Below are 57671 nucleotides of genomic sequence, written 5' to 3'. Positions count from 1 at the left end.
TAATTCTTAATTATATAAGTAATAAATGACAAAACGAGGGAGAGGGTTTGTTCCCTCTCTCTCTTCTTTCGTTTTAAAAGCAAATGTGTTAAGCTTTTGAGTGGGTTTTGTCAATCCTAACTAGTAGTCGGAGGGAAATCCAATGAACAAAAAATCAATTCGTGACGTAGATTTAAAAGGTAAGCGTGTATTTTGCCGCGTTGATTTCAACGTACCTATGAAAGAAGGCAAAATTACAGATGAAACTCGTATCCGTGCAGCTCTTCCTACAATTCAATATTTAGTAGAGCAAGGTGCGAAAGTTATTTTAGCAAGTCATTTAGGCCGTCCAAAAGGTCAAGCAGTAGAAGAATTACGTCTTACTCCAGTAGCAGCACGTTTAGGCGAGCTTCTTGGTAAAGATGTTAAAAAAGCAGACGAAGCATTCGGACCAGTTGCACAAGAAATGGTTGCAGCAATGAACGAAGGCGACGTATTAGTTCTTGAAAACGTACGTTTCTATGCGGGCGAAGAAAAGAACGATGCAGAACTTGCGAAAGAATTTGCAGCACTTGCTGATATCTTCGTAAACGATGCATTCGGTGCAGCTCACCGTGCTCACGCTTCTACAGCAGGAATCGCAGACTACCTACCAGCAGTATCTGGTCTATTAATGGAAAAAGAGTTAGATGTACTTGGAAAAGCACTTTCTAATCCAGAACGTCCATTCACAGCTATCATCGGTGGTGCGAAAGTAAAAGATAAAATCGGTGTAATTCGTCATCTATTAGACAAAGTAGATAACTTAATCATCGGTGGCGGACTTGCTTACACATTCGTTAAAGCTTTAGGTCATGAAATTGGTCTATCTCTATGTGAAGACGACAAGATCGAACTAGCTAAAGAATTTATGCAACTTGCAAAAGAAAAAGGCGTAAACTTCTACATGCCAGTTGATGTTGTAATCACAGAGGAATTCTCTGAAACTGCAACAACTCAAATCGTAGGTATCGACTCTATCCCTTCTACTTGGGAAGGCGTGGACATCGGTCCTAAAACACGTGAAATTTATGCAGATGTAATTAAAAATTCTAAGCTTGTTGTATGGAATGGACCAATGGGTGTATTCGAAATGACTCCATTCGCAGAAGGTACAAAAGCAGTAGGACAAGCATTAGCAGATGCAGAAGATACATACTCTGTTATCGGCGGTGGTGACTCTGCAGCAGCTGTTGAAAAATTCGGTATGGCTGATAAAATGAGCCACATTTCTACTGGCGGCGGTGCGTCATTAGAATTCATGGAAGGTAAAGAGCTTCCAGGTGTAGTTTGTCTTAACGACAAATAAGTAGCAGCCAAAGAAAAAGGACGGTGCAAAGCATGCGTAAACCAATTATCGCAGGTAACTGGAAAATGAATAAAACTCTATCTGAAGCAGTTAGCTTCGTAGAGGAAGTTAAAGGTCAAATCCCAGCAGCTTCAGCTGTTGATGCAGTAGTTTGCTCTCCAGCTCTATTCTTAGAGCGTTTAGTAGCAGCGACTGAAGGAACTGACTTACAAGTAGGTGCACAAAATATGCACTTCGAAAAAAATGGTGCATTCACTGGCGAAATTAGCCCAGTAGCACTTAGCGACTTAAAAGTAGGCTACGTAGTACTTGGCCACTCTGAGCGTCGTGAAATGTTTGCTGAAACAGACGAGTCAGTAAACAAAAAGACTCTTGCAGCATTTGAACATGGTTTAACACCAATCGTATGTTGTGGTGAGACTTTAGAAGAGCGCGAAAGCGGAAAAACATTTGATCTAGTAGCAGGTCAAGTGACAAAAGCACTTGCAGGTTTAACAGAAGAGCAAGTTAAAGCAACTGTTATCGCTTATGAGCCAATCTGGGCTATCGGTACAGGTAAATCTTCTTCTTCTGCAGATGCAAACGAAGTATGTGCGCACATCCGTAAAGTTGTTGCAGAAGCTGTTTCTCCAGAAGCTGCAGAAGCTGTTCGTATTCAATACGGCGGTAGCGTAAAACCAGAAAACATTAAAGAGTATATGGCACAATCTGACATCGACGGCGCTTTAGTTGGCGGTGCTAGCTTAGAGCCTGCTTCGTTCTTAGGTCTTCTGGGGGCGGTAAAATGAGAAAGCCAACAGCTTTAATCATTCTTGATGGTTTCGGACTACGTGAAGAAACTCACGGGAATGCTGTAGCACAAGCTAAGAAACCTAATTTTGATGGTTACTGGAACAAATTCCCTCACACAACGCTTACAGCTTGTGGCGAGGAAGTGGGTCTTCCAGAAGGCCAAATGGGTAACTCTGAGGTTGGTCACTTAAATATCGGTGCTGGCCGCATTGTATATCAAAGCTTAACACGCGTAAACGTTGCAATTCGTGAAGGCGAGTTCGATCAGAACGAAACGTTCCAAAATGCAATTAAAAGCGTAAAAGAAAAAGGTACTGCTCTTCATTTATTCGGTTTACTTTCTGATGGTGGTGTGCACAGTCACATGAACCATATGTTTGCTCTTCTTCGCTTAGCAGCAAAAGAAGGCGTGGAGAAAGTTTATATCCATGCATTCCTAGATGGCCGCGATGTTGGACCACAAACAGCAAAAGGTTATATCGATGCAACAAATGAAGTGATTAAAGAAACAGGAGTAGGACAATTCGCGACTATCTCTGGTCGTTATTACTCTATGGACCGTGACAAGCGTTGGGATCGCGTAGAAAAATGTTACAGTGCTATGGTGAATGGTGAAGGCCCTACTTATAAATCAGCAGAAGAGTGTGTAGAAGACTCTTATGCAAATGGTATCTACGATGAATTCGTATTGCCGTCTGTAATTGTTAACGAAGATAACACGCCAGTTGCAACAATCAATGATGATGATGCAGTTATCTTCTATAACTTCCGTCCAGACCGTGCAATTCAAATTGCTCGTGTATTTACAAACGAAGACTTCCGTGAGTTCGATCGTGGTGAAAAAGTACCTCGCATTCCTGAATTCGTTTGTATGACACATTTCAGTGAAACTGTAGATGGTTACGTGGCATTCAAGCCAATGAACCTTGATAACACATTAGGTGAAGTTGTTGCGCAAGCGGGATTAAAGCAACTTCGCATCGCGGAAACTGAAAAGTATCCGCACGTTACATTCTTCTTTAGCGGTGGTCGTGAGGCTGAATTCCCAGGAGAAGAGCGTATCTTAATTAACTCACCGAAGGTTGCAACGTATGACTTGAAACCTGAAATGAGCATTTACGAAGTAACGGACGCTTTAGTAAATGAAATCGAAAATGATAAACATGATGTTATCATTCTTAACTTTGCGAACTGTGATATGGTTGGCCATTCTGGGATGATGGAACCAACAATTAAAGCAGTAGAAGCAACTGACGAATGTTTAGGAAAAGTTGTAGAAGCGATTCTTGCAAAAGATGGTGTAGCACTTATTACTGCTGACCATGGTAATGCTGATCAGGAGTTAACTGCTGATGGTGGACCAATGACAGCTCATACAACTAACCCGGTTCCTTTCATCGTTACAAAAAATGACGTAGAGCTTCGTGAAGGTGGTATTTTAGGAGATATTGCCCCAACAATGCTTACACTTTTAAATGTGGAACAACCGAAAGAAATGACAGGTAAAACAATTATTAAATAATTTGCTTATATAAAAAGGAGAGAATTTATTATGTCAACAATTATTGATGTTTATGCTCGCGAAGTCCTTGACTCTCGTGGTAACCCAACTGTAGAAGTAGAAGTTTACACAGAAAGCGGCGCTTTCGGACGCGCTATCGTACCAAGTGGTGCATCTACTGGTGAGCACGAAGCAGTAGAATTACGTGACGGTGACAAATCTCGTTACCTTGGTAAAGGTGTTATTAACGCAGTAAACAACGTTAACGAAGCAATCGCTCCAGAAATCGTTGGTTTCGATGTAACTGACCAAGCTGGTATCGACCGTGCTATGATCGAATTAGATGGCACTCCAAACAAAGGTAAACTAGGCGCTAACGCTATCCTTGGTGTATCTATGGCAGTAGCTCACGCAGCAGCTGACTTCGTAGGTCTTCCATTATACCGTTACCTTGGTGGATTCAATGCAAAACAATTACCAACTCCAATGATGAACATCATCAACGGTGGTTCTCACGCTGATAACAACGTAGACTTCCAAGAGTTCATGATCTTACCAGTTGGTGCTCCAACATTCAAAGAATCAATCCGTATGGGTGCTGAAGTATTCCATGCACTTAAAGCTGTATTACATGACAAAGGTCTTAACACTGCAGTAGGTGACGAAGGTGGATTCGCTCCGAACCTTGGTTCTAACCGTGAAGCATTAGAAGTAATCATCGAAGCTATCGAAAAAGCTGGTTACAAAGCTGGCGAGAACGTATTCTTAGGAATGGACGTTGCTTCTTCTGAGTTCTACAACAAAGAAACTGGTAAATATGACCTTGCAGGCGAAGGCCGTACTGGCTTAACTTCTGCAGAAATGGTTGATTTCTACGAAGAGCTTTGCAAAGACTTCCCAATCATCTCTATCGAAGATGGTTTAGACGAAAACGACTGGGATGGTCACAAATTATTAACTGAGCGTATCGGTGATAAAGTACAATTAGTTGGTGACGACTTATTCGTAACTAACACACAAAAACTTGCTGAAGGTATCGAAAAAGGTATCTCTAACTCAATCTTAATTAAAGTTAACCAAATCGGTACTTTAACTGAGACTTTCGAAGCTATCGAAATGGCTAAACGTGCTGGTTACACAGCAGTTGTATCTCACCGTTCTGGTGAAACTGAAGATGCTACAATCGCTGACATCGCAGTTGCAACTAACGCTGGCCAAATCAAAACTGGTTCTATGAGCCGTACTGACCGTATTGCTAAGTACAACCAATTATTACGCATCGAAGACGAACTAGGCGAAATCGCTGTTTACGATGGTATCAAATCTTTCTACAACATCAAACGATAATTGTAGAAAATAACGACAGACCGTGAGAAATCACGGTCTGTTTTTTTATGCTTAAAATTGCTCATCCGTCATAAGTGACATGAAATGTTTAAAGAAACGGTTATAATCAAAATCAATTGCAATTTGATGACTCGGCCAATCGGTAAATGGTTTAGATTCTCCTAAAGAGCGAAATTCTCCAATGCTTGCTCCTTGTGCATAGGATTCCGTCATGACAACGATAGGTGATTTGTGATACGTAAACATAGAGTTATCAAGTAAAGCGAGTATTGGCATTGTGTCATGAAAGGGGCTTCCTTTTAAATCTGGTAAGGCATTTTTATAATATCCGTAGTAATAATGATCAAATAACGGTTTGACAAGTGGGGCTTTTCCTTTTGCTTCGATGTATTCAGCCATTTCTGGTGTAATGACGGAATATTGAGTGACGTTTAACGGGTATATATACATGTTAGCTGTGGATTGAAGGACTATATTAGCGGCAGTAGGATCGCCATAAAAGTTTGCTTCGGAAATAGGTGTCACATTACCAGGATGTAAAAAGGCACCGCCCATTACATAGTAAGATTTAATTTGCTTCATTAGCTGTTTACATAGGATGAATAAAATGGCGAGTGAGGTAAGTCTTCCTAAACTTACAATGATTAATTCATCTTTATGTTGCTCAATAAGAGGGATAACTTCAAAAAAATTCTCCATTTCTCCGTTAGTGACATTCTCCTTTGGAATAATTGGCCCGAGCCCTTGTTTCCCGTGTACATTCGTAAAGAAAGCAGGAGGGGCACCAGTAAGCGGTTGCTCTGAACCACCAAATACTTTAATATTTCTATTTTTTGTTTCGTGCTTAAGAAAATGAGCATTTTGTACGGCCATTTCTTTTGGAACATTGCCGTAATCAGCAACAATGCCGATGATTTCTATTTCATTGATAAAGAATGCTAAGAGGAGGGCCATCGCATCATCAATCCCAGGATCACAAAAAATAAGAACTTTTTTGGGCATATGTTCACCACCTATCTTATTCATATATATGTAAGCTTAAGGATAAAAAGATTATTTTATTGAAATAACAACCTTATAAATTCAGAAAATAAAAACTTCTTATATTAGGTCAAGGTTTTTGACTTAATTTCTACGCAGAAATCCAGTCATATCAAGGTTGTAAGCGTCTAACATAGGCTGTTTTTGCTGTCAAGGTGATAAATTGCAGCTTTTTACAATTTATACTATGATAAAGATATTAAGAGAAGATCGTATAAACATGAGGGATGATGAACATGAAATTTACAAAGATTCTTGTCCAAATTGCTGCTCTTTACGTCTTTTATATGGTTGGAACTTGGGTGCAAGAAATGTTAAATATCCCCATTCCAGGAAGTTTGATTGGGATGTTCCTCTTACTTGTTTTACTTAGCCTAAAAGTTCTTCCAGTGAAATGGTTCGATTTAGGAGCAGAAACACTCGTTGCTATTATGCCGTTTTTATTAATTCCGCCAACGCTTGGCCTAATGAATTACGGTGCTTTTTTTATGAGTAAAGGAATTTCTCTTTTCATTACAATTGTAGCGAGTACATTTTTAATTATTATTGTCGCAGGACATACAGGACAATATCTTGCGAATAGAAAGGAAAGAGAGTCGCGATGAGCCAAATATTAATCGGAATTGGTTGGGTTCTTTTTACGGTGCTATTATACCAATTATCTAAAAAAATCTATAAATTATTTCCAACACCATTCACCATTCCAATGCTTGTAGCAACAGGATTAATGGCTTTCTTATTTATCATGCTTGATATACCATATCAACATTATATGGAAAGTGGTGGCGGCTGGATTGCCAAACTGCTCGGACCCGGTGTTGTAGCATTTGCAATTCCTCTTTATAAACAACGTCACGTTCTTCAAAAGTATGTTGTACCGATTGCTGGTGGCGTATTAGTAGGTACAACAGTTGCCATTGCGAGTGATTTTGCCATTGCAACACTTATGGGAACGGATAAAAGCTTAATTTTATCTTCTTTACCAAAATCGGTGACAATGCCAGTTGCAATGAGTGTTTCAGAGCAAGTTGGTGGTGTACCGTCATTAACAGCAGCTTTTGTTGTTATCGCAGGTATTACTGGAACGATTACCGGCCCGCTTTTATTAAAATGGAGCCGCGTTACAAACTCAGTTGGTAAAGGTATCGGATTTGGATGTGCTTCTCATATTATGGGTGTCATGAGAGCGATGAAAAATAATGAACATGAAGGTGTTATTGGATCGGTAACAATGACATTAACAGCAATTTTGACATGTTTGCTCGGGCCGTTATTTGCAATGATGTTTATGTAATAGAAGAAAAGCGAGAGCGACTCTATAGCTCTCGCTTTTCTATAGAATTTATGCTACAGTTAAAATAACTGAATCTTTGTAGGAGGTACGCCAAGTGCATACGTTATTATCCGTTTTACTTATTATTGTATCGATTTTAATGATTGTTATGGTACTTATGCAGTCTAGTAATAGCTCAGGCCTTTCAGGTGCAATTTCAGGCGGTGCAGAGCAATTATTTGGTAAGCAAAAAGCACGTGGAATTGAAGCAGTATTAAACCGTATTACAATTGTTTTAGCCGTTCTATTCTTCGTATTAACAATTGCTGTTACGTACTTAAATTTATAGAATTGAAAGAAGAAGCGTTAGTAAGTTGTACTAATGGTTCTTCTTTTTTTATTTTGCCATTTGAAAGATGTTTCTAATTAGATTATAGAAATATAAATATGGTACACTAAGATATAGAAAGAATACGACTAGATTACAGAAGAGAAAGAGGAGAAGTACATGATGAAATTAGCATCTCCGAAACCATTTACATTTGAGGGTGGAGACCGCGCTGTTTTATTACTACATGGTTTCACAGGAAACTCAGCTGATGTACGTATGTTAGGGCGTTTCTTAGAAAAGAAAGGCTACACTTGTCATGCACCAATTTTTAAAGGGCACGGTGTACCACCAGAAGAGCTTGTTCATACAGGTCCTGAAGATTGGTGGCAAGACGTAATGGAGGCATATCAGCTTTTAAAAGATAAAGGCTTTGAGAAAATTGCTGTTGCTGGACTATCACTTGGCGGCGTATTTTCTTTAAAATTAGGTTATACAGTACCGGTTTTAGGTGTAGTACCAATGTGTGCACCAATGTATATTAAGAGTGAAGAAACGATGTACCAAGGTATATTGGCATACGCCCGCGAATATAAAAAACGTGAGCAAAAATCACCAGAGCAAATCGAACAAGAAATGTTGGAATTCCAACAGACACCGATGAATACATTAAAAGCATTACAACAATTAATTGCTGACGTACGTAACAATGTGGATATGATTTATGCACCAACATTTGTTGTACAAGCACGTCATGATGAAATGATTAATACAGATAGTGCTAACATTATTTATAACGGTGTAGAATCTACGTTAAAAGAAATTAAATGGTATGAAGACTCTACGCATGTCATTACACTTGATAAGCAACGTGACGAGCTACATGAGGATGTATATAACTTCTTGGAGCAACTAGATTGGTAAGATCTAGTTGCCTCTTTTTTTCATAAGGGAATTTTTTATGGAAGCTGTAAAAAAATCATTGGGAGATGATTGAAGTTTCGCTTTATACATCCCCCATCTTTCGGATACACTAAATAATATAAGGGTTTAAAGGAGGTATTTCTGCTTGGAAGAAATCATACAAGAACATATTGATAAGTTGTTATTATTTATGAGAGAAGAAGCGTATAAACCGCTAACGATACAAGAGTTAGAAGAGGCATTTGGAATTGAAGGTTCTGAGGGCTTTAAAGATTTTGTAAAGGCACTTGTAACGATGGAAGAGAAGGGACTTGTTATTCGTACACGTAGCAACCGTTACGGTCTTCCTGAAAAGATGAATTTAGTACGTGGTAAGTTAATTGGTCATGCACGTGGCTTTGCATTCGTTGTACCAGACGAGAAGAAAACGGGAGACGATGATCTTTTTATCCCGCCTACAGAGTTAAACGGTGCACTTCATGGCGATACAGTATTAGCACGTGTTAGCGCACAATCAAGTGGATCACGCCAAGAAGGTTCAATTGTACGTATTTTAGAGCGCGGCACGAAAGAACTAGTTGGTACATACACAGAATCGAAAAACTTTGGATTTGTTATACCTGACAATAAGCGCTGGACGAGTGATATCTTTATCTTGAAAAGTGCATCAATGGGAGCTGTAGAAGGCCATAAAGTAGTTGTAAAAATTACGAGCTATCCAGAGAACCGTTTAAGTGCAGAAGGTGAAGTAATTCAAATTCTAGGTCATAAAAATGATCCAGGAGTAGATATTTTATCTGTCATTCATAAACATCATTTACCTTTAGCATTCCCTGAAGAAGTGATGGAGCATGCGAACAGTGTACCAGAAACGATTTCAGAAGAAGATTTAAAAGATCGTCGTGACCTGCGTGACCAAATGATCGTAACGATTGACGGTGCAGACGCGAAAGATTTAGATGACGCTGTTACAGTAACGAAGCTTGAGAACGGTAATTACAAGCTTGGCGTTCATATTGCGGATGTAAGTCATTACGTTCAAGAAGGTTCGCCAATTGATGTAGAAGCAGCGGAAAGAGCGACGAGTGTATATCTTGTTGACCGTGTAATTCCGATGATTCCGCATCGTCTATCTAACGGTATTTGTTCGTTAAACCCGAAAGTAGACCGTCTGACGTTATCTTGTGAAATGGAAATCAACAACTTAGGTGACGTTGTAAAGCACGAGATTTTCCAAAGTGTGATTAAAACGACAGAGCGTATGACGTATGCTGACGTAAGAAGCATTTTAGAAGATGAGGACGAAGATTTAATCAAACGCTATGAGCCGCTCGTACCGATGTTTAAAGAGATGGGGCAATTAGCGCAAATTCTACGCGAAAAACGTATGCGCCGCGGTGCAATCGACTTTGACTTTAAAGAAGCGAAAGTATTAGTAGATGAAGAAGGAAAACCGACAGATGTTGTCATGCGTGATCGTTCTGTATCAGAGAAGTTAATTGAAGAATTTATGCTTGTTGCGAACGAAACAGTAGCAGAGCACTTCCACTGGATGAACGTACCATTCATGTACCGTGTCCATGAAGATCCGAAAGAAGATAAGCTGGAACGTTTCTTCGAGTTTGTAACGAACTTCGGATATGCAGTGAAAGGACGTGCGAATGAAATACATCCTCGTGCGCTCCAACAAATTCTTGAAATGGTTCAAGGACAGCCGGAAGAAGTAGTTATTTCAACAGTAATGCTTCGTTCAATGAAGCAAGCACGTTACGATGCGGATAGCTTAGGACATTTCGGTTTATCAACTGAGTTCTACACACATTTCACATCACCAATTCGTCGTTACCCAGATACGATCGTTCATAGATTAATTCGTGAATACATCATTAACGGTAAAGTCGACCATGAAACACAAGCAAAATGGCGCGAAAACTTACCTGAGATTGCAGAGCATTCTTCTAATATGGAACGCCGTGCTGTTGAAGCAGAACGTGAAACAGACGAAATGAAAAAAGCAGAGTATATGGTTGATAAGGTCGGCGAAGAGTATGACGGTATGATTAGCTCTGTAACAAACTTCGGTTTATTCGTAGAGCTTCCAAATACAATTGAAGGTCTTGTACACGTTAGCTACTTAACGGATGATTACTACCGTTATGACGAGAAACATTTCGCAATGATCGGAGAACGTACAGGTAACGTATTCCGCATCGGAGACGAAATTACAATTCGTGTTATTAACGTAAACAAAGACGAGCGTGCAATCGACTTTGAAATCGTTGGCATGAAAGGTACACCTCGTCGTAAGTTCAAAGATCGCCCAGTCGTTATCGAACAGCCAAGAACAGGCAGAAAGAAACGCGGTGGACGTAGCGAGCGCAGTAATGAGCGCGGCGGCGAACGTGGCACAGGTAGAAAATTTGACCGTGGTGGCAAAGGAAAAGGAACAGGCACAGGAAAAGGAAGAGGATCCGCTTCTGCGTCAGCATCCGCTAGCCAACCAGGGAAAAAAGATGGTAACGGCAAGAAGAAAAAAGCATTCTTCGAAAACGTACCAGGATTCAAGAAGAAAAAGAAAAAGCGTAAGTAAGAAAAGGAGGGCTTCGCTTTGATGAAAAGCGGGGCTTTTTCTTTTTTATTGGTGGCTTGAGAGCGAGCCGCTTTCGCTTTTTAATGTAATCCAGCTACAGTGGCTAGAATCCATTGGCCATTTCACGCCCTCGGACGAAGCAAAAAGCGCTTCTCTGTCGGGAGTTCCAATGTCCAAGGATTCTGAGCGAGCCACTTTCGCTTTTTATTAACATTTGTTACAATGGTAAAAATAGAGGAGGGACGTTATATGCCAAAGGGTACAGGTAAGGTTATTGCACAGAATAAAAAGGCATTTCATGATTATTTCATCGAAGAAACATACGAGGCAGGGCTTGTCCTTCAAGGAACGGAAATTAAGTCGATTCGTGCTGGACGCGTGAACTTGAAAGATGCATTTGCTCGTGTACATAATGGTGAAGTATGGGTTCATAATATGCATATTAGTACATATGAGCAAGGGAATCGTTTCAATCATGATCCACTTCGTACAAGAAAGTTACTTCTTCATAAAAAAGAAATTGAGAAGTTAACGGGTGCTTCAAAAGAAACAGGCTATGCATTAGTTCCAGTTAGAATTTATTTAAAAAATGGATTCGCGAAAATGGCACTTGGTTTAGCAAAAGGTAAAAAGCAATATGATAAGCGTAACGATTTAAAAGAGAAAGAAGCTAAACGTGAAATTGCACGCGCGTTCCGTGATCGTCAAAAGATGTAATACAGATATTTACATTTGTAAAACGGCGCGCGTATGATATAATAACTTATGTAAGATTGTTGCACATTGAAAAACAGCTCTTAGTAGCTATCACGATATTTTCTTCGTATGCTCCATTTTTATCATGGGGACGTTACGGATTCGACAGGGATAGTTCGAGCTTAGGTTGCGAGTCGAGGGGATCGGCCTCGTTAAAACGTCAAAGCCTATAATTGGCAAACAAAACAATCTTTCTTTAGCTGCTTAATTGCACTAAAGGTTCCTCCCTCCATCGTCCATGTGGTAGGGTAAGGGACTCAAACTAAGTGGACTACGCCGGAGTTCGCCGTCTGAGGGCGAAGGAAGAGAACAATCAGACTAGCAACTTGGAAGCCTGTCGATAGGCTGAAGAGTTCGCGAAATGCTAATATATCGACTACACTCGTAGAAGCTTAAGTGCCGATATTTTTGGACGTGGGTTCGACTCCCACCGTCTCCACCAATACATAACTGTTTGGTGGTTTTTTATTTTTGTAATTTAAACCATAAGTTGGCCATTTTGGACAATTTATGGTTTTATTTATATTAGGTCAGTTTATGGTTTATTGGTTCTGTTTTGGAAATATTTCTATTTATAAATTTCTGAAATATATAAACTTTCTGAGAGTAAGTAAAGATAATGGGAGGAGTTATAAATATGATTCTAGGAGAAATAACAGGAACAGATTGGGCATTTATTGCTACATTTTTTGTTACAGCTTGCGCGGGTATAATGGCACAATATGCTTCCCACCATTTCACAAAAAAGCGAGAAGAGGAAAAATCTTTAAAAGAATGTTATCAAAATCTATATTCCCCAATTTTATATGAAGTAACAAAGTACATAGATATAGAAACCGTGTATAAGGGAGATATGTTAAAGGATAAATTTAAAAAGGAAACAGTTTTTGAAGGAATCTAAAAACATATTCAATTAAATTTAAAATATGCCCCAATTGAATTAATTCGTGCGTATGATGCGGTGAGAAGAAGCGAAATATACGAAGATTTTAAAGGTGATGAAGAAGCACTTACAAAAGCGGATTTATGTTTTACTTTTTTAGAGGAATTAAATTTTTTAAACGTGAAGCTGGATATGAACTATAGTTATGAGGAGATTTTAAAATATAGAATTTATTATAGTCTTTGGATTTTTGTATATGAGTACTCTGATTTCAATTTAGCTAATAATGTATTAAAGCATAAATGGACGTTTAATCAAGAAGAGTTCACTGAAGAACTAGTGGTGGAGATTGTTCAATTAATAAAGAAGGATAAATCTGAAAGAGTTTCAACAATGAAGTATTTCATAAATAATCTTTTAGTTCGTATAATTGCAGAAAAAAATAAAGATGCATTCCAACCTACTGAAGATTTGCATCAATTGTTACTTGAATTTATTAAAATGGAATTGAATTCTGATTTGGTACAGTCTTGGAATCAAGAATTAAAATTATAAAAAATAAACAAAATTGGTTATAAAGAGAAGTATAAGGTATCTTTCTCTTTTTAGTGTATTTAATAGGTATGTTTATATCAAAAAGATGGTATGTGTGGGTAGGAATTCGTTATTGAATGGAGCATAGAATAAAAAGATACTTTCATATAGAAGGTATCTAATTTTTAACTAGACAGAAAAGAGACCGTAATTGGTACGGCCTCAAAGTGTTATGTATTATATTGAAAATTAATTTGAATTTCAAATTTTTGATTTGATGAATTCCAAATTTTTATCCACCATCCATCAACAGGAATGTCGTCGTAACCATCAGAATATCTTTGGCCATCAAATTTTTCAACCAATGAAAAGCTGTAAGCATGGTCTTTCTGTAATATAATATTTCTAACATCTCGACGATTATTTTTGTTAACATTCATTGTATATTCTCTAAGTGCTTCATGATTGTAGTTGGAGAAAAGGTTACTCCCATATACATTATCTTCGATTTTTAAAAAAGTAACTGAGTTATTTTTCTTCATCATACCCCCAAAAACTTCGGCATGGTTTTTATTTTTAAAAATAATTTTTTTAATTCCATTAGTTGAGTTTCGAGCAATAACTGTTAAATCTATATGAATTTGACGTTGCGTTTTGTCATTATGGAGAAAATATCTCCATGATGCATTATCGTAGTAAACATCTTAGCTAGGAGTAGGATCCTTTTTAAAAAATACATTATATAACTTTTGATCCACCGAGTCATCGTTCAATTATGATGGTTTTACGAGAATATGTAAGAAGAAATTTTCGATTACCCCATAACATTGTAGTTGATGGTGGAAAAGAATTTCATAGCTTATATTTTGATGTATTATGTGCTCAAAATAGGATAATAAAAAAGATAAGACCACCGGCTAAAGCTAGATTTGGAAGTGTTATAGAACGTTTATTTGGAACAACTAACTCTTCTTTCATACACAATTTGCAAGGAAATACCTAGCTGACAAAAGAGGTAAGGGTTGTTACCAAGAGTACAAATCCGAAAAATTCTGCAATCTGGACGTTAGAAAAGTTAAATACTTTGTTTTATGAGTGGATTGAGCACTATGAAAATACGATACATGCTGGATTAGGAACAACACCTGAAAAACAGTTTGAGCTAGGAATTGCATTGGGAGGAGAGAGAGAAATGAATTTTATTTCATATGATCAAACTTTCATCTTATCAACTCTGCCATCTACAACTAGAGGAAAAGGTTTAGTTCAGCCAGGTAAAGGAGTTGTGTTTAATAATGTTTGGTATTGGAATGAAGAATTTAAAAATCCAAAAACGGAAAAAACAAAGGTTGATTTAAAGTATGATCCTTTTAACGTTGGAATCTTATATGCATATGTAAATAAGAGGTGGATTAAATGCATATCAGAATACCATTATCTTCTTGATGGGAAAACACATAAACAGCTGCAATGTATTACGGAAGAAATTAGATATAAATTAAATATTAAAGGAAGAGTAAATTTGAAACACATAGCAAGTTTTATAACAACAATTGAAAATCATGAGAAAGTAATGAATCAAGCTTTAATAGAGAAAGAAAACCGAAAATCTCGTATTACTTTTGAAGAAATTGGATTGGAAGAGAATATAGCTTCTCAAAAATCCAATTTTGATTCAAGAAAAATTGATGTGAATAATATTCCAAACTTCAAAGTCATTGAAGACTAAAAATATTAATGAAGAGGGGTGGGGAATTTGGTTGAAAATATGTTACCTACAGGGAAACAAACTTTAGAAGAGAAAGTAAATAAGTTTAAAAGAGTAAAGATAATCCATCCTAAAATGAATCAAGTAATGTCGGAACTTAAATCATTGATAGAGAAACCTTCTGGTAATGAAATTATTATGGTTTTGGGACCATCAGGTGTTGGGAAATCAACGCTTATAGAGGAATTAAAAAAAGAAATTATAAATAACTTATTTGATGAATTAGAGAAGGAGAGGTCTATTCTTCCTTTTGTATCTATAGAACTTATATCTCCTGATAGTGGTATTTTTAATTGGAAGGACTTTTATGTAAGAGTACTGCGAGCTATGGAAGAGCCATTAATTGAAAAGAAAATTATATATGAAAATAATAGCGAACCAAAAAAGAGGGATAAGGTAACAGTGGGACAGGGGCATTATTTAACTTCTCCGGCGCTAAGAAGGTCATTAGAAAATGCTTTTTATTATCGGAAACCAAAAGTGTTTATTGTCGATGAAGCTCAGCATTTTACTAAAGTGCCATCAGCAAGAAAGTATTTGGATCAGCTAGATTCACTTAAATCATTATCTAATCTAACAAAAGTTCCACAATTACTAGTTGGTACATACGAACTTAAGAACCTTGTAAATTTAAATGGGCAACTAGCGAGAAGAACCTTTGACATACATTTCCCTAGGTATGACATATCTAACAAACAAGATTTCATCAATTATTTAGGTGTTATTAAAGGTCTTTTTGAATATCTTCCTATAGAAACATCATCTTCATTATTGGAAAATTGGGATTATTTATATGAAAGAACAGTAGGATGTGTAGGGATATTAAAGGATTGGTTAACAAGAGCGCTGAGGTTAGCTTTAGAAAATAATGAGAAGTCATTAAAAATTCAACATCTTAGAAATACGGCTCTTTCTATAAATAAGGTATCTAAACTTGTTGATGAACTTTCACAGGGAGAGGCTTGTTTCATAGAGAATTCAGATAAGATATTGGATGTAAGGATAAAGTTAGGCCTTGATAATGAAAATGTAAATCAAAAGGGTAATTCAAAGAAAAAGAATGTTGGTATTAGAAATCCTAAAAGAGATAAAGTAGGCGGAATGAAGGATGAATAATATTAAAATATTTGAAGAAAAACAAGCTGTTTATTCATTGTCGAAAAGGAGTGAGTTTTATGCCTTGGAACCTATAGGAATTGGAACAGATAGGGTAGAAGGGCTAGTAAGTTATTTAAGAAGGTTAGCGGATGCTCATAATGTAACATTACATGCCTTAGTTTCTTATATAATTAAATTACATCCAAATCAATCAGTACATCTAAATTCTACCTATTATCCGATATTGAGGAATGGTATGAGTAAAACGATGGGGCTCGTTGTAGAATCGCTGGAAGAACTAAGGTTAATTACTAACCCAAAAAATATGACAATGTTACCATGGAAAATGTAATGAGTTATTCAAATTTATTTACAAAAGAAAAAAAATGGTGTCCGATTTGTTTAGAGGAATGGAAAAATAATGGAATAAAGTGTTATGAGCCATTAGTATGGGGAATAAATTTATTAAATATTTGTTCTCAGCACAATGTAAAGTTACATCAGTTTTGTTCAAATGTAGAATGTAAGGCTTCTCAGTCGTCACGTCATGAAAAACTACCAATAGAATATTGTCAAATTTGTAATCAATGGCTTGGTATTAATAAAAATTTAGAATTAAAATTTGTTAACAAGGATATAGAAGAATGGAATGTATGGGTTGCTGATAACTTAGGAGAAATGGTAATTAAAATTTCTGATCTAAAAATACCTAAAAATAATCAAGTATATGGCATTATAGATAAGTGGATACAGGATTTTTTTCAAGGAGATAGAAGGCGTTTTTGTTATGAAATACAAATTGACAATAGTAGGCTTCAGTTAATTGAACGCGGAAACTATAGATTATCATTAAACTCTCTTTTATTATTAAGTTATCGGACAAAATTAAAATTAAATGATTTATTCTATTATGGTATAGAATCTTAAAAAGGCTAATTTTTTGTTCGTTTTGTGTAGAATGACAATAAAGTTGTTTAATTCACAACATAGTCATTTAAAAAATAATAAAGTTATTTAAAAATCTTTCTTTCAAGCGGTCAAAAGGTATTTTCAACTTAGTACAGAACTATATCATAGTAGGTTGACATAAAATAGGTTGGATAAAATCGATATGAATAGGGAGAAAAATACCGATGGATTGCTTAGTTGCAAAGGGTAGTATTTATTATGAAATCGTAGGGGATGGCTTTCCAATATTAATAATGCATTCAATGGGTACAGACCATAAATCTATGAAAGCCTGGATAGAGCCAATTTTTGATAAGATTCAGGGTTTTCAAAGGATATATATAGATTTACCTGCTCACGGTCGAAGTTTAATTGACGAAAATTTCAACTCTTCAGATGATATGCTTTTAAATATTTTGAACTTTATTGATATGACAATTCCTAACCAAGCATTTTCTCTTATTGGTTTTTCATTTGGAGGATATTTGGCACAAGGTGTTTTGCACCATAGACATAAAAATGTAAAGAGTATTTGTTTGTTGGCTACTTCACTTCATTTGAAAGATAGGGATCTTCCTAAAAAAATAGTTGTTACAAAAGATGAAGATTTATTAACAGAATTGGATTCTGATATAAGAATGGCTTTTGAAACATTGATGAATTATCAAAATAAAGAGAACCTTAACTACTTTTTAAACGAAATCCAACCTGGACGATTATTAGCTAATAAAAATTTTTTAATGTCAAATTGGAGAGAGAAAGGGTATTTTCTTTCTGAAGAACCGCTTAATGATGTAGGTACACTTACACAACCTGTACTCATTATTCTAGGGAAACAAGATTCAATCTGTGGTTATAAAGATCATCTTTTTCTTCTAGAAAAATTTCCGAATGCTACGTTTTCCATTTTAGATGGTGCTGGTCACATGCTTCAAATAGAAAAACGTAAAATAGTACAAGAACTAATCAAAGACTGGCTAATTAGGAGCAATTCGGTTTGCGAATCAAGCAAGTAAATACAATCGATAACTTTTTTAGCCAAATTTCCATATCTGTTGCTTGTCAGTTCATTTTGTTGTTCTTCAACTAACAGGTGCTTTAGCTTAATAAGGATTAAATAACTTTATTATTGATTTTTGGGTGCAAATGCAATTAAATGGATAGAAATTAAACAACTTTAAAGAGCCTTAGTACAATAAAATGTGCAAGGCTTTTATATATTTCATAACAAAATTCAATAACTTTATTATCACTTTACATTTTGGTCATTATACGATTAAATAATTAAGTTTTGAACATTATATGGTTAATAAGAATTAAGATATGTTATGAAATTTATTAAATACAAGCTGATAGTTGGCCAATTTATGATTTAATAATTGGCCATTATATAGTTTAAGTTACAATTTTGTATGATATGAACCATAATTTTGCCAGATTGGCGAGGTTATGGTTCTTTTTGTTTGTAGTTTTATAAAATACTTAAGTTGATGGGGCGGTACCCTTGAAACTTAAACTGAAGGAATAGTTATTACTGATAAGTAGGTAGATACTATAGCTGCTCTTAATGATTAAATAATATGTATTTAAATCTTCATATCCTTTGTGTTTCTATTCATATCTATTGTAAGATTATATAGAGTTCTCCTAATAAGCTGTTATAATGGCTTTTTTAGGGATTCCATATTTATAAATTTCGAAATATTTTTTCGAGATAATTTTTTATCTAACTAAGTTATATTGAAGTAGAGGTGAACCATCGGTGAGGCAGGTGTTAGTAATTAAGAATGAACGGTCTTTAGCGAAGAAAATCGTAAGCGGTTTAAAGAAAGAAGGCTGTTTTATTTTAAAACTTCACAATGAAAACCAAGGTTTAAATATAGTATATGAACAAGATTGGGATATTATCATATTAGATTGGGATTCATTAAGTGTATCCGGACCAGAAATTTGTAGACAAATACGACTTGTTAAAACGACACCAATCATTATTGTGACTGATAACATTTCTAGCAAGGATTGCATAGCGGGGTTACAGGCAGGAGCAGATGATTATATTAGAAAACCATTTGTGAAAGAAGAATTAGTAGCAAGAGTTCAAGCTATTTTAAGAAGAAGTGACTATAATCAGCAAAATGAGATAAACTTTTTTCAGTTTAAAGATCTCTTTGTTGATGCATCTAGCAATATTGTGAAAAAAGATGGTAAAAATCTCTCGCTTACGAAGCGTGAGTACGATTTACTTGTATTTTTAATCAAGAATAAAAATACAATATTGAGTCGTGAAATGCTTTTGAATCAGGTTTGGGGATATAACGTAGTAGTAAATCCAAATGTAGTAGACTTATATATTGGGTATGTAAGAAAAAAGTTAAAGTGCGAGAAGAAAGACAGATATATTCAAACAATACATGGCAGAGGCTATTCAATGGTTGATTGATAAAAATAAGATAATAAAATAGTTTCTGTGAAATATGAAAAGAAGGAAACTCTAAAAAGAAGATTGCTATCAGGAAATGGGCATTTTTTTGCAGTAGAAACCATGGTTTATAAGGTGCTAATCTATTGGTTAGTACGTGTGGGAGATGAATCTGGTGTGCATTAGTTGAGACCGTATCTAATTTGTTTTTAATTTTATTAACTCACACCATTCACAAGATTTTCACAGAATTAATGACTATACTTATTTACAGGATGTTCAAATGAAAATGATTATCAATAGCAATTTAGATACATGAAATTTATTATCTAATTCAATCTATGGACGTCATCATTTTCGAACTAAATTACATAATAAGGAGTATACGTATGAAAAAAACTATGCTTTTAAAATTAGTAAGTATTCTAGCAATTTTCACTTTAATGTTAGTAGCTTGCTCAGATTCAGGTAAGGAAACTTCGAAAGCTAATAAAGGTGATAGTAGTGATAAGCCAAAAACGGTTGAAATCACTGATGCTCATGGAACTGTTAAAGTCCCTGTAAATCCAAAGAATGTAGTTGCTTTAGATAATAGAACTTTTGAAACTTTAGCTGATTGGGGAATTAAATTAGCGGCTGCTCCAAAGGATATCATGCCTGCGGATTCAGCATATAAAAAAGATGATTCAGTTAAAAATATCGGGAATCACCGCGAACCAAATCTTGAAATTATTGCAGCGGCAAACCCTGAACTTGTAATCGTTGGTCAAAGATTTGCTGATCATTACGAAGAAATCAAAAAATTAGTGCCAAAAGCAGCTGTTATTGATCTTAATTTTGATGTTTCTGAGAAGGCTACTAAGCCTGGAGAAAACTTAGTAAAAGGACTTAAAGATTCTACAACTACTTTAGGGAAAATCTTTGCTAAAGATAAAGAAGCTAAACAATTAGTAGCTGATTTTGATAAATCTATTGAAAAAGCAAAATCTGCTTATAACGGAAAAGATAAAGTTATGAGTGTTATCGTTACTGGTGGGAATATTGGTTTTGCTGCTCCACATTCTGGTCGTGTTTGGGGACCAATGTATGAAATTTTCGGTTGGACTCCAGCATTAGAAGTTTCGAATTCTACTGCAGGTCATAAAGGTGATGACGTTTCTGTTGAAGCTATCGCACAAACAAATCCTGATTGGCTTTTCGTATTAGATCGTGATGCTGCAACATCTGATGCAGCTAAGTCAGCTCCTGCTCAGGATGTTATTTCTAAATCACCAGCTCTTCAAAATACAACTGCTGTTTCTAAAAAACAAGTTATTTATGCACCAGCAGATACTTACACAAATGAATCAATTCAGACTTATGTAGAGTTATTTGGAAATATTGCAAAAACTTTAGCTAAGTAGTGTAAAGGGGTACGAAACAGTGTCAAAAAATATGATTTCTAGGGTTGAGAATATTTCTCAACCCCAGTTTTATAATCACAATAAAATATGGACAAAACCTTTTATAATAGCGGTTATAGTTGTTATAATTTTAGGGGTTATATCACTGTTTACTGGAGTTTATGATATACGTGGACAAGAGGACGGAATGGAGATGTTTTTCATCACTCGTGTTCCGAGAACGGTTGCATTAATGCTTACTGGAGCTGCAATGGCGATGGCAGGACTCGTAATGCAACTCATTACACAGAATCGCTTTGTTGAACCTACTACAACGGGAACGATTGAATGGTCAGGCTTAGGCCTGCTTTTTGTATATTTATTATTTCCTGCCCCGACTTTAGTTCAAAGAATGACTGGCGCAATCATTTTTTCTTTTATAGGAACTATGATTTTCTTTTTATTTTTAAGAAGAGTTAAACTTCGTTCTTCTTTAATTGTCCCGATTATTGGATTGATGCTTGGAGCAGTTATTTCTGCAGTGTCTACGTTTATGGGACTTCTTTTTCAAATGACGCAAAGTATTGAAACTTGGTTCGTAGGTTCATTTGCTACTGTTCAGGTAGGAAGATATGAATATTTATGGCTGATTGTTATCGTTACTTTGTTTATTTTTATGTATGCTAATAGATTGACTTTAGCTGGACTAGGGGAAGATGTCGCAACAAGCCTTGGCGTTAATTACAATAGAATTGTTCTTTTTGGGACTGGTCTTATCTCTGTTGCTGTTGGAATTGTTGCAGCTGTTATTGGAAATTTACCTTTCTTAGGATTAATTGTTCCAAACATTGTTTCCATGTTTAGAGGCGATGATCTTAGGAGTAATTTACCTTGGGTATGTGTGATCGGAATGGGGACAATAACTGCCTGTGACATCATTTCTCGAACAATTATAAAGCCGTTTGAATTACCTGTTTCTTTAATACTTGCAACAGTGGGAGCGGTCGTGTTTATTACTATTCTATTGAGACGAAGAAAACCAAGGAGGCTGCGATGATCACATTAGATTATAGAAATAAAGAAAATGTCGAAGTCGATTCTAGCCTTCATAATGAAAGTAGATCAGCTAGTGCTTTTCGTTCTAAGAAGGAAGCAAGACGTTATTGGATTGTACTGACAACATTGATTGCTTTAGGTCTCCTTTCTTCATATGGACTTTTAGTTTATAACAATCCAGTTCCGATAGATTCACCTTCTTTTATCCCAGTTGTTAAGAGAAGAATAGTAGCTATTGTTGCGATGATTATTGCTGCAGTTTGCCATAGCTTATCGACAGTTGCTTTCCAATCCATTACGAATAATAAGATTATTACTCCTTCACTTTTAGGTTTCGAATCACTGTATTCAGCAATTCAAACGAGTACAATATTCTTCTTTGGTGCTAGTGCATTAATAAACTTTAATGGAATTGGATCATTTTTATTTCAAGTTGTTGTGATGGTCTTGATGAGTTTGATACTTTATGGATGGTTACTTTCCGGTAAATACGGGAATTTACAACTTATGCTTTTAGTTGGAATTATTATTGGTACTGGGCTAAACTCTGTGTCAACTTTTATGAGAAAACTACTTGCGCCTTCAGAATTTGATATTTTACAAGCGAGATTATTTGGTTCTGTTAATCATGCAGACCCTGCATATTTTCCTGTTGTAATTCCTATGATCATAATTGTAGCGGTATTAATTTTTACTCATTCTAAGAAGTTGAATGTTTTGTCATTAGGAAAGGATGTTGCTACTTCTTTTGGGGTTAAATATCAACCTAGTGTAATTTATACGCTTGTGTTAGTTGCTATTTTGATGTCTATCTCAACAGCTCTAATTGGGCCACTTACGTTCTACGGCTTTTTAGTAGCAACTTTGAGTTATCAGGCGGCGTCAACTTATGATCATAGATATATTTTCCCAATGGCGTTTGCTATAGGATTTTTAATAATGACGAGTGCATACTTTTTAATGTATCATGTATTCCATGCTCAAGGTGTAGTTTCAGTTATTATTGAATTATTTGGTGGAATCATATTCTTAACTATAGTTTTAAGGAAGAGGGCTTTATGATAAAAATCGATAATGTTAAAAAGTTCTATACTGATAAGGTGAAAATAGGACCTTTGGATATTGAAATACCAAAAGCAGGCTTTACTTCTTTAATTGGACCAAATGGCGCTGGAAAGTCTACGACACTTTTGATGATTGGAAGACTTTTAGATATGGATGAAGGTCAAATTCAAGTAGCGAATATGGATGTTTCTGAATCCAAATCAAAAGACTTAGCAAAAATTTTGACTATATTGCGACAAGAAAATCATTTTGTGACGAGGCTTACTGTTAGACAATTAGTTGGATTTGGGCGCTTTCCTTATTCAAAGGGAAGATTAACTAAAGAAGATGAGGTTATCATTTCTAAATATATCGATTTCTTAGATTTAACTAGTTTAGAGAATAGATATTTAGATGAGCTTTCTGGTGGTCAAAGACAAAGGGCATATGTAGCGATGGTATTGTGCCAAGAGACTGAGTATGTACTTTTAGACGAACCTCTGAACAATCTGGATGTTGCTCGTTCTGTTCAAATGATGGAACATTTGAGACGTGCAGCTAATGAATTCGGAAGAACAATTTTGACTGTTATGCATGACATAAATTTTGCAGCAAAATACTCTGATAAAATTTGTGCTATGAAAGATGGACAAATTGCTGCTTTTGGAACAGTAGAAGAGGTTATGGACCCAAAAATTTTGACAGATATTTTTGAAACAAAAATAGAAATTCTCGATGGTCCTTATGGTCCAATCGCTGTTTATTAATTACAAAATGAGTATGAAAAAAGCTACTGTCTATATTTTATAGGCAGCAGCTTTTTTTATGCGATTGCCGATGATAGCTCTGTCCCACAAGTATTTCATTACTCCCGGTCCTGCGATGATTCCGAAAATAAACTTGTAAATTACCCATAAAATGCAAAGGAATGCTTCGATTTTTCAAGTATCTACCAAACGGAAAATTTATTTCTGTATAACCTTTTATAAGGAGTCAGCTTGGTTCTTAGTATGTAATATTGCATATGAGAGTGTATTGATAAAAGTGTAAGGGGTCACTATAATGAGGGCATAAAGATAAATCACATTTTCGTAGCAATAAAAAAGGAGGAAATAATATGGAAATCGCAATGGCAGTTTTAAAATTTGTAGGTGGCGTAATCCCGTTAATTCAAGAACTTTTAAAAGCATTTATGTAGGTTTATTAGTTAGCTATCATTTATCAATCATTATCATATCTTACTAAAAAAAGAACGGGGTGATTTTTCTGAATATTAAGAAAAACACTAAAAGAAGAAAGTTCCTTGCATGTTTATTAGTTAGTCTATGCACTATTAATTATTCATCTATTTCCTTCGCAGAAACACAAGTAGGTAATGCAACTGATGTAATCAAAAATACTAGTGGCATTGATACTGGTATAGCAAGCCTTAAATATAATAATCAAGAGGTTTTAGCTGTAAATGGTGATAAGGTAGAGAGTTTTGTTCCGAAAGAAAGTATCAATTCAAATGGTAAACTTGTAGTAGTGGAACGCGAGAAAAAATCACTTACAACTTCACCAGTCGATATTTCGATTATTGATTCTGTGGTGAATCGTACGTATCCAGGAGCGGTACAACTTGCAAATAAAGCTTTTGCAGACAATCAACCGAGTTTATTAGTGGCTAAGAGAAAGCCTTTGAATATTAGTATAGACTTACCTGGCATGAGAAAAGAAAATACAATTACTGTCCAAAATCCGACATATGGTAATGTGGCTGGAGCAGTAGATGATTTAGTATCTACTTGGAATGAAAAGTATTCTAAAACACATACGTTACCTGCAAGAATGCAGTATACAGAATCTATGGTTTATAGTAAATCACAAATCGCAAGTGCCCTTAACGTTAACGCTAAATATCTCGATAACAGCCTAAACATCGATTTTAATGCGGTTGCAAATGGAGAGAAGAAAGTGATGGTAGCGGCATATAAGCAAATATTTTATACCGTAAGTGCTGAACTACCTAACAATCCATCCGATCTTTTTGATAATAGTGTTACTTTTGGTGAGTTAACTCGCAAAGGTGTAAGTAATTCGGCTCCACCTGTTATGGTTTCAAATGTAGCTTATGGTAGAACTGTTTATGTAAAATTAGAAACAACATCTAAGAGTAAAGATGTACAAGCTGCTTTTAAAGCTTTGCTTAAGAATAACAGCGTCGAAACGAGTGGACAGTATAAAGATATTTTTGAAGAAAGTACCTTTACTGCTGTAGTATTAGGTGGAGATGCGCAAGAGCATAACAAGGTTGTTACTAAAGATTTTAATGAAATCCGAAATATCATTAAAGATAATGCTGAATTAAGTTTTAAAAATCCAGCATACCCAATTTCATATACAAGCACTTTCTTAAAAGATAATGCAACTGCTGCTGTTCATAACAATACAGATTATATTGAGACGACAACTACAGAATATTCAAGTGCTAAAATGACACTTGATCATTACGGTGCTTACGTTGCTCAATTTGATGTATCTTGGGATGAATTCACATTTGATCAAAATGGGAAAGAAGTACTAACACATAAAACATGGGATGGTAGCGGCAGAGACAAAACAGCTCATTACTCTACAGTTATCCCTCTTCCGCCAAATTCAAAAAATATAAAAATCGTAGCTAGAGAATGTACTGGTCTTGCATGGGAATGGTGGAGAACAATTATTAATGAACAAAATGTTCCATTAACAAATGAAATAAAAGTTTCAATTGGAGGAACAACATTATACCCAACAGCTAGTATTAGTCATTAGATATAAAAAAGCGCCCTGTAATCAGGGCGCTTTTTTACTTATTCACAATTTTTACTCTTTCCAACACTGTTCTAGCAAAATAACGATCATAGTACCTACAAGTAATCCGTTACTTAAAACATATTGTAAGGAAGAAGGAACTCCGCCAAATGCACTTTCTGGAAGAAACATTATTCCCAAACTGATTAATAATGAAATTCCTAATATAGTTAAACGGCGTTGCTTTAATTTTTCACGTAAAATGGATTGAAATGAAATGCCTATTACTTGGACAAATGTAGCTAAAAGTGCAGAATTAGCAATAGGACCTGGTAGCAAGGATATAAAGTTTACAATTGAGGGGATAAAAGAAATACCTGCTAATATAAGACTTGCTATAAGGAACGACTTCACTTTTCTTTGTCCTGTTAGTTGAATAAATCCTGCCGATGCAGGTAATGGTACAATTCCAATGGTAGAGAACAATGATGAGATAATATGTGATATACCTCCGACCCATACACCACGGTTCAGTGTTCGCTTTTCACTTTCTTTCGATAACGGAGCTACTTGTTTTACAGCCGAAATAGCAGCGATTGTATTTGCAACTAAAAGAAAGGTAAATAAAGTTGCAGTTAGAGTCATTCCGATATCAAATCTAGGTGTGCCCCAAGCAAATATCTCTGGTAACTTAACTAGCGTTGTGTTCGAAGGTATATGAGATGATTTTCCTAATACTGCATACAAAAGCCAACCAGATGAAATGCCAAGTAATACAGCGTAACTTTTCATCCATCCTTTACCTTTAATTGATAAGAACGTAATAAGGGCAAAAACAAAGAGAGCAATAGTAGCTGTTGTATAGTCAGGATGAGTTGCAGATCCTTGTAATCCCATCATGCCTTTTAGTAACACACCACTAAGCTGAAGCGCTAAGATTAAAAGAAAAGTTCCTGTAACCAAAGGGGTAAATAAACGTAAGATTCGATGAACAAGCCCTGTTATACCAAGGACGAAGAGTAGTATACCTGCAATAATTAAACCACCTTCTAAAAGTTGTAATACATCTTTTGCACTTTGTCCCTGATGCATAGCGACTTGTCCCAATATGACAAATATACTTACCCATGAACCGGCTGGCCCATCCGCAATGGGATAACGATGCCCAAACCATGCTTGTATAAATGAACTTACTCCTACAACTAAAAAAGTCCGCTGCATTAATGTTGAGATATCTTCTATTGGTAAATGGAAGATGCCACCAATAATGATAGGTAATGCAATTGCATTTGCTAATAAAAACACAAACCATTGTAGAATACTAAAAATCGTATCAAAGTGTTTTTTATTCATATTATTCTCCTTTTGCCGAAAAAGAATTTCATAGTAAAAATCCATCCTTTCTACACAGTTAGATTAAAAAGGATGGATTTTGTAAATCTATAAAATTATTTTAATTATATAGATAGATTTTTAATTAATTACCATGTACGGAATGGTAAGAATTTCCCGTTAAGTGTAATCACGATACGAGGGTCGCCACCTTTTGGATCTTCTTGTGTGTCCACACCTAGATTGAAGTTAATTGCACTCATTACACCTTCGCCGGCTTTTTCTAAGATTAATTCTCTAATAGTTGGTGCATATTGTAACATCATTTCATATAAACGATATGCAATCGGGTCAGTAGGAGGCATTTCCATTACTTGACCACGAAGTGGAACTACTGTTAATGCTTGAACTACTTCTTCATCTAATTCTAATAGTTTAACGATTTTTTCTGCTTCTGGACGTGTTATTGTAGCTTGTCCTAATAACGCTGTTACAACCCAAGTCTCAGAGTTTTCACTTACTTTTGCAATTTCTTCCCAAGTTAACCCTTTTTTAATTTTTGCCGCTAGAATTTTTTGCGTAGCTTCTTGTCTATTCATATCTAATACTTGTTTTTTCATATCTAATAACTTCCCTTCATATACGTAATAATTATTATTTTATTTCACTATTTAACGCTTTATATCCATCAACCACTACATCTAATTTACCTGTGTGAGGATCGATAACTAAACCATGCACAGGAACATCTTTTGGAATAAGTGGATGGTTTCTTACTAAATCAACATTAGCTTGAGTTGAATCGCAGACATCATCGAATCCAAATAACCATTTTTTAAGGTCAACACCAGCATATTCAATCGCTGATAAAATTTCGGGTGAAGCTACTCCGCGATCTAATATTTTTTGAAGTGTTCCTTTTGGATTCGTTTGGCTCGCACCGCATCTATGGTGTCCAATAAGGAAGATTTCATCTGCATTTAAATCGTATACTGACGCGACAACACTTTGCATAACACTATCGAAAGCAGAAGCGATTTTACCACCTGCATTTCTGATGACTTTTGCATCACCATCGTGTATATCTAAAGCTTTTGGGAGTAGCTCAATTAAACGAGCATCCATGCAAGAAACAACAACCATACGTTTTTTAGGCATTTTTGTCGCTTCACGAGGAGCGTATTCCTTATTTTCTACAAATTGTTCATTGAACGATAGAATTTCTTGTAATAACATATTTGTAACCTCCTTTAAATCTAGATGTATTTTTTTGTTGCGTCCTCTGTGTTATAAGTAAATATAACTGATAAATAATGTGATGTAAGAGGATAAACTAAGTATAGTGAATTGTATCGATAAGCAGAATAAGTTGGCGAAACACTTTCGGGCTTTCTACTTTCACGGTGAAAGGATTGGTTTATATCATTGATCAAACAGATTTTGAGATACTGAAATTATTAGGAGAAAACTCAAGAATACAATGGAAAGAACTTGGTCAAAAAATACATATGACGGGGCAGGCTGTAGGAAATCGAATTCGAAGGTTAGAGGATTTAGGGATTATTGAGCAATACACAATCGCAATAAACCGAATCAAATTAGGACAAGTAGTGACTGCATTTGTTACTTTGTTCGTAACAACAGCTAATCACCAAGAGTTTATGAATTTCTTTCAAGGAGAAGAAGGGATTTCTGAAGTGCATCGTATAAGTGGTGAGGGGTGTTATTTATTAAAAACACATTTTGCGTCCAATGAAGACTTAGATAACTTTCTAGGACGACTATTAAAATACGGGAATTATCGTGTTAACTTATCAATAGGAAAGTTAAAATAAACTTTTTGCAAGTTTATGGTTCTTTTTACTTGTGGCTAAGACATGGCTCAACAAATAATTATTGATTATTTTACATCTGATTTTTCTTTTTTCATTATTTGCTTTTGACTAGTGAAGGGAACTTTTTTTAATATCAAAACTCCTGCGCTGTATGCAACAGGGATTCTATTATTACTTACCTGACGGTATAATCCTATTTCATCTTATAGCTTATTTTGAAGAATCATGTATAGGTTTTGATTTAGTGTCCTCAGGCATTTCAAAGGTTTGATTATGGTTAGATTTCAAATCTTCGTTAGGAATTGCTGGCAATGCGTCTTCAGGTGAATTATGGATTGGCAAAGAAGTTGTTGTTCCATCTACACTTGTTGTAACTGACATTGGTTGATTTTGATCAATTTTTGTACCTTTGTCCATCTTTTTTGCGAATTCTTTTTCACTTTTATTTGTTTGTCTCTATTCTATTTTTTTATTCGATTCTAGTTTGTTCGTTTTCATATCTTCTGTATCTACTGCATCATCCGCTAATAATGTTTTAAGCATTTTCCACTACCTCCTTGTTTAAGATTACATTTAGCATAAAACAAGTATCTGGAGTTTATTTGGAGTTCATCTAGATTTTATGTAAGTTTTGCATGTAGGGGCACCATACGAAAAAAGAAAATTGTGCGTTTGGACAAAAAGTAGCCGATTCCCTGTATGTTAAGGAACCGGCTACTTTCTATACTACCTTTTTATGTTTATGAAATTAAAAATGATAGAGTAGAAATCATGTATGAAATAAATGTAAGTAACACAAGGAAGAATATAAGCATGGTATTGGATATACATCGTTCTATTCTTTTTTTCATTTAAATTTACTTTATTTTTTCAATTTGGTAGGATCAATTTGAAGTTGACCTTTCCAAGAACCAGATAATTTTCCAATCCTGCTTATATTTACATCTAATGTAAGCGGTTGTTTGAAAGAATCTTTTCCTTTAGGACCTTCGATAAATGTGATGACGCCTTCAGGTCTATCCTTAAAACGAATACCAATTTCCTTTAATGCTACACCTGATGCCTTTAGTTCGAATGGCCCATCATTTGCTCCTTGAATAAATGCTAATTGTCCGAAGTACCCATTTTTCTTATACTCGGGGTTATTTTCTTGTTGACCGTTTACTTTTCCGTCATCTTCAAGTTCTAACCCTGTTGTATCAAATTCAAACGGTACTACATTTCCATCTTCTTTTTCAATTTTGTAATGAACGGATATACGTGCATCCGCTATATATAATTCTTTCAGATGTACTGTAACACCTTGATCTGTAATCTTTTCATCAATAGGAATAAATTGACCTTTCGTAACGTCTCTTCCTTCTTCAATAATCCTATCATTTGAAATTGCATTGGAAAAATAAGAGGCTACATCTGTAGCTGCAACTCGAACTTGTGGAATCATGGCTGTAGCAAAAAGCCCTACTACGGCTACTGCAGTATACATGAAACGTTTTGATTTTTTATTCATATTTGTAAATAATCCCTTCTTCTGTTCAGGTTTTTGATTGATATAAGAAATATCTTCTAATTTTGCGCGATTTTCAAATGCTTTCCACGCTTGGTCTACATCAATTTTGATTTCCTTTGATGAATGTACTATTTCTTCCTCTAACATGACATTTTCCCATTGATTTAATTTACTAATTTCTAGTAATAAGTCTTGGCATACGTTACACGTATCTAAATGTTTTGTGAATTCTTTTCTTGTCTCATAAGGTAATTCCCCATCCATATATGCTTGAATAAATCCCACATCATAACAATTCATTTATTAAGCCTCCTCTAATTGTTTATAAATCTTACGAAACTTTTGTTTGGCTCGGACCAATAATGTTCCAATAGAAGATATGTCGATTTGAAGCACTTCGGCAATTTCCTTATACTGAAAACCAGAAAATTTCATCAATAAAATGGTTCGATCCCGTTCATCCATGTTACTGAGGATCATTTGTACCTTTGTAATTTCTTCTTGTCTAATCCAGTCATCATCTAATGATGAAATATGTTGTACTTCATGATATTGTATGGTTTTATTTACTCTTGCCTGATGTCGTTTTTCAGATCGTAGATATTTATACGCTACATAAGTAGAAGATTTTATTAGCCATCCGGGTAAGTGTTCAATTCTCTTCCAATCGTTGCGATATAGCTGTAAAAAGACTTCTTGGGCTAATTCTTCAGCGATAGTCTGATTTTTGACAATCCATACGATTTGTTTCACAACGTAAACATAGTTTTGTTTAAACAAATCTTCAAATGTCACATCCGAAAAAGGGCTGTCTTCCTTTTTTATTTTTAACATGTCAGTTAAAACCTCACTCTCATTTGATGCCTGTATTATAGAGAACCCGGAATAACGGGTTTTGTGACAAAAATTTTTATTATGTACGAAAAAAATATTCATCTGTTAAGATGAAAAAAGGATGACAGTGTTCGAGTTGTAATAGTGTGACTAAACACGCTCATTTACGCGCTTTACAAGATTACACACTTCTATTTGAAATGATAACTACTAATAGAAAATTGAGGGATTTTCTTAATATGCAATCTAGCTCTGCTGTTAAAAGACTCTTCCAAACAATGAACATCTCCCACACAGGTGACAACAAAGGACGAATATATGATTTAACTTCGTTTCAATCATAATTTTGCTATAATAAATAAGTATTTACGTGAAGGAGAGTGTGAAATGAAGTTTAATATCGATCATTATATAGCTAGCGTTTTACAGTGGATATTAAATATAGCGTTAATTATATTGTCCATTGTTTTATCGATCTTTTTAATAAATGAGACAATCACATTTATTCAATACATATTTTCAACAAAGGAATATACGTCGTATAAATTGGTTGAGAGCATCATCGTTTATTTCTTATACTTTGAGTTCATCGCATTGATTATTAAGTATTTTAAGTCGAATTATCATTTCCCGTTACGTTATTTTATTTATATCGGAATTACGGCGTTAATTCGTTTAATTATCGTATCTCATGAGGAACCGATGGAGACGTTGTTATATGCGGGATCTATTCTTGTTTTAGTCATTGCTTTATACATATCAAATATGAGAGATTTGAGAAAAGAGTAGTAGTGCAGACATAAGTTTGCACTACTTTTTTATGTCTTGACCTTCAAGTTACTTGAAAGTTTACAATGTAAATAGGGCGTTTGAAATTGAAAAAAATTGAGAAATTAAGTGAAGAGGTTTCTTTTACTTGGAGGTTATAATAATGAATCAGGAATTGAAGTTACGTCCTTTAGAACGGGAAGATCTAAAGTTTGTACACGAACTTAATAATAATGCTCATATTATGTCGTATTGGTTTGAAGAGCCGTATGAGGCATTTGTAGAGCTACAGGATTTATACGATAAACATATACATGATCAAAGTGAACGCCGATTTATCGTTGAGAAAGATAATGAGATGGTTGGATTGGTCGAGTTAGTGGAAATCGATTATATTCATCGTAGAACAGAATTCCAAATTATTATTGATCCAAATTATCAAGGACATGGTTATGCAGCAGAGGCGACGCGTTTAGCGATGGATTACGCTTTTTCTGTATTAAATATGCATAAGATTTATTTAGTTGTGGATAAAGAGAATGAGAAAGCAGTCCATGTGTATAAAAAGGTTGGATTTATAGTGGAAGGCGAGCTTTTAGACGAGTTTTTCGTTGATGGTAACTATCATAATGCGATAAGAATGTGTATGTTCCAGAAGGAATATTTTGAAAGCAAATAGTTGAATGATTTGGAAGTAATGTTGACGCTTCATAAAACCGTGTGCTAAAATCCCTTTTAAGTATTAAGGAAGGTGCAGAACATGCTTTATATAAAATTTGTAAAACTCATTAGAAAACTTTGCTCCGCACAAATGTATACGGTGAAGCGTTGTACGGAGCTTAATCAAGGGGTATAAATCCCCTATATTCATCGGCTGAATAACTTTTTGAAAAAAGTATAGTTTATCTATGCTTATTTGATTATGGTTTTTCAGCTGATGTATAAAATAGATTAAGGGGCCATAGACAATGCTTTGTCTATGGCCCTTTGTGTATATTATTCCAATGAGCTTTTACTATAAATTGGAGTAGTATGGGAAAACCACGAAGCAGAGGGCTAGTGTCGAATGACGCTATCTCTCTGCTTTTTTTAATTTCAGGAAAAGAGGAATAAAAATGAGTTTACTTAAAGTTGAAAGTTTATCACATAGTTTTATAGACAAAGTATTATACGAAAATGCTTCTTTTGATTTGCATAAAGGAGAACATATGGGGATTGTTGGACAGAATGGTGCAGGAAAAAGTACGTTAATGAAAATATTGGTGGGGGAAATTATTGCTGATAAGGGGAGCATTAAGTGGCAACCTAATATTCAAATTGGACATCTTGATCAATATGCAGAAATTGATGGGAGCTATACCATTTCACAATATGTAAAGCGGGCCTTTTATGATTTGTTTGAAATGGAAAAGAGAATGAATAAAATATATGAAGAAAGTGCGATAAATGGAGATGAAAATCAACTATTGAAAGCAGCTGAAATACAAGGGCAGCTTGAGACTCGTGATTTCTATTTAGTAGACAGCGTAATAAATAAGGTGGCAGCAGGTTTAGGTATTGATGCTATTGGGATGGATCGTGTGATTGGGGAATTAAGCGGTGGACAACGGGCAAAGGTAATTTTGGCAAAGCTTTTATTAGAAGAGCCTACTATTTTATTACTAGATGAACCGACGAATTTTCTTGATAAAGAGCATGTTGAATGGCTTGCTAATTATTTAATGAATTTTGAAGGAGCATTTATTGTCGTATCACATGATTTTGATTTTCTAGAAAAAGTGACTTCTTGCATATGTGATGTAGAGTTTGGAACGGTGAAGAAGTATTACGGAAAATACTCAGATTTTGTAAGACAAAAGGAGCATTTGCGAAAAGATTATATGCGCCAATATTATGCACAACAAAAGAAAATTGAAAAAACGGAAGAGTATATTCGTAGAAATATTGCCGGAGTGAATTCAAAAATAGCACAAGGACGTAGAAAGCAGTTGCAACGTATGGAAAGAATTGCACCGCCAAGTTTTACTCATAAACCGTTTATTCATTTTCAGGAGCTTCCCATTTCAGTTCAGACAGTTCTGGAAGTAAATAACCTTGAAGTTGGTTACGATTTTGCTCTCTTACCAAAATTGAATTTTTCAGTAATGGGTGGGGAAAAACTTGTTATTACAGGGTTCAATGGGGTAGGGAAATCTACTTTATTAAAAACAATCGTTGGAAATATTACTAGTATTTCTGGAGAGTTTTACTTCTCAGAGCAAATAAAGATTGGATATTATGAGCAGGATTTAAATTGGAATAATGATTCTTTAACGCCGCTTCAAATTATTTCGGAGCAGTTTCCTAAACTAAGCGTGAAGGAAATACGTCATCATTTAGCTGCGTGTGGTGTGAAGGATACTCATGTTTCCCAAGAAATGCGTACGTTGAGTGGTGGTGAACAATCAAAGGTTAAATTATGCGGATTGTTATTATCGCCTTGTAATTTCTTAATCTTAGATGAACCGACGAATCATCTAGATGCAGAAGCAAAGGAAGCTTTGCAAAAGGCGTTAATACAGTTTAAGGGGAGCGTTATACTCGTATCTCATGAGGCAAGTTTTTATCTTGATTGGGCAGATAGTATTTTTAATATAGAGACAGGATTAGTTAAGGGGGTGTGAAACATATGATTGAAAACAATTGGAAAACAAAAATTATATTATTTTTGACCGCTCAAACGATTTCGTTATTCGGTTCATCTCTCGTACAGTACGCGATTATATGGTATATCACCTTAACGACATCGTCAGGGTTAATGTTGACCATTTCAACTGTTTGCGGTTTCCTACCACAAATCGTGATTTCTTTATTTGCAGGTGTGTGGATTGATCGTTACGAGCGTAAAAAAATGATTATGTTATCGGACGGGGTTATAGCAATTGCTACGTTAGTTTTAGCAGTTCTATTTGTAACAGGATATAAAAGTATTTGGTTACTTTTTATAGTACTACTCATTCGTTCAGCTGGGACAGGGGTACAAACGCCAGCTGTGAATGCATTAATCCCACAAATCGTTCCGAAAGATCATCTTATGAAAGTGAATGGGATAAATAGCAGTATTACATCTTTAATTATGTTTCTTTCTCCAGCAGCAAGTGCTGCAATTCTTTCTATTGCTAGCATTGAAACGACATTTTTTATTGATGTTATTACGGCTATGATTGGAATTAGTATTATGTTTATCATTCAAGTGGAGAGACATGTGAATACAGAGAGTAAGCAAAAATCTAATCTACAAGGTATAAAAGAAGGCTTTGCTTACTTAAAAGAAAATGTATTTATTAAAAGGCTACTCTTTTTATTAATTATTGTCATGATTTTAATAAGTCCAGCCGCCTTTTTAACACCTTTAATGGTAACTCGTTCTTTCGGTGCAGAAATGTGGAGACTTACTGCTAGTGAAATGACTTTTAGTGCGGGGGCGGCAGCTGGTGGCGTATTGATTGCGGCATGGGGTGGTTTCCGTAATCGTATGCATACAACAGCGCTAGCTTGTGCGTTGTATGGACTGCTTATGATTGGACTAGGGATTGCTCCGGTATTTATTGTGTATTTAGTATTTAACTTTTTAATTGGTATAACAATGCCGTGCTTCAATACACCGGTTACCGTGTTATTGCAGGAAAAAGTAGAACCTTCTATGCACGGAAGAATGTTTAGTCTTGTACAAATCGCTAATTCATGCGCGCTTCCTTTAGGAATGATAATATTTGGTCCATTGGCTGATATGTTTAGTGTAGAAATTTTGTTAATTTATGCTGGGATATTCGTGCTATTGTGTGCGATTTATGCTGTAGTAAGCAAGAGGTTTGAAGTGTAAATATTTATGTTTGAAAAGGTTTGTGAGGCAATTTAAGGTGCTTTATAAACCTTTTTTGACCTATACTAATCAATAATTATTTATTGTAAAACGATAAAAAATTATTGACGAATGATTTTATTTTAGGTAATATGATGTTAATAATCTAAGGGTAATGATATGAATAGAGGAGAATGTGAAATGATAAATAAATACGTAGTAGCTATTTCTTTCATGATTTTAGCGATCATTTCTTTAGCTATACATGCTTCAAACAGTAAAGTGGGAGCGAATGGATTCCTTGAAGAACCTTTCTTTTTCCTAGTACCAATAAGTTATGTATTGTTCTTGAGTGGTATTGGTGTATTACTATTTGGATTTGTTACTTCAAAGCTGAAAAAAAATAATAGATAAAATGAAGTTTAAGTAGTGAGGGATCAATTAATCAGGACAAAATACTCACTATAAAATAGGAACATACTATATGGAAGAAAAATATTAAGTGAGCTGAATCATGATGAATCATTATTTTTATAGTGGTAGACAAGTGGGAGCAGCTATTACACTGGCAGGAGCACAGGGGACAATTCATGCTGTGAATCAAGCGATTCAAATGCAGCAACAAGCATATTTTGCACAAATGATGCAAGGGCAGTATATGCCTTACTCACAGCCTCCAATGCAAATTGTACATTACGATGTGCATCCAGCGGGTTTATTTTCCATTCCGTATGGCGGGACATACTTCTTATGAAAGAAAGCGACTGATTAGAGTCGCTTTCTTTTTTTTATATTCCGCCTAGTTTCATGCCAAGGAATGCAAAAAGGATACCAATCATATAAGTGGCACTTAAATATAGAAATAGTATGCCAAAGTTTTTGCGGTTGAAAAGCTGAATAGATTCTAATTTAAACGTCGAAAATGTCGTGAAGGCACCCATAAATCCAGTCCCTAATAATAATTGCCAACTTGTAGTGACATCGTTGCCAATTATATATCCAAGTAGAAACGCTCCTGTTATATTGATGAGAAATGTAGCAATTGGAAAGGAAGTTTTATTTATTTTTTTAAACCAATTGCTAATTGCAAATCGTGTAATTGCACCGAAGAAACCTCCAGTCGCTACTAATAAAGCTTCCATCATAAGTGATCACCTTCCGCAAGTTGTTTCTTTATTAAGGAATCACCTAGTGTATAGCCAAAGCCAGACATAATGAGGCCACCAAGTATACTGCATGATACATATAAGAAAGCCGTACCCCATTCAGAAAGATTGATTAATTGTACGGTTTCTACACTGAACGTTGAAAACGTCGTAAAGGAACCGATGAACCCAGTCCCGATGCCTGTAATCATTTCTGAAGGTAAGATGTTTCGCCAAGCAATATACGTAGTTAGCCATGCTAATAAAAAGCAGCCGATTAAGTTAATGAGCAACGTGGCTAGTGGAAATGAATGATGCCATGAAGTATGAATAGTAAGACCTAAATAATAGCGAGAAAGGGCTCCTAATATACCGGCTATGCCAACAATAATATAAATCAATTTCTTCACCTCTTTAAATAGCTTGCTCAAAAAAATAGACTCCTACCAGTAGTTATACTGGTAGGAGTCATTAGCTAAGCAGCAGTTATGGCGAACTCCATCGCCTATGATTATTACATATAGTGTACTAAACATTTTGTTGGATTTCCAGTGAAGGAGTCGGGGTATTTTGTATTTTTGATAATTTAAGAGTGAGAATAATTACTTATAAACTAAATATAGTGATATAGAGTTTTCGATGTGATAAAATATTTCTTATGTCTGTCATTCAGTTTTAGTTAACTGAAAATAAAGAAAATTAAACCGTGTGTTTTAGAAAAGGGGCGTTTATTTGAAAAAAATATTAAAAATAGTACTTATATGTATTTTAGTAGGGGTGGGAGTTGTAGGTGGTTTTTTAGCGTATATGACACTTACAAAAGAACAGCCTGCTGATGTTATAAGTTTAAAGGTGGAAAATAATAAGGAGCGCGTATTAGCGCCTGACAATGATTTTAAAGTTACAACATTTAATATCGGATATGCTGGATTAGATAAGGATCAAGATTTCTTCATGGATGGCGGAAAGGGATCTGGTTCAAGTAGTAAAGAGCAAACGGAAACGAATTTAAAGAATATGCTTTCGTTTTTACAAAATGAGAATAGTGATTTTGCGTTATTACAAGAAGTTGATATAAAATCACTGCGCTCTTTTGATGTAAATGGGCATGAGTTTTTGAAAAAGGGACTATCTGATTATGCTTCTTCATTTGGAAAGAACTATGATACAAAATGGGTCCCTGTCCCAATTACAAGTCCAATGGGATATGCGGAGGCTGGATTAAGTACGTTTTCTAAATATAAAGTGCAAACAGCGGAGAGGTTCCAGCTTCCTGGAGTGGAACCTTGGCCAAAGCGTTTGTTTGATTTAGATCGAGCGATTGTTGAGCATAAAATCCCTGTTAGTAATGGGAAGTTTGTTAGACTCGTAAATTTACATTTGTCTGCGTATGATGAAGGCGGACAAATTAGAAAGCAGCAAGTAGAGTATTTAAAAAAATATATGAACAAGCATTATAAAAATGGTGATTACGTAATAATGGGCGGAGATTGGAATCAATTACTTTCTGATGTTCAGTTAAGTGATCCGAAGTTTGTGAAAGAACGTCCAGAATGGTTAGTAGAGTTGCCGAAGGACTTTACTAATGGTGGCTTTAAGTGGGCTGTAGATCCGTCTGTTATGACGGTGAGAGATGATGTGAAGAAGTATGTGGAAGGTGAAAACTTTGTCACGATTATTGATGGCTTTATCGTTTCACCGAATGTTGAGATTGTAAATGTGCAAGGAAAAGATTTAAAGTTTGAAAATAGTGATCATAACCCAGTGAGTGCGGTCTTTAAGTTGAAGTAATTAAGTGTAGAAAGTGGGATTTTATACATGGAGTGGTTAAAGAAAACTTGTTTTTCTAACCTGGAGAAAGAATCACAGAAAAATCATTTATTGTTGTTTATCACGATTTGTAGTTTCTTCCTTGGAATCATCGCGATTGGGTATTACGGATATATTTTTACAGAGAGAGCAATAGCGTTTTGGGTTTGCGGTATTTCAGTTGTTGTATTTGGAACGCTTCTTACTTTTATAGAAAGCATGGAAGCGATGTATAAATATATTATGACATTTATGCTGCTTATTATGTCTTTCATTATGGTACAAGCTTTTAATGAAAGTCCGGCTGTATTTCAAATGGTCTACTTTACATTAGCAGTTTCACTTATTTATTTAAGTGAACGTCTCGTTATCATTCTCGGCGGAGTGGCGGTTGTTATTACATTTATTCTTTGTAGTTATTGGCCGGAGCAATTTTTTGCTTATACAGCGGCATCTGAAGCTGCAAACTTCGCAAGCTTGTTAGCAATCGTAACGATCGCTATGTGGGGCGTAACGAAGATTGGTTCTAATCTGCTAGCTCGCTTAAGTGATGAGAAGCAAGAAGTAATGAGGAAAGCTCAGGAGCTAGAAGAAACGCAAAGACTTATTGAGGAAACGGTTGTAAAGTTAGATAGTAATTTCAATCATTTAAGACAAAATATGAATACATCGATGGAGTCGATGAGTGAAATTAATTTCGCTTTTGAAGAAGTGGCAGTTGGTACCCAATCACAATCAGAGATGATGCATCGTTCGGTAGAAGTATTGAATGATATGGAAGGAAATATTGAACAAATCATTTCTCAAGTAAGAAATGCGTCACTTCGTATGGATGAAAGTTTAGAAATTTCAAAGGGCAGTGTGCATACTTTACGAAATTTTGAAGTGAATATGAGAAGTTTAAACGATGTTGTTTCACAATCAGGAATTATATTTAGAGATTTAATGATGCAGTCGAAGCAAATTAATGAAATTGTAGATGTAATAACGAATATTTCAAGTCAGACGAGTTTGCTAGCTTTAAATGCAAATATAGAAGCTGCAAGAGCAGGAGAGCATGGAAAAGGATTTGCTATTGTAGCGAATGAAGTATTAAAGCTTGCTGAAGAGTCAAATCGTTCTGCGGGGAGAATTCAAGGGATTTTAAAGGAGTTTAGTAATCAAGCAAGTAAAGTGGAAGTACAGGTAGAGAAATCAGAAAGAGTACAAGAAGAATGTAACGGAATGTTAGCAAGTGTTTTAACAAATGTAACGGATTTAGGGAAGTTTATTGATGTAATTAATGATGTAATGAGAGAGATTGTTGATCATCAAGAAAGTTTCCAAGTTAAAACGACGAATATCGTAAAGGATGTTACACATGCTTCTCATGTAATTCAGCAAACTTCTGCTGCTACGGAAGAAGTATTGGCAAGTGTGGAAGAAGAAAAACATCGCAATGATACATCAGTGAAGACGTTACATACGGTTAGCGAGCAAGTGAAGTTGCTAGAAGATATTTTAGAAAAGTAATATCCCTTAAAATGGGCACACCATGTGTGCTCTTTTTTCATTTAAATGAATACTTGATAGTAATTTAATTGCTTTTCTGCGCGTTTTCTGCCAAGCTTAAGGAGATAAAGTGAGACTAATACCTACTGATTATTAGTTGAACCTCGCAAATAGCGGGATAAAATACTTCAAAGAAAGAATTATATAGGTGACGCATATGATTGAAGTTAAGACTTCTGAACTTAGTGATGGAGAATTTAATAGAGGTGTATTTGCAACTCGTGATATTAAAAAGGGTGAGTTGATTCACTCAGCACCAGTTATCTCTTATCCGAATGAACAGCATGAACACATTGAGAAAACGTTACTTGCTGACTACGCATTTGAGTATGGGGTAAATCATACGGCATTCCTGTTAGGATACGGCATGTTATTTAATCATGCATATAATCCGAATGCAACGTATGAAATTGTCTTTGAGAATCATACGTTTAACTTCTTCGCTTATAAGGATATAAAAGCGGGAGAAGAAATTTTAATCAACTATAATGGTGAAGTTGATGATGACGAACTATTATGGTTTGATAAGGAAAAAGAAGAGAACGAAAAGTAATTTATAATAAGTGATAAAAAGGATGCTTTTACATAGGTAAAAGCATCCTTTTTATTGATGAAAATAAAGTAAAAATTACAAAAAATACCACTTTATTTTCGTGTGATATAGTAAGATACTGAAGGATAGTGTTTTGAAAAAGTAATATATTTTACAAATTGTTGTCTTTCTGATGACATGTCAAGTTTAGTAGCTCATTTGGGTTGCTTTATTATGCAATATATATTTTAATATGAGTGGCACCTCTTATAAATTAAGAGGTTTATAGGTGTCTCGAATTGATTTTGGGTACACTGTATCCACCACTTTAGGTTCGTTCATGTATGTGGGGATATTATGGGCCCGTATAACGGGATAAAAAGAATATAGAAATAGAGGAATCGTAAAATGAATATGCAAGAGGTTTATGAATATTTAAGTACGGTATTGCCTGAAGGTCATGTGAAACAAGATGAAATGTTAAAGAATCATACGCATATTAAAGTTGGCGGAAAAGCAGATGTGTTCGTTGCACCGACAAATTATGATGAAATTCAAGAAGTTATTAAATATGCTAACGAATATAATATTCCAGTTACGTTTTTAGGAAATGGATCGAATGTCATTATTAAAGACGGTGGAATTCGCGGGATTATAGTAAGTTTAATTCACATTACAGGTGTGACTGTAACAGGAACTACGATTGTAGCACAGTGCGGTGCAGCAATTATTGATGTATCACGTATTGCATTAAATCATAATTTAACGGGTCTTGAGTTTGCTTGTGGTATTCCAGGTTCAGTTGGCGGAGCATTATATATGAATGCTGGTGCTTACGGCGGTGAAGTATCGTTTGTGTTAACAGAAGCTGTTGTGATGACAGGTGATGGAGAGCTACGTACTTTGACGAAAGAAGCATTTGAATTTGGATATCGTAAGAGTGTATTTGCGAACAACCATTATATTATTCTTGAAGCGAGATTTGAACTTGAAGAAGGTGTGCATGAAGAAATTAAAGCAAAAATGGATGATTTAACGTTTAAACGTGAATCAAAACAGCCTCTAGAATACCCTTCATGTGGTAGCGTATTTAAGCGCCCACCCAATAACTTTGCGGGTAAATTGATTCAAGAATCAGGACTACAAGGTAAGCGAATTGGCGGAGTGGAAGTTTCTTTAAAACACGCTGGATTTATGGTTAATGTGGATAACGGCACAGCACAAGATTACATTGATTTAATTCACTTTGTACAAAAGACTGTTGAAGAGAAATTTGGCGTGAAGTTAGAGCGAGAAGTAAGGATTATTGGAGAAGATAAAGAGTAACGAAATACGTATGAAAATGTGAATTATTTTAAAATAACATTTGGGTATTGTTGACAATTTGTTTTCAATTCAATATAATGGCTAATAATTTAACAAATAATATACGTTGAAAGAGCCCAGTAGCAGTTTGTCACTGTTAATGAGAGAGCTAGGGGTTGCTGGAACCTAGCACAAACAAACTTGCGAATTACACTCTGGAGTATCTTAGGTAATGCTAAGCGGATTGGCAATCGATATTATTGCTAAGAGTGGTATGAGTAGCTATGCTATTTATACAAACTGGGTGGTAACACGGTGAATAATCGTCCCTATGTCATAGACATAGGGACTTTTTGTTTTCAAAAAATAGAGGGGATGACAAAAGATGAATATTATTGATGAATTAGAATGGCGTGGCGCTATTAATCAACAGACGGACGAAGAAGGTTTACGTAAGCTAGTAGAAGAGAAACAGATTTCACTATACTGCGGAGTTGATCCGACTGGTGATAGTATGCATATTGGCCATTTGATTCCGTTTATGATGATGAAGAGATTCCAGTTAGCTGGCCATCATCCAGTTATTTTAATTGGCGGGGCAACAGGAACAATTGGTGATCCGAGCGGACGTCAATCAGAACGTCAACTTCAAACGTTAGAAGTCGTTCAGCATAATGTGGATGCGTTAACAGCACAAATGAAAAAGCTATTTGATTTTGGCGGAAATAGCGAAGTGAAGATGGTAAATAACTACGACTGGACACATGAAATAAATATTATTGAGTTTTTACGTGATTACGGGAAAAACTTTAGCATTAATAGTATGTTAGCGAAGGACATTGTAGCGAGTCGTTTAGATACAGGAATTTCTTTCACAGAATTTACGTACCAAATTTTGCAAGCGATGGACTTCCATCATTTATACACGAAAGAAGATGTTCAACTGCAAATTGGTGGTAGTGACCAATGGGGAAATATTACGAGTGGTTTAGATTTAATTCGTAAGTTAGAAGGGCACGAAGCGAAAGTATTCGGACTAACAATTCCGTTATTATTGAAATCTGATGGTACGAAGTTTGGTAAATCTGCAGGTGGTGCGGTTTGGCTTGATCCTGAAAAAACAACACCGTTTGAATTTTACCAGTTCTGGGTGAATACAGATGACCGTGATGTAGTGAAATACTTGAAATACTTTACGTTCTTAACGAAAGAGCGCATCGATGAATTGGCAGTGAAGGTAGAAACAGAGCCTCATAAACGTGAAGCACAAAAAGTATTAGCGGAAGAAATGACGAAATTCGTTCATAGCGAAGAGGCGCTCCTACAAGCTGTGAAAATTACAGCAGCATTATTTAGCGGAGATATTAAATCGTTAACAGCTGATGAAATTGAACAAGGTTTTAAAGAGATGCCAACATTCGAGTCTTCAAAAGAGACGAAAAACATCGTAGAATGGCTAGTTGATTTAGGAATTGAACCATCTAGACGACAAGCACGTGAGGATATTAATAATGGAGCTATTTCGATGAATGGCGAAAAGGTAACAGATGTGGGTACAGATGTTACTGTAGAAAATTCATTTGATGGACGATTTATTATTATTCGTAAAGGGAAGAAGAACTACAGCCTAGTTAAATTAGGATAATAATTTGTGTGAAAGGATGGGAGTAGGAAGAATACTTCCATTCTTTCATATACACAATTTAGACATAAAATAATCAGTAAATTTAGATAATTTAAAGGGTTATATGACTTTTCTGCCGAATAAATAAGTTAGAGAAAATTACGGATAAAAATAGCCCGAATCATGCAGGGCATGATTCGGGCTTATGTTCAGATTAGTAAGCTAAGCTGAATAGACCTTTAATGTGTGATAAGTAACGAACGTTACTTGCTTCTTTCATTAATGATGCTGGTAAGCCTTTAAGTGGAGTATTGCTTGCTCCGATTGTAGCAACAGCATCTTTACGTCCTAGACTAGCAAGTGTTCCAGAGTTTACAGGTGCGAACTCTTCGAATGCTTTGCCTTCTAGTGCTGCGTATAAGTTGTATCCAATTAACTCACCCATTTGCCAAGCGATTTGTGCAGTTGGTGGGTATGGACGTCCGTCTGGAGCGAAGACAACAGCGCTGTCTCCAGCAACGAATACGTCTTTGTGAGAAGTAGATTGTAGGTATGCATCAACTGTTGCACGACCACGGTTTACTTCAAGACCTGATTCACCGATTAATGGGTTACCTTGTACGCCACCTGTCCAAACGAATGTGTTAGCAACAAGTTTTTGACCGTCTTTTAAGTCGATTTCATTGCCAGCAACGTTTGTTACAGGAAGACCTGTTAAGAATGTAACACCGCGTGCTTCTAGGCTAGTAGTTGCACGTTCGATTAAGTGGTCTGGTAATACTGGAAGGATTTTTGGACCTGCTTCAACAAGAAGAAGTTTAACTTCTTTTGGATTTACGCCGTGGCTTTTTGCAAGTTTAGGCATAATGTCAGCAAGCTCACCAACTAGCTCAACGCCAGTTAATCCGCCACCACCAATTACGATTGTAGCATCAGCTTCGTTTTTCGTTTTCGCGTATTCACGAATACGGTCTTCAACGTGTTTGTAGATTTTGTTTGCATCAGCAGCAGATTTTAATACCATGCTGTTTTCTTCTAGTCCTGGAATACCGAAGTAAGCAGTTTTACTTCCTAAAGCAACTACAAGTGCATCGTAAGATAAAGTAGTGCCGCCAGCTAGCTTGATTTCTTTGCTATCAACTGAGAATGACTCAACTGTTGCGATTTTAAGATCGATATCTTTACCTTTGAAAAGCTTTGTAAGTGGCATTGCAATTGCTTGCTCAGCAACGTTACCAGCTGCAAGGCGGTGTAATTCAGTGATGATTTGGTGTGTTGGGTATTGATTAATCACTGTAACTTGTGCTTCTGATTTGCTGTAATATTTACGTACGTTTAAAGCGGCAAGAAGACCGCCATAACCAGCGCCTAAGATGACAATTTGTTTTGACATAGTATGATATCCCCCGTCTTTACTAATTGTTGTTATAAGTTAAATTATTTATTGTTACGTTCTGCACTAATTTGAAGGTATGCGTTCACAAAGCGGAACATTTTTTGTGCTTGTGGGTCTTTTAGTAATTTTAATAGACCGAATAGGCCGATAACTTCGTTGCTTTCGTCAGCACGATCTTTCGCTTCGATAGCAGTAGCAGCCATGCCTTTCACTGTATCTTTTACAGGTTCTACAAGCTCTGTGATTGCACTAACAGTGTCGCTTTTTAATACTTCATCAGTAGCAACAGTTTGAGCGAAGTCATAAGACTTAGTTAAAATATTAACAAGCTCAGTTAATTTTGGAAGCTGTTCTACTAGTGTAGTTAATGATTCTTGTACCTCAGGTTTTAACAACTGATCAAGTACATCAAGTTGTCCTTGGCTAGCAGAAATTTGTACAGTTTCTTGTTCTGGCTTTGTTTGAGTCATAGTTTCTGGCATCTCCAATTCTCCTTTACGATAGCAATACTCTTATTTTTTATAGGTAAGATAGTAAACGCTTGCGAAACTTTATACAAAGTTTCACAAAGCACAATAAAATGCCTTTAAATTTATGCCAGCAAGTAAGCTGAAATCATAAATCCAAAACCATAATGTCCTACCTATTATTTATGAACTGTCCGATACTTGGCTTGTCCGCATAATGGAAAGTTCCTTTATCGGAAAGTGTATATAATATATATCCTATATTATATACTATATACACCTATGTTAACATAAAAATGATTCCTAATTATTTGATATTAAGTGTATAACGTAGTACTGACAAGGTGTGAAAGCGCATAAATTATTTTGTTAAGCTAAGAAATGTACGTGTATATAAATAAAAAAAGGAAAAAATGGACAAATTCATGTTCATTTTTTCCTTTTTTATTGTTCATCTTCTGTTATTAGCATCGATGTGTTACCGCTTTTTTCAAGATGGCATTCGCCCCAAGTACAAAGGGAATCAAGAATGGATTCTAAAGACCAACCGTAGTCTGTAAGGGAATATTCTACTTTCGGTGGTACTTGATTGTATACCTTTCTTTGAATAACGCCATCTTCTTCTAATTCGCGTAATTGCTGCGTTAACATTTTCTGTGTAATACCAGGCATGAGACGTTTTAATTCACTCGTTCTCTTTGTACCTTTCGTTAAGTGGCAAAGAATAACGACTTTCCATTTTCCGCCGATAACCTCTAAAGTCGCTTCAACGGGAATGTTATATTTCTTCATATAAAAATCTCCTTTGATGAATGTAGATTTCAGTTCTCCAACAAAAGAAGCTAAATAATTTAAATGTTACTAAAAAGTACCTATAGCACTTTAAAGTACGTACTTTTTATCCTGTTGAATATGTTCCATAATAGCATATGTAAGAGGGAAATGAGTAGTACGGTACCAAAAAGTGCCTATGTTACTTTTTGGTACCTATCGTACTTTTAAGTGCGTTCTTCAAAAAAAGAGTGAAGCCATTCATAATAGCATATATGAGCAGTAAATTTATTTTTGTAGAAGAAAAAAGGCCTTTTTTCATACTATTATGATTGGATTTCTCGCATTAAGGAGGAGTTCAATTGAATTCATATACAGTATCTTCTTCGGCAGTACAGACGAATCGGAGAAGTATGTTTGCTTTATTAGCACTAGCCATTAGTGCGTTTGGAATTGGTACAACCGAATTTATTAGTGTCGGTTTATTACCATCTATTTCAGAGGATTTACATGTTTCTGTTACAACAGCGGGTTTAACCGTTTCTTTATATGCATTAGGAGTAGCGTTTGGTGCCCCAGTATTAACGTCATTAACAGCTAGTATGTCGCGAAAGACGTTATTAATGTGGATTATGATTATTTTTATTATAGGAAATGGAATTGCGGCGGTGGCAACAAGTTTTACTGTGTTACTTATCGCGAGGGTTGTATCTGCGTTTGCGCACGGCGTTTTTATGTCGATAGGTTCCACCATTGCGGCTGCACTTGTACCAGAGAATAAACGTGCGAGCGCAATTGCATTTATGTTTACTGGTTTAACCGTTGCGACCATTACAGGTGTACCAATTGGAACGTTTATCGGTCAACAATTTGGCTGGAGAGCATCGTTTATTGTAATTGTGGCAATTGGAATCGTTGCCTTAATCGCCAATAGTATGCTAATTCCTTCTAACTTAAAAAAAGGTACGCCTGTATCATTTCGTGATCAATGTAAGCTGATTACGAATGGAAGACTATTACTTGTATTTATTATTACTGCATTAGGATACGGGGGAACATTCGTAACATTTACGTATTTATCTCCGTTATTACAAGAAGTAACAGGATTTAAAGCAAGTACCGTTACAATTATTTTGTTAGTGTACGGAATCGCAATTGCGATTGGGAATATGGTCGGCGGAAAATTATCAAATCATAATCCGATTCGAGCATTATTTTACATGTTCTTTATTCAAGCAATTGTATTATTTGTTTTAACATTTACAGCGCAGTTTAAAGTCGCTGGATTCATCACAATTATTTTCATGGGACTATTCGCATTTATGAATGTTCCAGGGTTACAAGTGTATGTCGTTATATTGGCTGAGAGGTTTGTTCCAAGTGCTGTGGATGTAGCATCCGCGATTAACATTGCAGCGTTTAACGCAGGGATCGCTCTTGGTGCTTACTTAGGCGGCATTGTAACGAACTCGTTAGGGTTAATTCATACAGCTTGGGTAGGCGGAATTATGGTAGTAGGTGCTGTTATGTTAACAGCGTGGAGTATGACGTTAGAAAAAAGAGATCAAGTAAAATAAGGGAGAGAAAATATAATGAAACATTTACAAAGTACAACAACATTGCATAACGGTGTAGAAATGCCTTGGTTCGGTTTAGGTGTATTTAAAGTCGAGGATGGACCAGAACTTGTAGAAGCTGTGAAATCAGCGATTAAAGCAGGATATCGCAGTATCGATACAGCTGCGATTTATGGAAATGAGAAAGCAGTAGGAGAAGGAATTCGCGCTGGCATAAAAGAAGCAGGGATTTCTCGAGAAGATTTATTCATTACTTCAAAAGTGTGGAATTCGGATCAAGGGTATGAAACGACACTTGCTGCATATGAAGAAAGCTTAAAAAAATTAGAGCTAGATTATTTAGATTTATATCTTGTTCATTGGCCTGTAGAAGGAAAATACAAAGAGTCGTGGAGAGCGTTAGAAACACTTTATAAAGAAGAACGCGTACGTGCAATTGGCGTAAGTAACTTCCAAATCCATCATCTGCAAGACGTACTAGCAGGTGCAGAAATGAAACCGATGATTAACCAAGTGGAATATCACCCTCGCTTAACACAAAAAGAATTACAAGCTTTCTGTAAAGAGCAGGGTATTCAAATGGAAGCATGGTCACCACTTATGCAAGGTCAATTGTTAGATAACGAAACATTGCAAGAAATTGCTGATAAGTATGGTAAAACGACAGCTCAAATCATTTTACGCTGGGATCTTCAAAATGAAGTTGTAACAATTCCGAAATCAACGAAAGAACACCGCATTATTGCAAACGCTGATATATTTAATTTTGAATTAACGAAAGAAGATATGGAGAAAATCGATGCGTTAAACGAAAATCATCGCGTTGGTCCAGATCCTGATAACTTTGATTTCTAAACTTATAGTGGAGAGAAAGAGTGCAAACAGTTTGCACTCTTTTTTTTGTTTTGCTTATGTATAAAAAAAAATTCTAACTAAATAATAAACAGAAGAAAATTTGTTATTTCATAAGGGGTTGTAAACATGAATATAAAAAGATCGTTCAAGCTAATGGCCGCTTTTTTGAGTGTTTTATTTGTATTTGCGAACTTATTATTTCCACTTCAAAAAGCATTCGCGGAAGTTATGGATCATACAAAGTATGAAATGGATTGGAGTTATAGTAGGTCAAAGAAGAAACCAATTCGAACAGAGCTTATAAAAACGGCAGATGGTAAGATTGCTTTTTGCTTAAATGTAGATTTGAAATCTCCAAGCGGTCAAGATTTACCGGAAATGGGGAAAGTGGATATTAATGTGTACCGTGTATTATTAAACGGATATCCACAAAAGAGCCCACAAGAATTAGGTGTTTCTGATTGGAGAGAAGCGCATTATGCAACGCAGCTTGCAGTATGGAATGCTTTAAAACAAATCGATATTAATGATTTAGATTTCCGAAATAAAAATGTAGAAAAGGTAACGAAAGACATCGTTGCAAAAGCAAATGCTAGTGAAGAATTACAAGAAATTACGATGAGCGTCGTACCATCAGAAGAACAACAAGCAGTGTTGAAAAATGATTTCTTTGAAACAGGTTTATATACAGTAGAAACAAACGCGAAAAGCGGAACGTATAAAGTACAAGCAACAGGTGCACCAGCGGGAGCGAAGTTTGTAAATGAAAAGGGCGAAGCAAAAACGGAATTTAATGTGGGAGAAAAGTTCCGCATCTTAATTCCAAAACAAACACCAGCTGGTGGATTTAGCTTTAAAGTAATAGGAAAATTAACGAAGCTACAAGGTATCGCGCATAAGGGCACACCAACAATTCAAAATGCAGTCGTATTACTTGAACGAAGTGAGGAAAAAACAAGTCCGGAGTTATCGGTAAGTTGGAAAACTGCAAATGGTCATGATAACAATAAACCACATACTCCAAATGAACCGCATAAACCGAATCAAAAGAGATAATAAAAAAGCATTGGTCGTGTGCCAATGCTTTTTTATATGAACGATAAAATTATAGTAGAAAAATTAAATGCGGGGTAAAATTACTGTTTATACAGTTTAAACTCTATTTAGAAATAATATAAATATATTGAAATCTAAACGTTACAATTAATAGATTATATTCACAAAATTGTAACATTATTCTGATTGAAAAGGCTATCAAACAAAGTAGAAAGCGTGTAAAATTCAGTTGGAAAAACTACCTATAGATGGTCGTATATGAAGAAAATGTAAGTTTCTATTATTATTCATAACTTAAGATGTATAGATGACAATACTGAAAATATATCTTTTACTATTCTCTTTTTATGTAGAGAGAACTCATCACAAGTAGAGGGAAGTGGGGAGGATACGTTACATAAAAATTTTTATAATGTAAGAAAGCGAATACATTGGGAGGAATACGGTAGTGATTGATACAGGTGCGCGAGGTGTTAGTCTATTCATTAAATGTTTTTATAAAAATAATAGGATGTCTTATTAAATGAATATCTATATAGGATGGTATTTCTAAATAAAGGAACAGGGGACACAGATTATGTCGAAGAAAAAGAGTAGTAGGGTATTAGTGGCTAGTGTTTGTTTAGCTACGTTATTAACGCCATATGGATTTGAATTACCTAAGGTGTATGCAGAGATGACGATTGAAGATAAGGAGAAACAGCAAGAAGAGCGAGTGTATCAATTGCTGCCAAAAGGTGATGTAGAAGGGATGCGTGAGTTGCATCAGCGTCGAATGAGTTTTTCACCTTACGAACCAACGGGCATTTATGTAAATCCAGGTGAAGAAGTAGTTATTCAAGTAGAAGGGACTCAACAGATTAAAGCTTATATTGGTACATATTCTTATGAAAAAGAAGAACCTAAACAATTCAATTTAAATCCTGGTGAGAATAAAATTTCTTCTCCAAATGGGGGACTATTATACTTTTATAATTATCACAACACAGGAGAAGTAGTGGCTAAAGTGAAAAAAGGTGGTACACCAAATCCTTTATTTATTTTAGGTAAACATACGACAGAAGATTGGAAACGTATGTTGAAGGATTTACCGAATCCATATGCAATTGAAATGAAAGGAGAAAATAGTTTACTAACTATGCATCCTGAGACTGTAGCGGAGCATTTAAAACAAGAAGATCCAGCTGCGTTATTAAAGAAACACGATGAAATAATTAATATAGAACATAAGATATCAGGTTTATCAAAAGATGGTGTGGGAGTTGCGAATCAAGGTAAACATTCTATTCATTTTGTTGAAGACTGGTATACGGACAATTATATGTATGCGACTTATTATCGAACAGCTTATAGTAAAGGGAATTTAGAGTCAGTACTAAATCTAGAAGAGTTAACTAATGATGGATGGGGGCCTTGGCATGAAGTGGGACATCAACATCAACAGAACACTTGGTTATGGGATGGACTTGGAGAAGTAACTGTTAATATTTATTCTTTGGCAGTTCAAACTACATTCGGGCATGAAACAAGGTTAGAGCAAGAGGGGCGCTATGAAGCTGCATTTGCTTATTTAGGTAAACCGGATGCACAAGAGAAGATGAATGTATTTGAGAAATTAGTTATGTTTTGGCAGTTGCATTTAGCTTATGGGGATCAATTCTATCCGAATTTACATCAAATGTATCGTTTGTTACATGATACAGAACTGCCTAAATCTGATGAAGAGAAAAAGCAGATGTTTATTTATATGACGTCAAAAGTGGCAGGACAAAATTTAATTCCTTTCTTTGATAAATGGGGATTAATTGCAAATGATGGTACGAAAGAAAAGATTGAAAAATTAAATTTACCAAAATTAGAAAAAGAAATATGGTTATCTACAGATAGCAATCCAATTCGTGAAAAACAAACTGAGTTATATGAAGTTCCATATGGCGAGCCAAATAATGAAAAAATACAAAATATAGTAATCGGTACTACATATGATGAGAAAAAAGCAAAAGAACTTGTGCGGAATTTAGGAGAAGGCGTAAAAACAACAGGTGTGATTATACAAGATAAGCCTGAAGTTGGAGAAAAAACTGTAAAAGTAGAAATTGTAGATAGAAAAGGAAATAAGAATTTCATTCCAGTTGTAGTGAATGTTGGGTATGGGGATAGCTTACTTGTATATGGATTGAACTATACTGGGGAGGGAGACTTGAAGTCAACCGTAACTCTACATCATGGTACGAAAAAATTTAGTGCAACAGATACAAAAAATTTAATTCACGATTATTTTAAAGATGAAAAGTATTTTGAGTTCACACTGTACGATAAAGAAGGAAGAGAGAAGAAAAATGTAGCGGTAAAAGGTTTAGAGAATACGCAAGCTTTTGCCAAGGAAGTAAATGGGCTTGCATTTGAGTATGGAGATGTAGTGAAAGTATATCATGCGGAATCTTCTCGTTTACATTGGTATCAAAAAGATGTATATGTGGGCGAAGGGAAAAGCAAAGAAATAAAGGAATTAGTCTTCAAAATCACTGAAAATGGATTTGAAAGATTAGACGGCGAGCAAACAGTCAAAGCAAATCCACAAAAAGTAGTGATCGGGACAGATGTTGAAAAATTAAACGCAAAAGATTTTGTTGAAGTAAAAGATGGAGAAGTAATTGGATTTGTAGAAAAGCCAATTACATCAAAAATCGGTGAACAAAAAGTAAAAGTAGAAACGAAAGATCGATTTGGAAATAAGCAAGTGACGGAAATTCCTTTAACAGTAACATATGGAGATAGCCTACTTGTATACGGATTAAGCTATGGTACTGACGATATGAAGTCGATTATAACAGTACACCACGATACGAAAAAACTGAGTGCGACAGATACAAAGAACTTAATTCATGATTACTTTAAAGATGAAAAGTATTTTGAATTCACATTGTACGATAAAGAAGGAACAGTGAAGAAAAATATAGCGGTAAAAGGTTTAGAGAATACGCAAGAATTTGCTAAGGGAGTAAATGGACTTGCATTTGAGTATGGAGATGTAGTGAAAGTATATCATGCGGAATCTTCTCGTTTACATTGGTATCAAAAAGATGTATATGTGGGCGAAGGGAAAAGCAAAGAGATAAAGGAATTAGTCTTCAAAATCACTGGAAATGGATTTGAAAGGTTAGACGGCGAGCAAACAGTCAAAGCAAATCCACAAAAAGTAGTAATCGGAACAAATAGCGAAACGTTAGACGCGAAGAACTTTGTTGAAGTAAAAGATGGAGAAGTAGTTGGGTTTGTAGAGAAACCAAATACAGCGAAAATCGGTGAACAAAAAGTAAAAGTAGAAACGAAAGATCGTTTCGGAAATAAGAAATTTACGGAAGTACCACTGGAAGTAATTTACGGAGATAGCATTATGTTCTTTGGTACATGGCATGGTGGAACGAATATTAAATCGATCGTGACATTAAAACATGAAGAAAAGAAATTTAGTACAACTGGCGCAGAAGGTTCGGCGCATACGTCATTTAAAGAACAAAAGTATATGGGAATGACTGTATACGATAAAGATGGAAAAGAAAAGAAAGAAGTATCAGTAAAGGGGTCTGAAAACACAAAAGGATTCGCAGAACAATTCAATGGAATGACATTTGAATATGGGGATATGGTAAAGGTATATCAAAAAGAGTTTGATAGATTTAAAGTGTATAAAAAGAATGAGCTAGTGGATACGCAGTATGGTGTTCATGAAGTAATCTTTAAAGTGACAGAGCACGGTTTCGAGAGAGTGGAAGCTCAACAAGAAGTAACGGCGGTACCGCAAAAAGTGGTAATCGGCACAGAAATTGAAAAGTTAGAAGCAAAAAACTTTGTTGAAGTAAAAGACGGAGAAGTAGTTGGATTTGTAGAGAAACCAAATACAACGAAAATCGGAGAACAAAAAGTAAAAGTAGAAACGAAAGATCGATTTGGAAATAAGCAAGTGACGGAAGTACCTCTAACAGTAACATATGGAGATAGCTTATTAGTATACGGATTAGGTTATAGAGATGGTGACTTGAAATCAATTGTAACTCTGCATCATGATACGCAAAAATTTAGTACGACAGATACAAAGAATCTAATTCATGATTACTTTAAAGATGAGAAGTATTTTGAATTCACACTGTACGATAAAGAAGGAAAAGCGAAGAAAAATATAGCGGTAAAAGGTTTAGAGAATACGAAAGCTTTTGCTAATGAAGTAAATGGACTTGCATTTGAGTATGGAGATGTAGTGAAAGTATATCATGCAGAATCTTCTCGTTTACATTGGTATCAAAAAGATGTATATGTGGGCGAAGGGAAAAGTAAAGATATAAAAGAATTAGTCTTCAAAATCACTGAAAATGGATTTGAAAGGTTAGACGGTGAGCAAACAGTAAAAGCAAATCCACAAAAAGTAGTAATCGGAACAAATAGCGAAACGCTAGATGCGAAGAAATTTGTTGAAGTACAGGGTGGAGAAGTAGTAGGTTTTGTAGGTAACCTTGATACGACAAAAATTGGTCAGCAAACAGTGAAAGTAGAAACGAAAGATCGTTTTGGCAACAAAAAAGTAACAGAAGTAGCATTGGAAGTAACGTATGGAGATAGTCTTGTATACAAAGGGCTTAGTGACGTAATTCGTTCTATTGTAACGTTCAATCATGAAGGGCAGAAATTACATGTAACGCATACGAATGAACAAATTCATAGTTATTTTAAAAATGAATTATACATGGGAATTACGCTATATGATCAAAATGGGATTGAGAAAAAATATGTAACAGCAGAAGGACAAGAAACTTCGAAGAATTTTGCTGAGCAAGTAAATGGCACCTCATTCCAGTATGGGGATGTAGTGAAAGTATATCATGCTGAATCAGATCGCTTGAATTGGTATAAAAAGAGTGAGTTAGTTGGAAAAGGAGATGCGAAAAAGTTTAAAGAAATTTCCTTTAAGATTACTCCGAATGGTTTAGAGCAAGTACAATAATAAAAAAAGCTCGTAAACATTATGTTTACGAGCTTTTTTTATTATTCAGCTTCAGAAACAACTGTGAAGCGTTCGTTTACGTGTTTTGGATTTTCGATTTCATCAAGTGCTGCAACTGCGAAGTCTTCGTAACTTACGTAGCTATCACCTTTTGCGTTAACAAGAAGGTTGTCTTTGCCAGCTGTATAAGAGCCTGTGCGTTTTCCTAATGCAAATAGTGCAGAAGGGCTGATGAATGTCCAAGTAATATCGTTAGTTTGTTGCAGAATTTCTAAGTTTTTTCCTTGGTTTTGAGCTGTTGCAAGGTATTCATTTGGGAAACCTGGTGTATCAAATACACGTGTTGTTTTCTCTTCGTCTACAAATAAGCTTCCAGCGCCGCCAACTACAAGTAATTTTGTGTTAGGTGCACCTTTCATCGCTTCAATAAGTACGTTTCCTGCATCTACGTGAAGGTGTTCTTCGCCTGCTGGAGCACCGAATGCATTTACAACTACATCAAATGCTTGTAGGTCATTAGATGTAAGAGAGAATACATCTTTCTCTAAAACTTTTACGTTTTCTTCTGTAATTTTTGCAGCGTTTCTTACGATTGCAGTTACTTCATGTCCGCGATCTAATGCTTCTTTTAAAATACGACTTCCTGCTTTACCAGTTGCTCCGATGATTCCGATTTTCATAATAAATCCCTCCAAAGTGTTTTGTTAAAGTGTATATCTGAAAGTAAATGAATTTGTTGTAATTAGGTTTGTTACAACCTGATGTAATCATTATAGTTACAGGTTGATGCTTTTGTCAATGGGGTAGTTTGTAGATTTATTTTTTGTTTTAGTATGCACAGTTAGAGGGAAGAGAGTCATAAGGATATTGTTACTTCGTGCCTGGCTAATATTTGGAAATTGCAAATTGTCGAAAAATGTTGATTTTTGAATGTTTTTTAAATATAATTCGTTTTATGGAGAAAAGGAGGGGTTAATTGTATGAATATTTTAGAGCAATTTATTTCATCAACGAATACAATTCTTTGGTCATATATTCTTATTGCAATGTTAATTGGTTTAGGTCTTTATTTTTCTATTAAATTGAAATTCGTACAAATTACTCATTTAGGGGAAATGGTTCGACTAATGAGTGATGGATTAACTGGAAAGACGCGTAAAAAAGGTAGTGTATCTTCTTTCCAAGCGTTCTGTATGAGTTCGGCAGCTCGTATTGGTATCGGTAATTTAGCTGGTGTAGCGTTAGCTATTTCTATGGGAGGACCTGGCGCAGTATTTTGGATGTGGGTTATTGCGATTATCGGAGCTTCTTCAAGTTTCGTAGAAAGTACGCTTGCACAAATTTATAAAATAAAAGATGGCAGTGGCTTCCGTGGTGGTCCTGCTTATTATATGGAAAAAGGTTTAAATAAACGTTGGATGGGAATTTGGTTCTCTATCCTTATTACAATTAGTTATGGTTTAATTTTTAACTCAGTACAAGCAAATACAGTTACATTAGCATTTAAAAATGCTTTTGGTATTGAGCGTTATATTGTTGGGATTGCATTAGCTGCATTAGTTGCGGTTATTATTTTTGGTGGTGTAAAAAGTATCGCACGTATGTCGGAAATGATTGTTCCGCCAATGGCGCTTATTTATATTGCGGTAGCTATTTTTGTTGTCATTAAAAACTTCTATTTAATACCAGATGTGTTTACGGAAATCTTTAAAGGTGCATTCGGTTTAGATTCAGCTGTAGGTGGTGGTATCGGTGCTGCAATGAAATATGGTATTCAGCGCGGATTATTCGCGAACGAAGCAGGTATGGGTAGTGCGCCGAACGCGGCAGCAACAGCTGATGTAACGCATCCAGCGAAACAAGGTTTTATTCAAACGATTGGTGTTTTAGTAGATACATTCTTAGTATGTACATCAACAGCATTTATCGTACTATGTTCTGGTGCATATAAAGCGACAAATTTAGAAGGTATTGAATTAACGCAAAATGCATTAAGTTCACAAATTGGCCCGTGGGCGAGCAGTTTCTTAGCGATTATTATTTTCTTATTTGCATTCAGTTCACTTTTAGGAAATTACTATTATGGTGAAACGAATATTGAATTCATTAAACAAAGTAAAACTTGGTTAACAATTTACCGTATTGCGGTAGTTGCAATGGTGTTATTCGGTTCTATTGCGACGCTTCAAGTCGTATGGAATATGGCAGATTTATTCATGGGTCTAATGGTAATTACAAACTTAATTGCGATTACACTTCTTGGGCGATTTGCATATGCTGCTTTGGCAGACTATGTAAGGCAAAAGAAACAAGGAAAAGATCCAGTCTTCAGTGCAGATTCGATTCCAGGTTTAACGAATACAGAGTGTTGGGATAAGTCAGCGGTAACGGATAAAGAAAAAGCGGTATAATGAAAAAACGAGCATCGAGATGAATTCGATGCTCGTTTTTTTGATCTTTTTTTCTGTGATTTGTAGAAAATATGTGGTTGGGTATTAGGTAAATGCACTAGTTAAGTACAGTTTTATTTTATGAAAAAATCTGTATGTAACATAACGTAACGCATTCATGTCATAAAAACTAACATGAATTTGTCGAAAATTCTTGATTACTAAAAGTTTTTAGAATATAATTTTCTTATTGTTAGGAAGAGGGGGCAATACAATTATGGATTTTTT

At 35.4% G+C, this 57671-nt stretch carries 55 protein-coding genes, 1 other RNA gene, 1 pseudogene, 1 riboswitch and 1 other annotated feature (1 of these 59 running past the window's edge); of the genes and pseudogenes, 43 read left to right on the top strand and 14 right to left on the bottom strand.

What is annotated here, in order from left to right:
* The 5 genes from gap to eno all read left to right on the top strand — a co-directional run.
* Positions 1-3, top strand: partial view of a type I glyceraldehyde-3-phosphate dehydrogenase gene (gap, locus tag MR113_RS13055; protein ID WP_000161234.1) — the final stretch only. It extends 1002 nt beyond the left edge of the window; only the last 3 of its 1005 coding nucleotides appear in the window; the start codon falls outside the window, past its left edge; it ends in the stop codon at positions 1-3.
* Between the two features lie 139 nt (positions 4-142).
* Positions 143-1327, top strand: coding sequence for a phosphoglycerate kinase (locus MR113_RS13050; RefSeq protein ID WP_001036333.1), 1185 nt, complete (start codon positions 143-145; stop codon positions 1325-1327).
* Between the two features lie 32 nt (positions 1328-1359).
* Entirely contained in the window at positions 1360-2115 is a 756-nt protein-coding gene (gene tpiA / locus MR113_RS13045; protein ID WP_001231042.1) for a triose-phosphate isomerase, read from the top strand.
* Positions 2112-3641 (top strand): 2,3-bisphosphoglycerate-independent phosphoglycerate mutase, encoded by a 1530-nt coding sequence (gpmI, locus tag MR113_RS13040; RefSeq protein ID WP_242254678.1) that lies wholly within the window; start codon positions 2112-2114, stop codon positions 3639-3641. The genes tpiA and gpmI overlap by 4 nt, the downstream gene beginning before the upstream one ends.
* A gap of 30 nt (positions 3642-3671) precedes the next feature.
* Positions 3672-4967, top strand: coding sequence for a phosphopyruvate hydratase (gene eno / locus MR113_RS13035; RefSeq protein WP_242254676.1), 1296 nt, complete (start codon positions 3672-3674; stop codon positions 4965-4967).
* A 51-nt stretch (positions 4968-5018) separates the two neighbouring features.
* Here eno and MR113_RS13030 read toward each other — a convergent pair whose 3' ends face one another.
* Entirely contained in the window at positions 5019-5969 is a 951-nt protein-coding gene (locus tag MR113_RS13030; protein WP_242254674.1) for a nucleoside hydrolase, read from the bottom strand.
* Between the two features lie 275 nt (positions 5970-6244).
* Between MR113_RS13030 and MR113_RS13025 the strand changes: the two genes are divergently transcribed.
* The 9 genes from MR113_RS13025 (at position 6245) to MR113_RS12985 (ending at position 13317) form a co-directional block, all read left to right on the top strand.
* Positions 6245-6613, top strand: a complete 369-nt coding sequence (locus tag MR113_RS13025) for a CidA/LrgA family holin-like protein (RefSeq protein ID WP_000673220.1) — start codon at positions 6245-6247, stop codon at positions 6611-6613.
* The gene (locus MR113_RS13020) at positions 6610-7302 is read left to right on the top strand and encodes an LrgB family protein (RefSeq protein ID WP_097817368.1); all 693 of its coding nucleotides are present in this window, start codon (positions 6610-6612) and stop codon (positions 7300-7302) included. Before MR113_RS13025 ends, MR113_RS13020 begins: the two co-directional genes overlap by 4 nt.
* Positions 7303-7396: 94 nt before the next feature.
* A complete protein-coding gene (gene secG, locus MR113_RS13015) occupies positions 7397-7630 on the top strand; it encodes a preprotein translocase subunit SecG (RefSeq protein ID WP_000557263.1) in 234 nt (77 codons plus the stop codon).
* A gap of 162 nt (positions 7631-7792) precedes the next feature.
* Positions 7793-8533, top strand: coding sequence for a carboxylesterase (gene estA / locus MR113_RS13010; RefSeq protein WP_170956838.1), 741 nt, complete (start codon positions 7793-7795; stop codon positions 8531-8533).
* Positions 8534-8678: 145 nt separating this feature from the next.
* Positions 8679-11123, top strand: a complete 2445-nt coding sequence (gene rnr, locus MR113_RS13005; RefSeq protein ID WP_242254673.1) for a ribonuclease R — start codon at positions 8679-8681, stop codon at positions 11121-11123.
* A gap of 249 nt (positions 11124-11372) precedes the next feature.
* The gene (smpB, locus tag MR113_RS13000; protein ID WP_001123922.1) at positions 11373-11840 is read left to right on the top strand and encodes an SsrA-binding protein; all 468 of its coding nucleotides are present in this window, start codon (positions 11373-11375) and stop codon (positions 11838-11840) included.
* Positions 11841-11966: 126 nt separating this feature from the next.
* Positions 11967-12321, top strand: a transfer-messenger RNA (tmRNA) gene (gene ssrA / locus MR113_RS12995).
* A 195-nt stretch (positions 12322-12516) separates the two neighbouring features.
* Positions 12517-12780 (top strand): hypothetical protein, encoded by a 264-nt coding sequence (locus MR113_RS12990; protein WP_242254671.1) that lies wholly within the window; start codon positions 12517-12519, stop codon positions 12778-12780.
* A gap of 60 nt (positions 12781-12840) precedes the next feature.
* The gene (locus MR113_RS12985; protein ID WP_242254669.1) at positions 12841-13317 is read left to right on the top strand and encodes a hypothetical protein; all 477 of its coding nucleotides are present in this window, start codon (positions 12841-12843) and stop codon (positions 13315-13317) included.
* Between the two features lie 209 nt (positions 13318-13526).
* On the opposite strand, the gene MR113_RS12980 is transcribed toward MR113_RS12985, so the two are convergent.
* On the bottom strand, positions 13527-13838 hold the full coding sequence (locus MR113_RS12980; protein WP_242254668.1) for a hypothetical protein: 312 nt from the start codon (positions 13836-13838) through the stop codon (positions 13527-13529).
* A 650-nt stretch (positions 13839-14488) separates the two neighbouring features.
* Here MR113_RS12980 and MR113_RS12975 point away from each other — a divergent pair.
* The 11 genes from MR113_RS12975 (at position 14489) to alo (ending at position 25807) form a co-directional block, all read left to right on the top strand.
* Positions 14489-15025: a Mu transposase C-terminal domain-containing protein gene (locus MR113_RS12975; protein ID WP_242254665.1), complete on the top strand. Its 537-nt coding sequence runs from the start codon at positions 14489-14491 to the stop codon at positions 15023-15025.
* 27 nt (positions 15026-15052) lie between these two features.
* Complete coding sequence (locus MR113_RS12970; RefSeq protein WP_242254663.1) at positions 15053-16180, top strand: AAA family ATPase; 1128 nt, start codon at positions 15053-15055, stop codon at positions 16178-16180.
* The gene (locus tag MR113_RS12965) at positions 16173-16514 is read left to right on the top strand and encodes a TniQ family protein (protein ID WP_242254660.1); all 342 of its coding nucleotides are present in this window, start codon (positions 16173-16175) and stop codon (positions 16512-16514) included. The genes MR113_RS12970 and MR113_RS12965 overlap by 8 nt, the downstream gene beginning before the upstream one ends.
* Positions 16502-17089: a TniQ family protein gene (locus tag MR113_RS12960; protein ID WP_242254658.1), complete on the top strand. Its 588-nt coding sequence runs from the start codon at positions 16502-16504 to the stop codon at positions 17087-17089. Before MR113_RS12965 ends, MR113_RS12960 begins: the two co-directional genes overlap by 13 nt.
* A gap of 206 nt (positions 17090-17295) precedes the next feature.
* Positions 17296-18126: an alpha/beta fold hydrolase gene (locus MR113_RS12955; protein WP_242254657.1), complete on the top strand. Its 831-nt coding sequence runs from the start codon at positions 17296-17298 to the stop codon at positions 18124-18126.
* Positions 18127-18872: 746 nt separating this feature from the next.
* Positions 18873-19550 carry a response regulator transcription factor gene (locus tag MR113_RS12950; RefSeq protein WP_242254655.1) on the top strand — a complete coding sequence of 226 codons (678 nt, stop codon included), beginning with the start codon at positions 18873-18875 and terminating at the stop codon, positions 19548-19550.
* A gap of 368 nt (positions 19551-19918) precedes the next feature.
* Entirely contained in the window at positions 19919-20932 is a 1014-nt protein-coding gene (locus tag MR113_RS12945; protein WP_242254653.1) for a siderophore ABC transporter substrate-binding protein, read from the top strand.
* Between the two features lie 19 nt (positions 20933-20951).
* Complete coding sequence (locus tag MR113_RS12940; RefSeq protein ID WP_097809432.1) at positions 20952-21968, top strand: ABC transporter permease; 1017 nt, start codon at positions 20952-20954, stop codon at positions 21966-21968.
* The gene (locus MR113_RS12935) at positions 21965-23029 is read left to right on the top strand and encodes an iron chelate uptake ABC transporter family permease subunit (protein ID WP_242254650.1); all 1065 of its coding nucleotides are present in this window, start codon (positions 21965-21967) and stop codon (positions 23027-23029) included. The genes MR113_RS12940 and MR113_RS12935 overlap by 4 nt, the downstream gene beginning before the upstream one ends.
* Entirely contained in the window at positions 23026-23778 is a 753-nt protein-coding gene (locus MR113_RS12930; protein WP_016130831.1) for an iron ABC transporter ATP-binding protein, read from the top strand. Before MR113_RS12935 ends, MR113_RS12930 begins: the two co-directional genes overlap by 4 nt.
* A 490-nt stretch (positions 23779-24268) precedes the next feature.
* Positions 24269-25807, top strand: a complete 1539-nt coding sequence (gene alo, locus MR113_RS12925) for an anthrolysin O/cereolysin O family cholesterol-dependent cytolysin Alo (protein ID WP_242254649.1) — start codon at positions 24269-24271, stop codon at positions 25805-25807.
* Positions 25808-25858: 51 nt separating this feature from the next.
* Here alo and MR113_RS12920 read toward each other — a convergent pair whose 3' ends face one another.
* The 3 genes from MR113_RS12920 to MR113_RS12910 all read right to left on the bottom strand — a co-directional run bounded on the left by MR113_RS12920 (position 25859) and on the right by MR113_RS12910 (position 28354).
* Positions 25859-27139 (bottom strand): purine/pyrimidine permease, encoded by a 1281-nt coding sequence (locus MR113_RS12920; protein WP_242254648.1) that lies wholly within the window; start codon positions 27137-27139, stop codon positions 25859-25861.
* A gap of 128 nt (positions 27140-27267) precedes the next feature.
* The gene (gene cynS, locus MR113_RS12915) at positions 27268-27717 is read right to left on the bottom strand and encodes a cyanase (protein WP_242254688.1); all 450 of its coding nucleotides are present in this window, start codon (positions 27715-27717) and stop codon (positions 27268-27270) included.
* 55 nt (positions 27718-27772) lie between these two features.
* On the bottom strand, positions 27773-28354 hold the full coding sequence (locus MR113_RS12910; protein WP_242254646.1) for a beta-class carbonic anhydrase: 582 nt from the start codon (positions 28352-28354) through the stop codon (positions 27773-27775).
* A gap of 167 nt (positions 28355-28521) precedes the next feature.
* On the opposite strand from MR113_RS12910, the gene MR113_RS12905 reads away from it, so the two are divergent.
* On the top strand, positions 28522-28953 hold the full coding sequence (locus MR113_RS12905) for an Lrp/AsnC family transcriptional regulator (RefSeq protein ID WP_002008929.1): 432 nt from the start codon (positions 28522-28524) through the stop codon (positions 28951-28953).
* Between the two features lie 210 nt (positions 28954-29163).
* On the opposite strand, the gene MR113_RS12900 is transcribed toward MR113_RS12905, so the two are convergent.
* From MR113_RS12900 to MR113_RS12890, 3 genes are all read right to left on the bottom strand, one after another.
* The gene (locus tag MR113_RS12900; RefSeq protein ID WP_242254644.1) at positions 29164-29370 is read right to left on the bottom strand and encodes a hypothetical protein; all 207 of its coding nucleotides are present in this window, start codon (positions 29368-29370) and stop codon (positions 29164-29166) included.
* 445 nt (positions 29371-29815) lie between these two features.
* On the bottom strand, positions 29816-30763 hold the full coding sequence (locus MR113_RS12895) for a DUF4179 domain-containing protein (protein ID WP_242254642.1): 948 nt from the start codon (positions 30761-30763) through the stop codon (positions 29816-29818).
* 3 nt (positions 30764-30766) lie between these two features.
* A complete protein-coding gene (locus MR113_RS12890) occupies positions 30767-31297 on the bottom strand; it encodes an RNA polymerase sigma factor SigX (RefSeq protein ID WP_242254640.1) in 531 nt (176 codons plus the stop codon).
* A gap of 125 nt (positions 31298-31422) precedes the next feature.
* Between MR113_RS12890 and MR113_RS12885 the strand changes: the two are divergent.
* The 7 genes and pseudogenes from MR113_RS12885 to MR113_RS12855 form a co-directional block, all read left to right on the top strand.
* Positions 31423-31641: pseudogene (locus tag MR113_RS12885) on the top strand (nuclease-related domain-containing protein); the annotation flags it as partial.
* A gap of 43 nt (positions 31642-31684) precedes the next feature.
* Positions 31685-32086, top strand: a complete 402-nt coding sequence (gene psiE, locus MR113_RS12880) for a phosphate-starvation-inducible protein PsiE (protein ID WP_000671178.1) — start codon at positions 31685-31687, stop codon at positions 32084-32086.
* 142 nt (positions 32087-32228) lie between these two features.
* Complete coding sequence (gene speG, locus MR113_RS12875) at positions 32229-32744, top strand: spermidine N1-acetyltransferase (protein WP_242254638.1); 516 nt, start codon at positions 32229-32231, stop codon at positions 32742-32744.
* A gap of 436 nt (positions 32745-33180) precedes the next feature.
* The gene (locus MR113_RS12870; protein WP_242254636.1) at positions 33181-34728 is read left to right on the top strand and encodes an ABC-F family ATP-binding cassette domain-containing protein; all 1548 of its coding nucleotides are present in this window, start codon (positions 33181-33183) and stop codon (positions 34726-34728) included.
* A 5-nt stretch (positions 34729-34733) separates the two neighbouring features.
* Positions 34734-35927: an MFS transporter gene (locus MR113_RS12865; protein WP_242254634.1), complete on the top strand. Its 1194-nt coding sequence runs from the start codon at positions 34734-34736 to the stop codon at positions 35925-35927.
* Between the two features lie 159 nt (positions 35928-36086).
* On the top strand, positions 36087-36320 hold the full coding sequence (locus tag MR113_RS12860) for a DUF3955 domain-containing protein (RefSeq protein ID WP_081110345.1): 234 nt from the start codon (positions 36087-36089) through the stop codon (positions 36318-36320).
* 100 nt (positions 36321-36420) lie between these two features.
* Entirely contained in the window at positions 36421-36660 is a 240-nt protein-coding gene (locus MR113_RS12855; protein WP_000980963.1) for a DUF3947 family protein, read from the top strand.
* Between the two features lie 34 nt (positions 36661-36694).
* Here the strand turns inward: MR113_RS12855 and crcB (MR113_RS12850) are convergent, their stop codons facing one another.
* Together crcB (MR113_RS12850) and crcB (MR113_RS12845) are read right to left on the bottom strand one after the other, a co-directional pair.
* Positions 36695-37051, bottom strand: coding sequence for a fluoride efflux transporter CrcB (gene crcB, locus MR113_RS12850; RefSeq protein ID WP_242254632.1), 357 nt, complete (start codon positions 37049-37051; stop codon positions 36695-36697).
* Complete coding sequence (crcB, locus tag MR113_RS12845; protein WP_242254686.1) at positions 37048-37452, bottom strand: fluoride efflux transporter CrcB; 405 nt, start codon at positions 37450-37452, stop codon at positions 37048-37050. Before crcB (MR113_RS12845) ends, crcB (MR113_RS12850) begins: the two co-directional genes overlap by 4 nt.
* 54 nt (positions 37453-37506) lie before the next feature.
* Positions 37507-37566, bottom strand: a riboswitch (Fluoride riboswitch).
* Positions 37567-37783: 217 nt separating this feature from the next.
* Between crcB (MR113_RS12845) and MR113_RS12840 the strand changes: the two genes are divergently transcribed.
* The 5 genes from MR113_RS12840 to tyrS all read left to right on the top strand — a co-directional run bounded on the left by MR113_RS12840 (position 37784) and on the right by tyrS (position 43893).
* Positions 37784-38842: an endonuclease/exonuclease/phosphatase family protein gene (locus MR113_RS12840; RefSeq protein WP_242254630.1), complete on the top strand. Its 1059-nt coding sequence runs from the start codon at positions 37784-37786 to the stop codon at positions 38840-38842.
* Positions 38843-38869: 27 nt separating this feature from the next.
* Positions 38870-40372, top strand: a complete 1503-nt coding sequence (locus MR113_RS12835) for a DUF4077 domain-containing protein (RefSeq protein ID WP_242254628.1) — start codon at positions 38870-38872, stop codon at positions 40370-40372.
* Positions 40373-40568: 196 nt separating this feature from the next.
* Positions 40569-40964, top strand: coding sequence for an SET domain-containing protein (locus MR113_RS12830; RefSeq protein ID WP_000573651.1), 396 nt, complete (start codon positions 40569-40571; stop codon positions 40962-40964).
* 387 nt (positions 40965-41351) lie between these two features.
* Positions 41352-42269: a UDP-N-acetylmuramate dehydrogenase gene (gene murB / locus MR113_RS12825; RefSeq protein WP_242254626.1), complete on the top strand. Its 918-nt coding sequence runs from the start codon at positions 41352-41354 to the stop codon at positions 42267-42269.
* Between the two features lie 97 nt (positions 42270-42366).
* Positions 42367-42582: a binding site (T-box leader), on the top strand.
* Between the two features lie 51 nt (positions 42583-42633).
* Positions 42634-43893, top strand: a complete 1260-nt coding sequence (gene tyrS, locus MR113_RS12820; RefSeq protein ID WP_242254624.1) for a tyrosine--tRNA ligase — start codon at positions 42634-42636, stop codon at positions 43891-43893.
* Between the two features lie 193 nt (positions 43894-44086).
* Here tyrS and MR113_RS12815 read toward each other — a convergent pair whose 3' ends face one another.
* From MR113_RS12815 to MR113_RS12805, 3 genes are all read right to left on the bottom strand, one after another.
* Entirely contained in the window at positions 44087-45265 is a 1179-nt protein-coding gene (locus MR113_RS12815) for an NAD(P)/FAD-dependent oxidoreductase (protein WP_000043194.1), read from the bottom strand.
* A 44-nt stretch (positions 45266-45309) separates the two neighbouring features.
* A complete protein-coding gene (locus tag MR113_RS12810) occupies positions 45310-45750 on the bottom strand; it encodes a DUF1641 domain-containing protein (protein WP_001115312.1) in 441 nt (146 codons plus the stop codon).
* 429 nt (positions 45751-46179) lie between these two features.
* Positions 46180-46527: a winged helix-turn-helix transcriptional regulator gene (locus MR113_RS12805; RefSeq protein ID WP_061679266.1), complete on the bottom strand. Its 348-nt coding sequence runs from the start codon at positions 46525-46527 to the stop codon at positions 46180-46182.
* 392 nt (positions 46528-46919) lie between these two features.
* Here MR113_RS12805 and MR113_RS12800 point away from each other — a divergent pair, with 392 nt between their 5' ends.
* The 4 genes from MR113_RS12800 to MR113_RS12785 all read left to right on the top strand — a co-directional run bounded on the left by MR113_RS12800 (position 46920) and on the right by MR113_RS12785 (position 54993).
* Positions 46920-48083 (top strand): MFS transporter, encoded by a 1164-nt coding sequence (locus MR113_RS12800; protein WP_242254684.1) that lies wholly within the window; start codon positions 46920-46922, stop codon positions 48081-48083.
* A gap of 12 nt (positions 48084-48095) precedes the next feature.
* Positions 48096-48938, top strand: a complete 843-nt coding sequence (locus MR113_RS12795; protein WP_242254682.1) for an aldo/keto reductase — start codon at positions 48096-48098, stop codon at positions 48936-48938.
* A 126-nt stretch (positions 48939-49064) separates the two neighbouring features.
* On the top strand, positions 49065-49994 hold the full coding sequence (locus MR113_RS12790; RefSeq protein ID WP_242254622.1) for a thioester domain-containing protein: 930 nt from the start codon (positions 49065-49067) through the stop codon (positions 49992-49994).
* Positions 49995-50571: 577 nt separating this feature from the next.
* On the top strand, positions 50572-54993 hold the full coding sequence (locus MR113_RS12785) for a putative mucin/carbohydrate-binding domain-containing protein (protein ID WP_242254620.1): 4422 nt from the start codon (positions 50572-50574) through the stop codon (positions 54991-54993).
* A gap of 41 nt (positions 54994-55034) precedes the next feature.
* On the opposite strand, the gene MR113_RS12780 is transcribed toward MR113_RS12785, so the two are convergent.
* Complete coding sequence (locus tag MR113_RS12780) at positions 55035-55673, bottom strand: NAD(P)-dependent oxidoreductase (RefSeq protein WP_000689893.1); 639 nt, start codon at positions 55671-55673, stop codon at positions 55035-55037.
* 300 nt (positions 55674-55973) lie between these two features.
* Here MR113_RS12780 and MR113_RS12775 point away from each other — a divergent pair, with 300 nt between their 5' ends.
* The gene (locus MR113_RS12775; RefSeq protein WP_242254618.1) at positions 55974-57404 is read left to right on the top strand and encodes an alanine/glycine:cation symporter family protein; all 1431 of its coding nucleotides are present in this window, start codon (positions 55974-55976) and stop codon (positions 57402-57404) included.
* Positions 57405-57671: the final 267 nt, after the last annotated feature.

The sequence above is a fragment of the Bacillus cereus group sp. BfR-BA-01379 genome, from assembly GCF_022663605.1.
GTDB lineage: Bacteria > Bacillota > Bacilli > Bacillales > Bacillaceae_G > Bacillus_A > Bacillus_A mobilis.
The sequence above is the reverse complement of the archived record's forward strand: the minus strand, read 5'-3'. Positions and strand labels throughout refer to the sequence as shown.

Coding starts and splice junctions, on each gene's coding strand:
- MR113_RS12815 (WP_000043194.1), bottom strand. CDS start 45,265: ATGTCAAAACAAATTGTCATCTTAGGCGCTGGTTATGGCGGTCTTCTT.
- MR113_RS12965 (WP_242254660.1), top strand. CDS start 16,173: ATGAATAATATTAAAATATTTGAAGAAAAACAAGCTGTTTATTCATTG.
- cynS (WP_242254688.1), bottom strand. CDS start 27,717: ATGAATAGACAAGAAGCTACGCAAAAAATTCTAGCGGCAAAAATTAAA.
- MR113_RS12775 (WP_242254618.1), top strand. CDS start 55,974: ATGAATATTTTAGAGCAATTTATTTCATCAACGAATACAATTCTTTGG.
- MR113_RS12960 (WP_242254658.1), top strand. CDS start 16,502: ATGGAAAATGTAATGAGTTATTCAAATTTATTTACAAAAGAAAAAAAA.
- MR113_RS12860 (WP_081110345.1), top strand. CDS start 36,087: ATGAATAGAGGAGAATGTGAAATGATAAATAAATACGTAGTAGCTATT.
- MR113_RS12780 (WP_000689893.1), bottom strand. CDS start 55,673: ATGAAAATCGGAATCATCGGAGCAACTGGTAAAGCAGGAAGTCGTATT.
- tyrS (WP_242254624.1), top strand. CDS start 42,634: ATGAATATTATTGATGAATTAGAATGGCGTGGCGCTATTAATCAACAG.
- MR113_RS12865 (WP_242254634.1), top strand. CDS start 34,734: ATGATTGAAAACAATTGGAAAACAAAAATTATATTATTTTTGACCGCT.
- eno (WP_242254676.1), top strand. CDS start 3,672: ATGTCAACAATTATTGATGTTTATGCTCGCGAAGTCCTTGACTCTCGT.
- MR113_RS12870 (WP_242254636.1), top strand. CDS start 33,181: ATGAGTTTACTTAAAGTTGAAAGTTTATCACATAGTTTTATAGACAAA.
- MR113_RS12890 (WP_242254640.1), bottom strand. CDS start 31,297: ATGTTAAAAATAAAAAAGGAAGACAGCCCTTTTTCGGATGTGACATTT.
- MR113_RS12800 (WP_242254684.1), top strand. CDS start 46,920: ATGTTTGCTTTATTAGCACTAGCCATTAGTGCGTTTGGAATTGGTACA.
- MR113_RS12810 (WP_001115312.1), bottom strand. CDS start 45,750: ATGCCAGAAACTATGACTCAAACAAAGCCAGAACAAGAAACTGTACAA.
- psiE (WP_000671178.1), top strand. CDS start 31,685: ATGAAGTTTAATATCGATCATTATATAGCTAGCGTTTTACAGTGGATA.
- MR113_RS12945 (WP_242254653.1), top strand. CDS start 19,919: ATGAAAAAAACTATGCTTTTAAAATTAGTAAGTATTCTAGCAATTTTC.
- MR113_RS12910 (WP_242254646.1), bottom strand. CDS start 28,354: ATGTTATTACAAGAAATTCTATCGTTCAATGAACAATTTGTAGAAAAT.
- murB (WP_242254626.1), top strand. CDS start 41,352: ATGAATATGCAAGAGGTTTATGAATATTTAAGTACGGTATTGCCTGAA.
- MR113_RS12935 (WP_242254650.1), top strand. CDS start 21,965: ATGATCACATTAGATTATAGAAATAAAGAAAATGTCGAAGTCGATTCT.
- MR113_RS12895 (WP_242254642.1), bottom strand. CDS start 30,763: ATGAATTGTTATGATGTGGGATTTATTCAAGCATATATGGATGGGGAA.
- MR113_RS13050 (WP_001036333.1), top strand. CDS start 143: ATGAACAAAAAATCAATTCGTGACGTAGATTTAAAAGGTAAGCGTGTA.
- MR113_RS12835 (WP_242254628.1), top strand. CDS start 38,870: ATGGAGTGGTTAAAGAAAACTTGTTTTTCTAACCTGGAGAAAGAATCA.
- MR113_RS12900 (WP_242254644.1), bottom strand. CDS start 29,370: ATGGACAAAGGTACAAAAATTGATCAAAATCAACCAATGTCAGTTACA.
- MR113_RS12930 (WP_016130831.1), top strand. CDS start 23,026: ATGATAAAAATCGATAATGTTAAAAAGTTCTATACTGATAAGGTGAAA.
- MR113_RS12980 (WP_242254668.1), bottom strand. CDS start 13,838: ATGAAGAAAAATAACTCAGTTACTTTTTTAAAAATCGAAGATAATGTA.
- estA (WP_170956838.1), top strand. CDS start 7,793: ATGAAATTAGCATCTCCGAAACCATTTACATTTGAGGGTGGAGACCGC.
- MR113_RS12955 (WP_242254657.1), top strand. CDS start 17,296: ATGGATTGCTTAGTTGCAAAGGGTAGTATTTATTATGAAATCGTAGGG.
- tpiA (WP_001231042.1), top strand. CDS start 1,360: ATGCGTAAACCAATTATCGCAGGTAACTGGAAAATGAATAAAACTCTA.
- MR113_RS13020 (WP_097817368.1), top strand. CDS start 6,610: ATGAGCCAAATATTAATCGGAATTGGTTGGGTTCTTTTTACGGTGCTA.
- MR113_RS12830 (WP_000573651.1), top strand. CDS start 40,569: ATGATTGAAGTTAAGACTTCTGAACTTAGTGATGGAGAATTTAATAGA.
- MR113_RS12790 (WP_242254622.1), top strand. CDS start 49,065: ATGAATATAAAAAGATCGTTCAAGCTAATGGCCGCTTTTTTGAGTGTT.
- speG (WP_242254638.1), top strand. CDS start 32,229: ATGAATCAGGAATTGAAGTTACGTCCTTTAGAACGGGAAGATCTAAAG.
- MR113_RS12805 (WP_061679266.1), bottom strand. CDS start 46,527: ATGAAGAAATATAACATTCCCGTTGAAGCGACTTTAGAGGTTATCGGC.
- MR113_RS12855 (WP_000980963.1), top strand. CDS start 36,421: ATGATGAATCATTATTTTTATAGTGGTAGACAAGTGGGAGCAGCTATT.
- MR113_RS13030 (WP_242254674.1), bottom strand. CDS start 5,969: ATGCCCAAAAAAGTTCTTATTTTTTGTGATCCTGGGATTGATGATGCG.
- smpB (WP_001123922.1), top strand. CDS start 11,373: ATGCCAAAGGGTACAGGTAAGGTTATTGCACAGAATAAAAAGGCATTT.
- MR113_RS12990 (WP_242254671.1), top strand. CDS start 12,517: ATGATTCTAGGAGAAATAACAGGAACAGATTGGGCATTTATTGCTACA.
- MR113_RS12785 (WP_242254620.1), top strand. CDS start 50,572: ATGTCGAAGAAAAAGAGTAGTAGGGTATTAGTGGCTAGTGTTTGTTTA.
- MR113_RS12920 (WP_242254648.1), bottom strand. CDS start 27,139: ATGAATAAAAAACACTTTGATACGATTTTTAGTATTCTACAATGGTTT.
- gpmI (WP_242254678.1), top strand. CDS start 2,112: ATGAGAAAGCCAACAGCTTTAATCATTCTTGATGGTTTCGGACTACGT.
- crcB (WP_242254632.1), bottom strand. CDS start 37,051: ATGATGGAAGCTTTATTAGTAGCGACTGGAGGTTTCTTCGGTGCAATT.
- MR113_RS13025 (WP_000673220.1), top strand. CDS start 6,245: ATGAAATTTACAAAGATTCTTGTCCAAATTGCTGCTCTTTACGTCTTT.
- MR113_RS12975 (WP_242254665.1), top strand. CDS start 14,489: ATGAATTTTATTTCATATGATCAAACTTTCATCTTATCAACTCTGCCA.